55 protein-coding genes, 1 tRNA gene and 1 pseudogene (2 of these 57 cut by a window edge) are annotated in these 57079 nt (G+C 60.9%); 32 read left to right on the top strand and 25 right to left on the bottom strand.

Going from position 1 to position 57079, the window contains the following annotated elements; genetic code table 11:
- The 3 genes in view from NUH86_RS18255 to NUH86_RS18265 are tightly spaced (at most 35 nt apart) and all read left to right on the top strand, a layout consistent with a single transcriptional unit that may run on beyond the window.
- Positions 1 to 208, top strand: partial view of an SDR family oxidoreductase gene (locus tag NUH86_RS18255; RefSeq protein WP_267252742.1) — the 3' end only. It extends 566 nt beyond the left edge of the window; only the last 208 of its 774 coding nucleotides appear in the window; the start codon falls outside the window, past its left edge; it ends in the stop codon at positions 206 to 208.
- Positions 209 to 243: 35 nt separating this feature from the next.
- Positions 244 to 1815: an AMP-binding protein gene (locus NUH86_RS18260; RefSeq protein ID WP_267252743.1), complete on the top strand. Its 1572-nt coding sequence runs from the start codon at positions 244 to 246 to the stop codon at positions 1813 to 1815.
- Positions 1816 to 1834: 19 nt separating this feature from the next.
- The gene (locus tag NUH86_RS18265) at positions 1835 to 2830 is read left to right on the top strand and encodes an aromatic ring-hydroxylating oxygenase subunit alpha (protein WP_267252744.1); all 996 of its coding nucleotides are present in this window, start codon (positions 1835 to 1837) and stop codon (positions 2828 to 2830) included.
- On the opposite strand, the gene NUH86_RS18270 is transcribed toward NUH86_RS18265, so the two are convergent.
- Positions 2831 to 3244, bottom strand: a complete 414-nt coding sequence (locus tag NUH86_RS18270; RefSeq protein WP_267252745.1) for an ester cyclase — start codon at positions 3242 to 3244, stop codon at positions 2831 to 2833.
- Positions 3245 to 3349: 105 nt separating this feature from the next.
- Positions 3350 to 4840: an aldehyde dehydrogenase family protein gene (locus tag NUH86_RS18275; RefSeq protein WP_267252746.1), complete on the bottom strand. Its 1491-nt coding sequence runs from the start codon at positions 4838 to 4840 to the stop codon at positions 3350 to 3352.
- Between the two features lie 250 nt (positions 4841 to 5090).
- Between NUH86_RS18275 and NUH86_RS18280 the strand changes: the two genes are divergently transcribed.
- Positions 5091 to 7286, top strand: a complete 2196-nt coding sequence (locus NUH86_RS18280) for a TonB-dependent receptor (RefSeq protein WP_267252747.1) — start codon at positions 5091 to 5093, stop codon at positions 7284 to 7286.
- Positions 7287 to 7396: 110 nt separating this feature from the next.
- Here NUH86_RS18280 and NUH86_RS18285 read toward each other — a convergent pair whose 3' ends face one another.
- Both NUH86_RS18285 and NUH86_RS18290 read right to left on the bottom strand, forming a co-directional pair.
- Positions 7397 to 8560 (bottom strand): DUF1214 domain-containing protein, encoded by a 1164-nt coding sequence (locus NUH86_RS18285; protein WP_267252748.1) that lies wholly within the window; start codon positions 8558 to 8560, stop codon positions 7397 to 7399.
- Positions 8561 to 8574: 14 nt separating this feature from the next.
- Positions 8575 to 9348: an SDR family NAD(P)-dependent oxidoreductase gene (locus NUH86_RS18290; protein WP_267252749.1), complete on the bottom strand. Its 774-nt coding sequence runs from the start codon at positions 9346 to 9348 to the stop codon at positions 8575 to 8577.
- Positions 9349 to 9582: 234 nt separating this feature from the next.
- On the opposite strand from NUH86_RS18290, the gene NUH86_RS18295 reads away from it, so the two are divergent.
- Positions 9583 to 10734, top strand: a complete 1152-nt coding sequence (locus NUH86_RS18295) for a sulfotransferase family protein (RefSeq protein WP_267252750.1) — start codon at positions 9583 to 9585, stop codon at positions 10732 to 10734.
- A 122-nt stretch (positions 10735 to 10856) separates the two neighbouring features.
- Here the strand turns inward: NUH86_RS18295 and NUH86_RS18300 are convergent, their stop codons facing one another.
- Positions 10857 to 13025, bottom strand: coding sequence for a CoA transferase (locus NUH86_RS18300; protein ID WP_267252751.1), 2169 nt, complete (start codon positions 13023 to 13025; stop codon positions 10857 to 10859).
- 253 nt (positions 13026 to 13278) lie between these two features.
- On the opposite strand from NUH86_RS18300, the gene NUH86_RS18305 reads away from it, so the two are divergent.
- From NUH86_RS18305 to NUH86_RS18335, 7 genes are all read left to right on the top strand, one after another.
- Complete coding sequence (locus tag NUH86_RS18305) at positions 13279 to 14382, top strand: amidohydrolase family protein (protein ID WP_267252752.1); 1104 nt, start codon at positions 13279 to 13281, stop codon at positions 14380 to 14382.
- Positions 14375 to 15370, top strand: a complete 996-nt coding sequence (locus NUH86_RS18310) for an extradiol ring-cleavage dioxygenase (protein WP_267252753.1) — start codon at positions 14375 to 14377, stop codon at positions 15368 to 15370. Before NUH86_RS18305 ends, NUH86_RS18310 begins: the two co-directional genes overlap by 8 nt.
- Positions 15371 to 15439: 69 nt before the next feature.
- The gene (locus tag NUH86_RS18315) at positions 15440 to 16066 is read left to right on the top strand and encodes an RraA family protein (RefSeq protein WP_267252754.1); all 627 of its coding nucleotides are present in this window, start codon (positions 15440 to 15442) and stop codon (positions 16064 to 16066) included.
- Positions 16067 to 16178: 112 nt separating this feature from the next.
- A complete protein-coding gene (locus NUH86_RS18320; protein ID WP_267252755.1) occupies positions 16179 to 16496 on the top strand; it encodes a 2Fe-2S iron-sulfur cluster-binding protein in 318 nt (105 codons plus the stop codon).
- Positions 16497 to 16506: 10 nt separating this feature from the next.
- Positions 16507 to 17175 (top strand): RraA family protein, encoded by a 669-nt coding sequence (locus NUH86_RS18325; RefSeq protein WP_267252756.1) that lies wholly within the window; start codon positions 16507 to 16509, stop codon positions 17173 to 17175.
- 5 nt (positions 17176 to 17180) lie between these two features.
- A complete protein-coding gene (locus tag NUH86_RS18330; protein ID WP_267252757.1) occupies positions 17181 to 17831 on the top strand; it encodes an RraA family protein in 651 nt (216 codons plus the stop codon).
- Between the two features lie 53 nt (positions 17832 to 17884).
- A complete protein-coding gene (locus NUH86_RS18335; protein WP_267252758.1) occupies positions 17885 to 19102 on the top strand; it encodes an acyl-CoA dehydrogenase family protein in 1218 nt (405 codons plus the stop codon).
- A gap of 72 nt (positions 19103 to 19174) precedes the next feature.
- On the opposite strand, the gene NUH86_RS18340 is transcribed toward NUH86_RS18335, so the two are convergent.
- The 3 genes and pseudogenes from NUH86_RS18340 to NUH86_RS24890 all read right to left on the bottom strand — a co-directional run.
- Complete coding sequence (locus NUH86_RS18340; RefSeq protein ID WP_267252759.1) at positions 19175 to 19738, bottom strand: GMC family oxidoreductase; 564 nt, start codon at positions 19736 to 19738, stop codon at positions 19175 to 19177.
- A 213-nt stretch (positions 19739 to 19951) separates the two neighbouring features.
- Entirely contained in the window at positions 19952 to 20335 is a 384-nt protein-coding gene (locus NUH86_RS18345; RefSeq protein ID WP_267252761.1) for a GMC family oxidoreductase N-terminal domain-containing protein, read from the bottom strand.
- 14 nt (positions 20336 to 20349) lie between these two features.
- Positions 20350 to 20628, bottom strand: a pseudogene (locus NUH86_RS24890) (GMC family oxidoreductase N-terminal domain-containing protein); the annotation flags it as partial.
- 35 nt (positions 20629 to 20663) lie between these two features.
- Here NUH86_RS24890 and NUH86_RS18350 point away from each other — a divergent pair.
- From NUH86_RS18350 to NUH86_RS18365, 4 genes are all read left to right on the top strand, one after another.
- Positions 20664 to 21068, top strand: coding sequence for a PGN_0703 family putative restriction endonuclease (locus NUH86_RS18350; protein WP_323749035.1), 405 nt, complete (start codon positions 20664 to 20666; stop codon positions 21066 to 21068).
- A gap of 234 nt (positions 21069 to 21302) precedes the next feature.
- On the top strand, positions 21303 to 22826 hold the full coding sequence (gene istA / locus NUH86_RS18355; protein ID WP_267252763.1) for an IS21 family transposase: 1524 nt from the start codon (positions 21303 to 21305) through the stop codon (positions 22824 to 22826).
- Entirely contained in the window at positions 22816 to 23598 is a 783-nt protein-coding gene (gene istB, locus NUH86_RS18360) for an IS21-like element helper ATPase IstB (protein ID WP_267252764.1), read from the top strand. The genes istA (NUH86_RS18355) and istB (NUH86_RS18360) overlap by 11 nt, the downstream gene beginning before the upstream one ends.
- Positions 23599 to 23864: 266 nt before the next feature.
- Complete coding sequence (locus NUH86_RS18365) at positions 23865 to 24848, top strand: hypothetical protein (RefSeq protein ID WP_267252765.1); 984 nt, start codon at positions 23865 to 23867, stop codon at positions 24846 to 24848.
- Positions 24849 to 24930: 82 nt separating this feature from the next.
- On the opposite strand, the gene NUH86_RS18370 is transcribed toward NUH86_RS18365, so the two are convergent.
- Positions 24931 to 25485, bottom strand: a complete 555-nt coding sequence (locus NUH86_RS18370) for a hypothetical protein (protein WP_267252766.1) — start codon at positions 25483 to 25485, stop codon at positions 24931 to 24933.
- 44 nt (positions 25486 to 25529) lie between these two features.
- Here NUH86_RS18370 and NUH86_RS18375 point away from each other — a divergent pair, with 44 nt between their 5' ends.
- The 3 genes from NUH86_RS18375 (at position 25530) to istB (NUH86_RS18385) (ending at position 28158) form a co-directional block, all read left to right on the top strand.
- Complete coding sequence (locus NUH86_RS18375) at positions 25530 to 25697, top strand: hypothetical protein (RefSeq protein WP_267252767.1); 168 nt, start codon at positions 25530 to 25532, stop codon at positions 25695 to 25697.
- Between the two features lie 165 nt (positions 25698 to 25862).
- The gene (gene istA / locus NUH86_RS18380) at positions 25863 to 27386 is read left to right on the top strand and encodes an IS21 family transposase (protein ID WP_267252768.1); all 1524 of its coding nucleotides are present in this window, start codon (positions 25863 to 25865) and stop codon (positions 27384 to 27386) included.
- Positions 27376 to 28158: an IS21-like element helper ATPase IstB gene (gene istB / locus NUH86_RS18385; RefSeq protein WP_267252769.1), complete on the top strand. Its 783-nt coding sequence runs from the start codon at positions 27376 to 27378 to the stop codon at positions 28156 to 28158. The genes istA (NUH86_RS18380) and istB (NUH86_RS18385) overlap by 11 nt, the downstream gene beginning before the upstream one ends.
- A gap of 61 nt (positions 28159 to 28219) precedes the next feature.
- Here istB (NUH86_RS18385) and NUH86_RS18390 read toward each other — a convergent pair whose 3' ends face one another.
- Together NUH86_RS18390 and NUH86_RS18395 are read right to left on the bottom strand one after the other, a co-directional pair.
- Positions 28220 to 28798 (bottom strand): hypothetical protein, encoded by a 579-nt coding sequence (locus NUH86_RS18390; RefSeq protein WP_267252770.1) that lies wholly within the window; start codon positions 28796 to 28798, stop codon positions 28220 to 28222.
- A 66-nt stretch (positions 28799 to 28864) separates the two neighbouring features.
- Positions 28865 to 29182: a DUF6538 domain-containing protein gene (locus NUH86_RS18395; RefSeq protein ID WP_267252771.1), complete on the bottom strand. Its 318-nt coding sequence runs from the start codon at positions 29180 to 29182 to the stop codon at positions 28865 to 28867.
- Positions 29183 to 29561: 379 nt separating this feature from the next.
- On the opposite strand from NUH86_RS18395, the gene NUH86_RS18400 reads away from it, so the two are divergent.
- Positions 29562 to 29831: a CopG family ribbon-helix-helix protein gene (locus tag NUH86_RS18400; RefSeq protein WP_267252772.1), complete on the top strand. Its 270-nt coding sequence runs from the start codon at positions 29562 to 29564 to the stop codon at positions 29829 to 29831.
- The gene (locus NUH86_RS18405) at positions 29828 to 30121 is read left to right on the top strand and encodes a type II toxin-antitoxin system RelE/ParE family toxin (RefSeq protein WP_267252773.1); all 294 of its coding nucleotides are present in this window, start codon (positions 29828 to 29830) and stop codon (positions 30119 to 30121) included. The genes NUH86_RS18400 and NUH86_RS18405 overlap by 4 nt, the downstream gene beginning before the upstream one ends.
- 43 nt (positions 30122 to 30164) lie before the next feature.
- Here the strand turns inward: NUH86_RS18405 and NUH86_RS18410 are convergent, their stop codons facing one another.
- The 3 genes from NUH86_RS18410 to NUH86_RS18420 all read right to left on the bottom strand — a co-directional run bounded on the left by NUH86_RS18410 (position 30165) and on the right by NUH86_RS18420 (position 33003).
- Positions 30165 to 30335, bottom strand: coding sequence for a hypothetical protein (locus tag NUH86_RS18410; protein ID WP_267252774.1), 171 nt, complete (start codon positions 30333 to 30335; stop codon positions 30165 to 30167).
- 44 nt (positions 30336 to 30379) lie between these two features.
- A complete protein-coding gene (locus NUH86_RS18415) occupies positions 30380 to 32284 on the bottom strand; it encodes a plasmid recombination protein (protein WP_267252775.1) in 1905 nt (634 codons plus the stop codon).
- 230 nt (positions 32285 to 32514) lie between these two features.
- Positions 32515 to 33003, bottom strand: coding sequence for a hypothetical protein (locus NUH86_RS18420; protein ID WP_267252776.1), 489 nt, complete (start codon positions 33001 to 33003; stop codon positions 32515 to 32517).
- A 921-nt stretch (positions 33004 to 33924) separates the two neighbouring features.
- On the opposite strand from NUH86_RS18420, the gene NUH86_RS18425 reads away from it, so the two are divergent.
- The 4 genes from NUH86_RS18425 (at position 33925) to NUH86_RS18440 (ending at position 36794) form a co-directional block, all read left to right on the top strand.
- Positions 33925 to 34575: a hypothetical protein gene (locus NUH86_RS18425; protein ID WP_267252777.1), complete on the top strand. Its 651-nt coding sequence runs from the start codon at positions 33925 to 33927 to the stop codon at positions 34573 to 34575.
- Between the two features lie 47 nt (positions 34576 to 34622).
- Positions 34623 to 35174, top strand: coding sequence for a hypothetical protein (locus NUH86_RS18430; RefSeq protein WP_267252778.1), 552 nt, complete (start codon positions 34623 to 34625; stop codon positions 35172 to 35174).
- A gap of 145 nt (positions 35175 to 35319) precedes the next feature.
- Entirely contained in the window at positions 35320 to 36246 is a 927-nt protein-coding gene (locus NUH86_RS18435; protein WP_267252779.1) for a hypothetical protein, read from the top strand.
- Between the two features lie 29 nt (positions 36247 to 36275).
- Complete coding sequence (locus NUH86_RS18440) at positions 36276 to 36794, top strand: hypothetical protein (protein ID WP_267252780.1); 519 nt, start codon at positions 36276 to 36278, stop codon at positions 36792 to 36794.
- A gap of 829 nt (positions 36795 to 37623) precedes the next feature.
- Here the strand turns inward: NUH86_RS18440 and NUH86_RS18445 are convergent.
- Together NUH86_RS18445 and NUH86_RS18450 are read right to left on the bottom strand one after the other, a co-directional pair.
- Positions 37624 to 43308: an autotransporter outer membrane beta-barrel domain-containing protein gene (locus tag NUH86_RS18445; RefSeq protein ID WP_267252781.1), complete on the bottom strand. Its 5685-nt coding sequence runs from the start codon at positions 43306 to 43308 to the stop codon at positions 37624 to 37626.
- Positions 43309 to 43409: 101 nt separating this feature from the next.
- A complete protein-coding gene (locus NUH86_RS18450) occupies positions 43410 to 43868 on the bottom strand; it encodes a hypothetical protein (protein WP_267252782.1) in 459 nt (152 codons plus the stop codon).
- Between the two features lie 309 nt (positions 43869 to 44177).
- Here NUH86_RS18450 and NUH86_RS18455 point away from each other — a divergent pair, with 309 nt between their 5' ends.
- The 3 genes from NUH86_RS18455 (at position 44178) to NUH86_RS18465 (ending at position 46844) form a co-directional block, all read left to right on the top strand.
- On the top strand, positions 44178 to 44378 hold the full coding sequence (locus NUH86_RS18455) for a hypothetical protein (protein WP_267252783.1): 201 nt from the start codon (positions 44178 to 44180) through the stop codon (positions 44376 to 44378).
- Positions 44379 to 44772: 394 nt separating this feature from the next.
- Entirely contained in the window at positions 44773 to 46266 is a 1494-nt protein-coding gene (locus NUH86_RS18460; protein WP_267252784.1) for a sensor histidine kinase, read from the top strand.
- On the top strand, positions 46266 to 46844 hold the full coding sequence (locus NUH86_RS18465; RefSeq protein ID WP_416365393.1) for a response regulator transcription factor: 579 nt from the start codon (positions 46266 to 46268) through the stop codon (positions 46842 to 46844). Before NUH86_RS18460 ends, NUH86_RS18465 begins: the two co-directional genes overlap by 1 nt.
- Positions 46845 to 47210: 366 nt before the next feature.
- Here the strand turns inward: NUH86_RS18465 and NUH86_RS18470 are convergent, their stop codons facing one another.
- Positions 47211 to 49133 (bottom strand): site-specific integrase, encoded by a 1923-nt coding sequence (locus NUH86_RS18470; protein ID WP_267252786.1) that lies wholly within the window; start codon positions 49131 to 49133, stop codon positions 47211 to 47213.
- A 92-nt stretch (positions 49134 to 49225) separates the two neighbouring features.
- Positions 49226 to 49300 (bottom strand) — tRNA-Gln (locus NUH86_RS18475).
- Positions 49301 to 49429: 129 nt separating this feature from the next.
- Here NUH86_RS18475 and NUH86_RS18480 point away from each other — a divergent pair.
- A complete protein-coding gene (locus NUH86_RS18480; RefSeq protein WP_267252787.1) occupies positions 49430 to 49951 on the top strand; it encodes a MarR family winged helix-turn-helix transcriptional regulator in 522 nt (173 codons plus the stop codon).
- 171 nt (positions 49952 to 50122) lie between these two features.
- On the opposite strand, the gene NUH86_RS18485 is transcribed toward NUH86_RS18480, so the two are convergent.
- Genes NUH86_RS18485 through NUH86_RS18495 form a run of 3 tightly spaced genes read right to left on the bottom strand, consistent with a single transcriptional unit; the run spans position 50123 to position 52945 of the window.
- Positions 50123 to 51517 carry an NAD(P)(+) transhydrogenase (Re/Si-specific) subunit beta gene (locus NUH86_RS18485; protein ID WP_267252788.1) on the bottom strand — a complete coding sequence of 465 codons (1395 nt, stop codon included), beginning with the start codon at positions 51515 to 51517 and terminating at the stop codon, positions 50123 to 50125.
- Between the two features lies 1 nt (position 51518).
- Positions 51519 to 51809, bottom strand: coding sequence for an NAD(P) transhydrogenase subunit alpha (locus NUH86_RS18490; protein ID WP_025549500.1), 291 nt, complete (start codon positions 51807 to 51809; stop codon positions 51519 to 51521).
- The gene (locus tag NUH86_RS18495) at positions 51806 to 52945 is read right to left on the bottom strand and encodes an NAD(P) transhydrogenase subunit alpha (RefSeq protein WP_267252789.1); all 1140 of its coding nucleotides are present in this window, start codon (positions 52943 to 52945) and stop codon (positions 51806 to 51808) included. The genes NUH86_RS18490 and NUH86_RS18495 overlap by 4 nt, the downstream gene beginning before the upstream one ends.
- Positions 52946 to 53161: 216 nt before the next feature.
- Here NUH86_RS18495 and NUH86_RS18500 point away from each other — a divergent pair, with 216 nt between their 5' ends.
- On the top strand, positions 53162 to 53860 hold the full coding sequence (locus NUH86_RS18500) for an FCD domain-containing protein (protein ID WP_267252790.1): 699 nt from the start codon (positions 53162 to 53164) through the stop codon (positions 53858 to 53860).
- Between the two features lie 42 nt (positions 53861 to 53902).
- On the opposite strand, the gene NUH86_RS24765 is transcribed toward NUH86_RS18500, so the two are convergent.
- The 3 genes from NUH86_RS24765 to NUH86_RS18510 are packed head-to-tail and all read right to left on the bottom strand — an operon-like array spanning position 53903 to position 54873.
- Positions 53903 to 54355: an iron-containing alcohol dehydrogenase gene (locus NUH86_RS24765; protein WP_323749040.1), complete on the bottom strand. Its 453-nt coding sequence runs from the start codon at positions 54353 to 54355 to the stop codon at positions 53903 to 53905.
- Between the two features lie 57 nt (positions 54356 to 54412).
- Positions 54413 to 54682, bottom strand: coding sequence for an iron-containing alcohol dehydrogenase (locus NUH86_RS24770; protein WP_323749036.1), 270 nt, complete (start codon positions 54680 to 54682; stop codon positions 54413 to 54415).
- Positions 54679 to 54873 carry a hypothetical protein gene (locus NUH86_RS18510; RefSeq protein WP_267253042.1) on the bottom strand — a complete coding sequence of 65 codons (195 nt, stop codon included), beginning with the start codon at positions 54871 to 54873 and terminating at the stop codon, positions 54679 to 54681. Before NUH86_RS18510 ends, NUH86_RS24770 begins: the two co-directional genes overlap by 4 nt.
- 29 nt (positions 54874 to 54902) lie before the next feature.
- On the opposite strand from NUH86_RS18510, the gene NUH86_RS18515 reads away from it, so the two are divergent.
- The gene (locus tag NUH86_RS18515; protein ID WP_267252791.1) at positions 54903 to 55076 is read left to right on the top strand and encodes a hypothetical protein; all 174 of its coding nucleotides are present in this window, start codon (positions 54903 to 54905) and stop codon (positions 55074 to 55076) included.
- Positions 55077 to 55240: 164 nt separating this feature from the next.
- Positions 55241 to 56656 (top strand): ISNCY family transposase, encoded by a 1416-nt coding sequence (locus tag NUH86_RS18520; RefSeq protein WP_267253037.1) that lies wholly within the window; start codon positions 55241 to 55243, stop codon positions 56654 to 56656.
- 271 nt (positions 56657 to 56927) lie between these two features.
- Here the strand turns inward: NUH86_RS18520 and NUH86_RS18525 are convergent, their stop codons facing one another.
- Positions 56928 to 57079, bottom strand: partial view of a tetratricopeptide repeat protein gene (locus NUH86_RS18525; protein WP_267253038.1) — the final stretch only. The gene runs 754 nt beyond the window's last position; the window shows 152 of its 906 coding nt (coding positions 755-906); its start codon lies off the right edge, out of view; the stop codon is at positions 56928 to 56930.

A 57079-nucleotide genomic window follows, 5' to 3' on the forward strand; every position in this document is an offset into this window, starting at 1 on the left:
CCAGGAAAGCATCGAGGCGATGGGCAGAACGCTCGAACCGGAAGTGGCGGCGCAGTTTCGGGCGCGGGCTGCGAGAGGCGCTGGCGATCCCCGCGATGTGGCCAATCTGGTTCTGTTCCTCGCATGCGATGAGTCACGCTATATCAACGGGCAACGGTTTGTGATCGACAATGGCGGCATTGTGACGCCGCTGGGAGTGGGAGGATGACGCAATCCGGCAAATCCGATCGAGTCGAGAATCCGGTGGCACAGTCCCACGGGGCAACCATGGGACGCCTGATCTGCACATCCATTGCCCGTTATGGCCCGCGCATCGCGCTGGTCGACGACAGGGTCAGTTGGACATATGCCGAACTGGGCGAGCAGATCGGAAAGGCCATGGATGTCTTGCGGTCCAGCGGGCTGGAAAGAGGGCAGGGCATTGCCATACTCTCGGCTAATCGCTGCGAACTGGTGGCGGTCGAATATGCGGCGATGCTGCTGGGGCTGAGTTACACCGCGCTTCATCCGATGGCGGCGCAGGACACGCATGAATTCATTCTGGCGGACTCCGGCGTCCGCATGCTGCTGGTCGATGCGGACGTGCTGAAATGGCCGCTGCGGGGGGTACGGGAGCGCATCCCCTCGCTCCGCAAGGTTTTCGCCTTGGGGGCGGTTGACGGCGCGGAGGATTTTGCCGCCGCCATGGCCGGCGCCACGGTCGCGCCCTTGCGCGACGAGGCTAAGGCCGACGATGTCGTTCGCTTGTTCTACACAGGCGGCACCACCGGCAAGCCCAAGGGCGTTATGTGGCCGCACCGGGTCATGCTGGCGGTGACGGTGCTTCAGGGCATCGATTGGGAATTGTCCGCCCAACCCCGTTTCCTGGCCGTGACGCCTGTCAGCCATGCGAGCGGTGCAGTCATCCCGACGGTGTTGAGTCGTGGTGGATCGGTGCGGCTGACCAAGGGATTTTCGGCCGAAGGCTTCTGCGCGCTGGTAAGGGAGGAGGGCATCGACAGCACTTTCCTGGTGCCCACGATGATCTACCTCCTGCTCGATCACCTGAAGCGGACGGGAGAGCGGCTGGAGGGCCTGGACACCATCATGTATGGCGCGGCGCCCATGTCGCCTGATCGCCTTCGCGAAGGCATGGAGAGGTTGGGACCGATCTTCTGCCAGCTCTATGGCCAGACGGAAGCGCCGATGTGCATCACCACCTTGCGCAAGGGCGACCACGACCCGAACAATGCGCAAATACTCGCGTCATGCGGATATCCCACACCGCTTGTCAGCGTCGTCTTGCTGGACGAAGAAAACAGGCCGGTCGAGCCGGGGCGTCCCGGCGAGTTGTGCGTGCGCGGGCCGCTTGTCTCGAATGGCTACTGGAACCGGCCCGATGCCAATGAGAAAAGCTTTTCCGGCGGCTGGCTGCATACCGGCGATGTCGCGGTGCGGTCGCCCGAAGGCTATTACACTATTGTCGACAGGACGAGCGACCTCATCATCACCGGCGGCTTCAATGTGTATCCGAGCGAAGTGGAAGATGTGCTGAACGCCGATCCCGCCGTCGCTCTTTCCGCCGTGACGGGTGTTCCCGACCCCAAATGGGGTGAAGCGGTGACTGCGTTTCTGGTCGTGAAGCCCAGTGAAAGCGTGGACCTGGAGGCGTTGCGCGCCCGGATCCGCACTGCGCGGGGCGCTATCTGGGTGCCGAAGGAATTTCATATCGTCGATGAAATTCCGTTGACCGCGATCGGCAAGATCGATCGGAAGGCGCTGGGCAGCCTGCTGTCCCGCAAGCGGGAAGTGACGGACGGAGCAAATGGTGACTAAGCCCGATACACTGCGGAGCATGGACGCGCGCCTATATTGTGACGCCGATATTTTCGAGCGTGAACGGTCAGCGATCTTCCAGCGTTCCTGGCAACTGGTCTGTCTTCACGATGCGGTGGCTGCGCCGGGGGCCTGTCTTCCGGTCACGATCGGCGGAGCTGCCCTCATTCTGTTACGGGGCGATGATGGCATATTGCGTGCCTTTCGCAATGCCTGCCCGCATCGCGGTGCCCGGCTGGTGGAGGAAACGCGCGATTGCGTCGACGAACTGCAATGCCCTTATCATGGCTGGAAATTCGATACGCGCGGGTCGCTGACCGACATGCCCTGGTTCGGGCAGCCGTCCCCTCTGGACCCGGCCCTCTACCCGCTGTCGAAAGTCGGCATCGCCGAATGGCGCGGGCTGATCTTTGTCGCGATCGATCCCATCGAGCCGCTTGAGCGTCAACTGGGCGATCTGCCCGATCTGCTGGAACCCGTTCCGCTGGAAAACATGGCGACGCTGGGCCGCAGCACATTTGCTGCCGACGTGAACTGGAAATGCTATTTCGACCAGTTCACGGAAAATTACCACGTCCCCATAGTCCACGCGCCTGACAAAAGCGTCGAAATCTGGAACTATACGGTGATGACCGGGGACAACACCGTCACCCTGGCGGCTCCGGGCGACGGCATGCATTTCGGCGGGCGGTGGGTGTGGATCTGGCCGAGCTGCACATTTTCGACCTTTCCGGGAGGCGCCAAGCTGAGCCGCATCGAACCAACCGGCCCGATGTCCTTTGGAATCCACTATCAATATCTGTTCGAACGCTCCGCGCCGCTGGACGAGAATGCAAGGCAAAGGGTCATCCAGTCGACCGAGGCGATCTTTCGAGATGACGTGATGGCCTGCAAGCTTGTCCAGGGCAATTACGCTAGCGGGAGCTTTCAGTCAGGTCCGCTGCGGGCCGATCTCGAAAACGGAACCGCCTATTTTCAATCCAGGATTCTGGATGCGCTGGGCATGGCGCGATGATCAAATTTCCTGCCCCAGATCGCGTCTCAATGCGACCTCGTCGACATTGTGCCAGCTTTCCACGATCCTGCCGTCGCAGAATCGGAAGAAATCCACGGCGTTGATCCTCACGTTGCGGCCGCTTGCAGGAATGCCGAGATAGTTGCCATTGTGGGTGCCGCTGGTGATCGACCGGCACACCACAAGGTCATCTTTGCCGAACAGCAGTTCGATCTCGACCGTGGCGTCGGGGAATGCGCCGCGAAACCCGGTGAGGGTCGCCTTCGCCAGTGTGCCGCCGGTGACCGCGCCATGCAGGTGCCGCTTGCAAGTGGGCGATAATATCCGGTCGAGAATGTCGGGCTGGTTCCTGCCCCATCCCTCCATCAGATATTCTCTGGCCAGAGCCTCATTACGTGCGACTTCCTCATTCATGTCGATGCATCCCGTGCCTGCGTGCAGGCTGTGACGATATGGCAGGAACAGAGCGATTCCCGGCTGATCGGAATCGACAGTTGGCCAGCAAATCGCTCCTCCCGTTCAGTCGAGTTTCACGAAGACGGACTTTGTTGAAAGATAGGGATCAAGCCCCTCGCGCCCCAGTTCTCCGCCCCAGCCCGATTGCTTGTGTCCGGCGATCGGAAGGGACGTGTCGGTCACGAATGCGCAGTTGGCCCAGACGACGCCGGCATCGATCCGCTTCGCCATTCTGTGGATTTTTCCGGCATCGCGCGACCAGATCGCGGACGCAAGGCCATATTCGGTGCTGTTGGCGATCCGGGCGATATCCTCTATGTCGTCGAACGGCGACGCGCACAGAACGGGACCGAAAATCTCTTCGCGGACCACGCGCGCGTCGGGATTCGGATTGGCCAATATCGTCGGTTCGAAGAAGAAGCCCGGGCGGTCGGAAACCATCCTCCCGCCGGTCACTATTTCCGCGCCGTCGCCTGGCCCGGTTTCGACCAGCGATTTCACCCGCTGCAATTGCTTGTCGGAAATGATCGGGCCGATCTGCGTGTCGGATGCAAACTGGTCGCCGATCTTCATGCTGCCGGCGATAGCGGCAATGCCTTCGACCACCTTGTCGAAAGACTTGCGCTGTACATAAAGGCGCGACCCGGCCACGCAGACTTGGCCGCTGCGCACGAATATGCCGGTCGCCACCCCCTGTATGGCGGCGTCGAGATCGGCATCGTCAAAGACCACGACCGGGGATTTGCCGCCCAGTTCGAGCGTAATCCGCTTGAGATTTCCTGCTGCCGCCTTGACGATTTCCTTGCCCACCATCGTCGATCCGGTGAAGGCGACCTTGGCGATGCCGGGATGGGCGGCTATGGCCGCACCGGCTTCGATGCCATAGCCGGTCATGACGTTCAGGACGCCTTCCGGCAGGCCCGCTTCCAGCGCCAGTTCGGCAAGGCGCAGGGAAGAAAAGGGCGTTTCCTCCGACGGCTTGAGCACACAGGTGCAACCGGCCGCGAGCGCCGGGGCGATCTTGATCATGGCGATCGACATGGGAAAGTTCCATGGCGTCACGAAACCGCACACGCCGATCGGCTGCTTCAAGGTATAGGCATGAAACTCGCCGGTTGCAGGGCTCGATATTTCGCTGGTTACGCCGTGGATCTTGGTCGCCCAGCCTTCATAGTAGCGCAGATAGGAAACGACTTCGCCCACCATGCGCAGCGCCATGCCGTGCAGCATGCCGCTGTTCAGGGATTCGATGAACGCCAGTTCTTCGGCATGTTGTTCGACTAGATCGGCATAGCGCGACATGATGCGGGCGCGGTCGGCGGCGCTCGTCCTTGCCCACGGGCCGTCCGTGAATGCACGATGGGCGGCGTCGACCGCCGCATCGACATCTTCCGCCGTGCCGCGCGGAACCGATCCGATCGTCTTGCCAGTGCCGGGGTCGCGGATGGCCATGGTGGCTCCGGCCTGCGCAGGCACCGGCCGCCCTCCGATCAGCATCAGATGCTCACCAATTGTCCGTTCATTGAAGTCGATCGTTTTTGCGGCTTTTATCATCTCTTCCCCGAAATTTCCTTCATTGTCCCTCGACTTCATGGCCGACAGAATATCGTGGCAAGTTCAAGATGCTACCGACCTCATTTCGGCCGGAATAAGGATCCAGTTCGAGCGCACATTAGCATATTGCCATGTCAAGTCATCAGCATGACGTGGATGTGCAAGTTGAATGCTCCATCTGGGCCAAGTGCCATCCGTCAATTGACGTTACGTAATCCGAACAAAAAAATGTATAATTGGGAGATGGGGGGTGAAGACATTACGCTTTCATTATATGGCTGCGGTAACGGCGATAGCGATTTACCAGATGGCTTCGCTGGCCCATGCGCAAAACACGAGTGGCGCTGACAACGCGACAATAGGCGACATCATCGTCACGGCCCAGAAGCGCGAGGAACGACTTCAGGACGTTCCGATATCGATCAATGCGATAACTGCAAGCGACGCGCTGGAAGCAGGGATCAAGACGACAACGGACCTTTCCATCGCCGCGCCGGCCGTGAACATCGTCCGAATAACGCAGGCGCCGATCGTGTATATCCGCGGGGTAGGAACCGACAACGGCGCCGCCGGGGAAGAGGGGAGTAATCCCATCTATCTCGATGGTTTCTACAATCCTTCTATTGCAGGTTCCTATTTTTCGCTGAACAACATAGAGCGCATCGAAGTACTCAAGGGACCGCAAGGTACGCTCTTCGGCCGCAATTCGACCGGTGGCGCAATCAATGTCATCACCAGGATGCCGAGCCACACCGCCACCGCGAAACTGTCGTTGGGCTATGGCAATTATGATACGGTCGAAGCCAGCGCCTATGCTTCAGGTAGCCTTACGAGCACTATTGCGGCCGACATCGCGCTCTATTCGATCCAGCAGCACGACGGCTGGGGCAAGAACCTGGCTAACGGTCGCGACGTGTTCCGACAGAATGAAAAGGCGGTCCGCACCAAGTTTCTGATCGAGCCGTCGACTAGCACGAGAATCACGATTGCTGGCGATTATTCGGTCAACCGTTCGGATACGGGCATTCCATGGCAGTCCATTCCTGGCGCCTTCACGCCTGTAGTGCTGCAGGGTTATTCCGGCACCCCCTATGTCATCACGAACAATTTGCAGCCCAAGAACAATGTCTGGCAATGGGGTATCAACGGCAGGATCGAACAGTCGTTGGGAGGTCTCGAACTGGTAAGCATGACCAGTTACCGCAAGTTGCGTGCGGACTATGAATTCGATCAGGACGCCAGTGGTTTTTCCCTCGTCAACGCATTTTTCCATTCCGGGACCAGAAGTTTCACGCAGGAATTGCAACTTCAGTCGTCCTCGACCAGTCCGATCCAGTGGATCGTCGGCGCTTTCTATCTGAACACCACCACCGATGCCGACCCGCTGTTGCTGACAGGCGCTGCCTTTGCCCGCGTCGGCTTTAGTGACGAGCGGTTCGGGTCAGTCGCGACAAAGTCGCTTGCCGGATATGCGCAGGCGACGATCCCGCTGGGTGAGAAGACCGATATCACCGCAGGCATTCGCTATACACATGACAAGAAATCCGCCAGATTCGAGGAGAATTTCGGTAATGGCGTGTCGATCGACTGGCCGGACAAGCACGGAAGCTGGTCCGAGTTGACCTGGCGCGGGGCCGTCAGCCACAGATTTTCCGAGGTGATCAATGTCTTTGCCAGCGTGAGCAAGGGTTATAAATCGGGCCAGATTTCGATCGTCAATCCGGCAAATGACATCATCGACCCGGAGACACTGATCGCTTATGAGGCGGGTTTCAAGAGCGACCTCTTCGATCGGCACGTCCGGCTGAACGCATCGGTTTTTCACTATCGATACAAAGATATCCAGTTGCAGACGATCATTCAGGGAACCCAGTTCCTGCTCAACGCTGCCAAAGCCCAGGTCACGGGGCTGGACACCGACCTGATCGTCAGTCCCAGTTCACGTCTCTCGATCACCGCGAGCGGATCCTATCTGTTCAAGCATGAATATACCGACTTTCCCAATGCACCGGGCAAGGTGCGCTATCCCTTGCCACCGTTGTGTAATCCGGCCATTCCGGTAACCGGACCTTGCGGTGGCAACTCGACGGTGACCATTGCCAATGCCGCTGGAAACAAAATGATCCGATCACCCCGTTTCCAGGGATCGATCAATGCATCCTATGAAATTCCGCTGGACGACAATTCCCTCACCATCGGCGGCACTGCCGTCTACAACAGCGGTTTCTTCTGGGAACCGGACAATCGAATCCGGCAGGAACGATATACAATCCTGAACGGTAATCTGACCTATAAATTCGCTGACGACAGTATGCGGCTGCGTTTCTGGGGCCGCAACCTGACAAACAAACATTATGCGATCTTCTTCAGTTCTTCCGTGTCGGACTCTGCATCTCCTGCAGCGCCGCGAACATACGGCCTGACCTTTGAGGCGGCTATCAAATAAGGGATTGGAAAGGTTTCCGGTTGTATGCGGATCGGAAACCTTTCCGTTTCCTTATTTGTTCGTGATCGTGCGGTCTGGCGATCGACGGGACCGATCAGACCGGATCGGTCCTACAGACGGCGGCGGGACTGATAGTGGCGGACACGCACCAGTCGTTCCTCACTGCGTTTCTCCACGCTGAGACGATGGGTCGAGGAGGGCAGGGCGGCCGTCAAGTCCGCCCGCTTCACGCGCCGGACTGTCGGAAGGCCCACTTCCGAGGCTTCATTCCATCGCCACATCATCGCGCCCCGGGTCCATCCGCCGGTTTCCAGCCAGTTCGCGACGCCCGGATCGTCGACCGACACCACTATGCGCACCTTGCCGTCGGGATCGACGTGAAGCTGGTCGCCGTTGCGCGCGGAAAATCGGGATACAATATCGATCCCGGCGAAAAAGGGATCGACAAGTTGCACGCTCCAGTAGTTCACCGTGTGCGGCATGTCGCTTTCCAGAATCAGAACCTCGTCCTCGTCAAATTCGAAGGCGCTCTGGAAATAGACCTGCTTGGCGATACCCCCGAAACCGCGCCAGGCTTCACCGGCAAATGCGTTGACCAGCCCTTCGTCGAGCAATTTCCTGACGCATCCGATCAGGAAGGTATTTTGCCTTTCGACATGTCGATGGAGCATGCGCATCCTGTCCATCGGGGTCGGGGCGGCGATGTCGCCCGGTGCAGGCGTGTCGAGACGTTCGATAGTCCAGACTCCGTCGCGCTGATCGGCGCGGGACGTCACCTGGCGCGCGATGACCGATGTGGCGTCTTCGGGGATGTCGAAACGCGGCTCCGCGCCTGTGTCCGCCACCCCCCCGAGCCGGATGGAGAACCGACTGCCTTCCCCGCCCAGCGCTGTCAGGTCGATTTCGCCCAACGTGGCGCCATGGACTTCACCGGTATTCGTTCCGCCCTTGCGGAACATCAGGGATGCGACGCTTTCATCGCCGAGAATTCCACTGACGCGATAGGAGCCGCGAGCATCGATCGGCGCAAAGCGGTAGATCGTATCATGGTTCGGCACGCCCCATGGAAACAGATATCCGGTGTGCGGAACCCAGTCGGGCGCATGGTCTCGTGTCGCGAACAGTTGCACATAGCCCTGCGCCACGAGGTTGAGCACGTGGACGTGATAGGCATCGCGCAAAGCGGGCGGGGGATAGCCCAGCGCAGCGGCGGAGGCGTCAGCCACCTTGAAGATGTCGGCGAGGCTGTCGGCAACGCTGCCGGTCGCGGGCATATTTATCTCAGGGTTCACAGGGAGAAACCTCCATCGATGGGAAGATTGATGCCGGTAACGTAGCTGGCTTCGTCCGATACCAGCCACAAAAGTCCTTGCGCGAGTTCTTCGGCGCCGCCGATACGCCCCATGGGTATTGCCGCTGCAAGCTGTTCTTCGCCCAGTTGTGCTACCGTGCCCCGGCGTAGCATGTCGGTCATGATCGCGCCGGGTGCGAGGCAATTGACCCGGATCAGGTCTGGCGCATGTTCGAGCGCGGCTACCCGCGTGAGGCCGAGAAGCCCATGTTTGCTGGCGACATAGGCCGTCATGCCCTTCATCGCTCGGGTTGCGCTGGCGGACGTGGTGTTGACGATCGCGCCGCCGGTGCCCTGTGCGAGCATGACCCGCAATTGCTGTTGCATCGCCACGAAAATCCCGCGGAGATTGACCGAGCAAATGGCATCGAAACTGTCCAGTGGCAGATCGATCAGCCTGTCGCGCGCGGAATTGTCGCCCGCATTGTTGACGGCTATGTCCAGCCCGCCAAGCTGATCGACGGCGCTCTGGATACCGGCGACGATCGATCCGGGGTCGGTGAGGTCGATCGGCGCGACGCCTGCCCGCCCGCCTTGCAAGCCTATCTCCGCAGCAAGTTGCTCAAGCGCGGCGATATCGCGGGAGCACAGGATCACATGAGCGCCGGCGCGCGCCATGATTCTGGCGCATTCGGCCCCGATCCCGCGGCTGGCCCCGACGAGGATCGCGCGCTTTCCGACCAGCCTGCCTGCGATCGATCCTGCCATCATGCTCTCCAAATGTTGATCGAGTGCCTCTGTTCCTCGCCTCGTCACCATGTCCCCGATGCGGACCGGTCGGCTTTTCCGGCAATGTCCTGAATGCACGGTTCGGTACGGCGTGATCGTCGTCAACGCCAAATGCCGCTATCCCGGCGCGCCAGAAATCTGCACCGCCAGTTGAAGCAAGCGCGATGATGCAAAAGGGGCTGTTGCAAGGGGATGTCGACAGCCAAGGAGGCCCGGATGTCAGCACTGTTCGATGCCAAGGAATTGCAGGATGTGTCGCTCCAGATGGCGGGAGCCGGGCGTTTCCAGGACATGCGGTTCCAGGACGGGTTCGAACGGCTTATCGCTTCGGTCAATCAGGAAGCCCGGATCGGCGACGCGGCGGCGCTGCGCGAACGCTATTTGCGGCTTCTGTCCAACCGGTTGAGGTTTGAGCGCGACCTATCGGCTGAGCCAGGCATCCTCGAAGAGCGGCTGGCTCCTCCGCTAGTCATTATCGGCCTGCCCCGGGTGGGTTCGACCAAGTTGCAAAGGCTGCTGGGGGCAAGCGGCGATTTTCAGGATCTGTTGTTCTGGCAGACCTTCAACGCCGGCCCGGCGAACAGGGGAGAGGGGCCGGAGGCCCGCATTGCCGATGCGATGCGGTTCCTGCGATGGCGATCGGCGGCCAATCCGAAGGTGGATGCGGCTCATCATCTGGCGGCCACGGCACCGGAAGAGGAAATGTACCTGAAGGAATTGTCCTTCACGATCAGTTGGCCAATGGCTTATCTGAATGTTCCCTCCTTTATCGATTGGCTGCGCGGCGCCGATCACGACTATGTCTTTGAAGAATTGCGCCGCCTCCTCCAATATCATCAGTGGCAATTCCATCGCGGGGGCAAGCGGCCCTATATTCTGAAGGCGCCGCCCAATCTGGGTTTCGAGGAAGAGATCAGTCGCCATTTTCCGGATGCGCGCTTCATCATGCTGCACAGGGACCCGGTCGACGTCATTCCTTCGCTCGGCGCCTTGTCCGCGCAGGTTCGGTGCCTGTACAGCGCTGGCGAACCCGATGTTGCATCCGTCACCCGCTGGTGGTTCGATGAGTTCGACATGGCGATGCAACGGCATCTTCGCTGGCGGGACCGGAAGCCGCAAAGCGCTGTCCTCGATGTTGGCTATCAGGAATTGCTTCAGGATGACCTGGGCGTCGTGCGGCGAATATATGCGTTCCTTGGTATGGAACTGGGAGAGCAGCACTGCGTCACGCTCATGCGCGCTTCCAGCAGCAACCAGCAACATGCCCAGGGGCGGCATGAATATTCCCTTGCCACCGGCGGGGTTGGCAGGGACGAAATCGCGGAGGCGTTCAGCGTTTATTCGCAGCGATTTGCCGACTATCTTTAGCCATTGCCGTCATGGCGTCGGCGGCATTTTCGCGAACATGCCCCTTCGCCTGGACAGGATGTAGCGTCCGTTTCGCGGGGAGGGCAGGCGAGGGGGTCGCCCCGCGCGCCCCTTCCCAGCCCTTAACCGTCGATTTTCAGGTCCTTCACCAGAAAGGCATTGGCTTCGCCCCGCACCGGGACATGGCTGGTCGCGCGGATATCATGCCCGTCGATCACAAAGCCGTGGCCGATGCCGTGAACATTGCGCAGGGGCCCCCGGTCCCCGGCATAGTTGAGCCCCATGGCCTGCCGCGCCTGGCTGGCGACAATGGGGCGCCCTTGCGTGTCGACCGGGCTGACCGCATCGATGCCCGTGCTTTTCAGGCGCTTCAACAGGTCGTGGGTTTCGATGGAAGCGATCTTGGCCGCGATTTGCTCCATAACGGGCTGTGACCAGTCATTCGGATCGCCAAGGTCGAACATCTCTGCCAGTGCCCGCTTTTCGCCGGCGGTTCGGGCCGCAAGAGCGACCCAGCCGTCGCTGGTCCGGTAGACATGTTCGTTGGCGGTGTAGCCCCGGCGGTCCTTCATGAGTTCCACCGGGCCGACAAGCGAGCCGTCGGGCGCGAACACGATGTCCGACATGATCATCCAGGGCGAGTTGAGGAGCGGCACTTCCATGGCGGCGCCGCGACCCGTGCGTTCCCGGAAGACCAGCGCGAGGAGAATGGCTATTTCGCCCAGCAAACCGCCGACGGTGTCGATCGGCATCGTGCGGGTCAGTGCGGGGAGGTTGTCGGTACCGCCCGCGCGCAGTTCCAGACCGCTCAATGCCTGCATCATAGGATCGAATGCGGGTAGGTCGGACATGGGGCCGGTGGACCCGAAGCCGGAATTGAACAGCACGATCTTTGCCGGATCGGCATCCAGCAGAGTTGCGCCGTCAATGCCCATGCGTTCCGCCACGCCGACCTTGAAATTGCTGCACACGATATCGGCGCTTTCGATCAGGCGCTGCGCCATGACCCGGCCCTGATCGGCCTTCATGTCGATCGTGACGGAACGCATGCCCCGGTTGGCGGCGGCGAAGAATTTGGCCGATCCGCGCATCGGATCGCCCTTCTCATTCTCGACCTTGAAAGTTTCGGCTCCCAGGTCCCGGAGGTGCAGGCTTGCCGTCGGTCCCGCGACATAGGCCCCGAAATTGACTGCGCGAACACCCGCGAGAGGTTTTTCGCCTGAATGTCCGTCCCGGTCCCTGCGCTCGCCCTTCGTCGCTGCGGGAGCGAAGCGGATCAGCAGGCCTGGCTGTCGAAATCCTCCTTCATATTCGCGGATGATCCCGTTGTGCTGCACCTGGGGCAGGCGCGTAGCCTGTTCATAGGACAGCACCGGGCCGGCGACGATCTTTTCTCGGCCCAACGCTGCCAGCAGGTCGTCGCTGCTCCACCGGGTGATATGTTCCGAAATGAGAGGTATGTCGCCGAAATACTGGTCGTCCGGCAACGATGGATCGGGCAGGCCGGGGTCTGACGGATCGAGATCGGCTTCGATTCCCAGCACCTTGTAAAGACGGTATTTAGCACCCAGCGATCCCAACACGACATGGACGAAATTTCCATCGCTGCAACGCGCGATGATGGGGCGCGCGGCGCGGGGGATATTGAAGCTGAACCAAAGGGGTTCCTCGTCCGCCCAGGACCATAGCGGAGAGAATGTCGTAAGGGCGCTTTCGACGAGGCCCACCCTGACCGATGCGACCTTGCCGTGGCGTTCCCGCATGAATAGCGCGGTGCCGATGGCGACCAGCGCCTGAAGGCAACCACCAAGGCCGGATGTCGAATATCCCAGCATCGCTGGTTCTTCGAGGCCGGTTTCGTACATCATGCCGCTGATCGCCTGGATCAGCAGGTCCGACGAAGGCGCCGCTGACCCTTCGTCCAGCGACAGCCCTTCATCGCTGAGACCGGGTTGGATTTCGGCCAGGATGTAATTGCGAGGTTGTTGCGAAACCGGTACTTCGGGCGGTTGGAGACCCGCCAGTCGCTCACCTCCGACAAGGACGATGTCCGCCGATGCCAGCGCGGCGGAAATTCGGTCCGGCGTTGCCCGTTCGACTTCAGACAGGGCGCTACGCCAGGCGCGATATGCCGGGTAGATATCGTAAAAGGGATCGCCCTGCTCGGGTTCCAGACGCACGACCCTGGCGCCGCAGTCGGCGAGGAATTTGGCGGTCAGTGCTGCGGCGTGCCCAAAGCCCAGGTCGACGACTTCTATCCCATGAAGCGGCAGTTCCTGTTCGTGCTGCATATGTTCATCCTGTTGACGGCGTCAGTGCATCTTCACTGAATTTGCAAGGACGCAACATAGGTGCCTGCGGGATCATAACTGTTCTCATATGGAAAGGACGATTTGACATTGCCGGGTGCCCGGCGGGAACAGCCGCCATGACCGGCGGCCTGCGGAACGCCCGCTCATCCATGTCAAGCAAGCCAAGCTTGCCCCGAACGCTTACCCAAAGCCCACGTGCAATTCGCCATCAGTCAGTCATGCAGGTATCCGAATGATCATTGATTCACATGCCCATCTCGTGACTCCGCTTTCGCTTCTGGGGATCAGGGCGGGACTTGAGGTATCGGGGGGACAGCACTCACTGAAATGGTTGCAGGCCATGCTGCCGCAGTCCGACCTCGATGCTGCCATGGAAAAGAACATCGCCACGATGGACGATGTCGGCACGGACATGCAGATCATCTCTCCGCGTCCGTTCACGCTCATGCACTCGCATAACCGTTTCGATGACGTTGATATGTGGATCCGGCTCCAGAACGACATCATCCATGCCAATGTGGAAAAATATCCCAAGCGCTTCCGTGGTATGGCCGCCTTGCCGCAGGTCAATGGCATGCCGATCGAGACGGCGTTCGCGGAACTAGATCGTTGCATCAACGAACTGGGCTTCGTTGGCATCCTCCTCAATCCCGACCCGAGCGAAGGGAAGGGCGATTCTCCGCACATTGGCGAGGAATATTGGTATCCGCTGTGGGAAAAGCTGGCCGAGATGGACGTGCCTGCCTTGATCCACAGCGCCGGATGCTGCGGCCGGGAAACCTATGACGAGCATTTCGCGACCGAAGAGAGCATGGCGATCACCAAGCTGTCGCACACCGACATTTTCGAGCGGCATCCAGGACTGAAGATCATTGTTTCGCACGGCGGCGGCGCCATTCCTTACCAAATCGGCCGCTGGCGTTCGCACTGGCTCATGACGCAGGCTTCCGAAAACCCAGCCATCGCAGCCTTCTTCAAGGATCTTCAGGCGGCGGCAAAGGCTGGAAGGCCGCTTCCGCAGGCGCCCGACGAACTGGTGATCTTCGACGATGTGCTGAAGAAATTCTACTTCGACACGGATGTGCACGACCCTGAATCGATGAAGCTGCTGTTCGGGAAAGTCGGCGTGGATCGTTGCCTGTTCGGCACCGAACGGCCGGGCAGCGGTGGCGGGATCGACCTTAAGACGGGTCGTCCCATGGATGACCTGAAGTTCACGATCGACAATCTCGACACCCTGACCGACGAGGACCGGCGCAAGCTCTATCAGGACAATGCGCTCAAGGTGTTCACGCGGATTCCGCGGGAAATCGTGGAAGGACGTCTCGATGGCTGAGATCGTACTGGGCATCTGTACATCTCACTCGCCGCTGCTGACCTTCGATGCCCGGACATGGTGCGAACGCGCCGAGGATGACAAGCGCAACCCGGAACTGACCTTGTCCGACGGGCGATCGGTCTCCTACGACCAGCTTTTGCTGGAACGCGGCCCCCGCCATGCGGCGGAAGCGGGTATCGCCAATCTGGAAGTTCAGGCTGCGAAAACCGGCCCTGCGCTCGACAGGCTGGCGGCGGAGATACAGGCGGTCCGGCCGGATGTGGTCCTGATCATCGGGGACGATCAGGAGGAATTGTACAAGGCCGGAAATACGCCTGCCATCGCGATCTATTATGGCGACGAGGTGGTCATGAGACCGCTTGGGGAACTGGTGAGCCAGCCGCCCGCCTGGATGGAACAGGCCATTGGCGGCTATGCCATGGAAACGTCTAACCGCTTCCCTTGCGCGCCGGACTTTTCCCTGCGGCTGGTGGAAGGGCTGATGGATGCGGGCGTCGACCTGGGCGTTGCATCCAGGGTCGATGATCCTTCGAAAGCGGCCTTTGGGCATGCCTTCGGCTTTGTCGCCCGCCGGCTGCTCGACGAAGGCAAGGTGCCTGTCGTTCCCGTGCTGCTCAACACCTATTATCCGCCCAATGTTATCCGGCCCGACCGATGCTATCATATCGGCGAACTGATGAGGCGGGTCATAGAGGCGATGCCCGCTTCGCTTCGCGTCGCGGTGGTGGCGTCGGGCGGACTGAGCCATTTCGTTACCGACGAGGCGCTCGACCTGCGAGTGTTGGAGGCGCTTCGGCAGCATGATCGCGATGCGCTCGGTTCAGTCCCGATGGACGCTTTGCGTGCGGGTTCGTCCGAAATCCTGTGCTGGATCATGGCCGGAGGGGCGTTCAGTCATCTGCGCCACGACTGGTCGGAATATTTGCCGGTGTACAGGACCGAAGCGGGCACCGGCATCGGGCTGGGTTTCGGGGTTTGGAAATGAAGCGGGGCATCTGCATCGCCGAAGAAACCGTCGATCGGCATTTCCTCAAGCTTACAGGGCCAGGCTATCGTGACTTTTGACTATGATTCCGCGACCGGCCTTTCCAGCGCCACGGTGCATGAGGCGAGCGGCAAGATCGGTGCGTTGCCATCCTGCATCAAGCCGGTGGCGCCGGGCCTGACGCTATCGGGCCCCGCATTCCCGGTCCAGTCGCCGCCGGGGGACAATCTGTTTCTTCATCATGCCATTTATGCGGCGCCTTCCGGCGCGGTGCTGGTGATTGACTGCGGCGACGCGGCCGAGTTCGGCCACTGGGGTGAAGTCATGGCGGTTGCCGCCCAGTCCGTTGGGATCCGGGGGCTGGTCATTCACGGCGGCGTGCGCGATGCCGCCAGGATGGCCGAAATCGGCTTTCCGGTCTTTGCGTCGAACATATGCATCCGGGGCACTGGAAAGGACCCCCAAGGCAAGGGCCAGATCGGCGGCGTGGTGACGATCGGCGACATCTCGGTTCACGCCGGTGATCTTGTCATTGCCGATGAAGACGGCGTCATGATCGTCCCGGCCGACAGGGCGGCGGCGGTCGTCGCCGAAAGTCGAGCCCGCGACGAGGCCGAACAGGATTATTTCCGCAGGCTGCGCGCTGGAGAAACGACGCTGGCCATATACGGCCTGCCGGACATCGTGGGGAAATGAGGATGACCGACGGTGGAGGGGTGAAACCGGCGCCGACGCACGCCACCTTCCTCTCATGCCGGGATCATCGAGATATTTCTGCATCTGCCTTCGCTGAGGCAAAAAGGTAAATTTGATGAAATTGAACATTATCTCTCGCAACGGAGAGACAAAGGCGATCGAAGCTGAAGAAGGCGTCACGCTGATGGAAGCCATTCGCAATTCCGGGTTCGACGAGATGCTGGCGCTGTGCGGCGGATGCTGCTCCTGTTCTACCTGCCAGATCTATATCGACGATAAGCAAATCGCGCTGTTAGAGCCGATGCAGTCGGATGAGGATGATCTGCTGGACAGTTCCGACCATCGGCAATCCAACTCCAGGCTGGCCTGTCAGGTCGTGCTGAAGGCGGAAATGGCCGGTCTCAACGCCATCATTGCTCCTGAAGATTGAGGGTTTCCCCATGACGCAACAGTCTCGCGCTGATGATCTGGCCCGCCTGGCGAGGCTGGATTGCTGTGCAGTATCCGACGCCCTCGACGCCCTGGGCATTTCCGGGCTTGCGCAAGGGCTGAGTGCATTCAGCACGCAGGAGAAAGTCACCGGCAGGGTGATCACCGTGCAACTCTGCGAAGACGATGGAAGGGCCAGCAAACGGCATCTGGGAACATCTGCGGTAGATGCCGCCGGCCCTGACGATGTGATCGTCGTGGCCCATGGAGGCCGTCTCGATGTTGCGGGCTGGGGAGGTATATTGGCCCTGGGCGCGAAGCGGCAGGGCGTGAGGGGCGTGGTGATCCATGGCGCCTGCCGGGACATCGACGAAGCAAGGGAAATGGGCCTGCCGGTCTATGCGTCCGGGACGACCGCCAGAACCGCGCGGGGCCGCGTCATCGAACAGGACTGGAACGTGCAGGTCACCATTGCCGACGTGACGGTTTCGCCAGCCGACCTCGTCATCGCCGATGGCAGCGGCGTTGCCTTCATTCCTTCCGGCCGGGTCGAGGAGGTCCTTGAAAGAGCCGAGATGATCGTCCGCAAGGAACAGCTCATGGCCGATGCAGTGCGATCCGGGAAGCCGCTCGTCGAAGTGATGGGCGCCGATTACGAAACCATGTTGAAGAAGGGTTGAAGCACGTGTCTTCCTCAGTCGCACACAGCCTAGGCTCGCTCAGTTGCACCGATCTGAGCGATGCAATGGATCGCCTTGGAATAGCCTGCCAATGCGCGGGAATCATGCCCCTGGATCGTAGCTTCAGCCTGGTCGGTCAGGCGTGGACATTGCGTTATGCGCCAATCGGCCATGAAGGAGGAACCGTCGGCGATTTCATCGACGATATCGGGGAAGGTTCGGTGGTCGTCATCGACAATGCCGGGCGAACCGATGTCACGGTCTGGGGCGATCTGTTGACGGCGACGGCATCGCGGCGTGGTATTTCCGGGACCGTTATCGATGGAATCTGTCGTGACGTGGATCGCGCCATGGCTCTTAATTACCCGCTGTTCGCCCGCGGGAACTGGATGCGCACAGGCAAGGATCGAGTCCGGCTGGAGGTCACGCAGGAACCCGTCCAGATCGGCGGCATTCGCGTCCGTCCCGGTGACTGGTTGCGGGGCGATGGCGACGGGATCGTGGTCGTTCCCCAGGTCTCTCTGGACGCCGTGCTGGAAGTTGCGAGCGAAATCCACGAAGCGGAGGAAGCGATCCGCACCGCAGTCGAAAATGGCGCGGACCTGCGTGCGGCAAGGGCGCAATATAATTATCATGCGTTGCAGACGCGGCGCTGACGGCAGTCGCAAGGCCGGGTTGCGGCATTGTTTTTAGCAAGGGGAGAAAAACCGTGCCTGATCGTGCGGGAGAACTGTTGCGTTCGGACTTTTTTATGCCCGAAGAGGTCAAGGCCGTGCGCGAGGAGGTACGACGCCTTTGCGAAAGCGAGCTGCGCCCCATTGCTCACGACCTCAACGGCGCGATTGAGAGCCGCGCCAGCTTCCCGCACGGGATGTTGCAGGTGTTCGCCAAGGCCGGGATACTGGGCATTCCCTTCGCTCGCGACATAGGTGGTCGCGGACTTGAGCACCCGACCTTGTCCCTGCTTGTCGCCATCGAGGAGGTCGCCTATTTCTCGTCAGGCATCGCTTCCGCACTGCTGGATGCGCCCCTCATTCTGGTCGGACAGACGCTGGACCGCGCCAGCCCGGCTTTGCGCGAGCGATATTTGCCACGGATGATCCGTGGTGAGATCGTGTGCAGCTTTGCCACCAGCGAACCTGCCGCGTCTACGGACCTGTCGCCTGGCGCCATGCAAACCGTGGCCAGCAAGGTCGATGGGGGATGGCGCATCAGCGGGAAAAAGCGCTGGATAACCAACGCCGTTGCCGCCGACTATATGCTGGTGCTCGCCCGGACCGGGGATCATTCGCAAACGCTTTTTCTTGTCGATATGCATGACAATTCCGTGTTGGTCGCCGATCCCGATCAGAAGATGGGCAACCGCCCTCAACTGACCTCGGACGTCAGTTTTGATGGCAGTTTCGTGGGCGATGATCATGTGGTCGGCGCGGTGGGCGGTGGCTTGCGATCCGCTTTGGGTGCATTGATGCTCGGTAGAATGGGCATTGGCGCTGTGGGGATCGGCATGGCGCAAGCCGCGTTCGACATCGCGTGCGACCATATGCAGACGCGTGAAGTCTTCGGACAGAAGCTGGGCGGCTTTCAACACTGGCAAATGACCTTTGCCGATCACGCCATTGCGATCGAGCAGGCGCGCTCGCTGTATGAAAAGGCCGGCGCGATGTTCGATGCCGGACAGAATGTGGAGACGTTGGCCGCGATGGCAAAGGTTGCCGGATCGCGTCTCGCCGTCGATGTCGTTCGCGATGCCATACAGGTGAGCGGAGCCTATGGCTTCGTCAGGACGATGGGCGGCACCGGAGAGGAAAAGGCGCTCGAGGCGATCTATCGCGATGCCAAGATTGGCGAAATCTACGAAGGCGCCAACGAAATTCAGAAATGGATTATCGCGCGACGGTTCCTGGGCAGGCAGATTACCGGCTGAGAGAAAGGGCTGGCGCAACCTTGCACCGGCTTGACTGCCACTGTCTTTCCATCGGTATGTGCCAGATTTCCCTCATCTCCGATCCAGTCGGGCTTCATCCTTCACAATAATGTCTGCGGCCTTTTCGCCGATCATCATGCTCGCCGCGTTCGTGTTTCCGCTGACCATCGATGGGAATATCGATGCGTCGGCGACGCGCAGGCTCGCAACGCCACAGACGCGCAATCGGGAATCCACGACGGCGTCGTCGCCACCCATGCGACAGGTTCCTGCCGGATGATAGATGATGTTCGAATTGGCGCGCAGGAGATCGCGCAGTTCATTGTCCGTTCTTGTGTCGGCTACCTCGTCAGACCCTGTGACGACGTCCTTGAGCGCGGGCGTCGAAAATAGCTGCTCCGCCAGACGCATGCCGCGCAACAGGGTTTCAAGGTCGGCGGGGTTGTCGAACATTTTCGGGAAGATGGCCGGCGCGTCGAAGGGGTCGGCGGAACGCAGTTCGATATGGCCACGGCTTTCGGGACGGCCGACATTGACGCACATCATCACACCGTCCGTGTCCGCAAGCCGCACCTTGCCGCCAGCGAATGTGTAGGCGCTGCTGCTGAAAGTGATCTGCACGTCCGGGTAGGGCAAAGAAGGCAGGGTTCGGGCAAATGCCAGCCCCTGCGATGCGATGGCAGTGGCTGGCCCGACTGAAATGTCAGCCAGCGGGCCGCATTCCAGAGCCAGCGTAGTCCTTTCCCTTCGCGGTTGAGGGAGGACATGGAAACCTGATGCGCCATGACGCACGCCGGGTGATCCATCAGGTTCGCGCTGACATTTCGGTTGTCATGGACAATCGGGATGTCATGCCGGGCAAGCGATGCGGCCGGCCCGACCCCCGGACAGCATGAGAAGGTGAGGGGAGCCGATGGCCCCGCAGGCCAATATGACTTCGCGTTTGCAATAGAGCCGATGGCGCTTTCCGCCAGATTGATATTCGACGCCGACCGCCTTTTTCCCTTCGAACAGGATGCGCGTTGCGTGCACCCGTTTCATCATGCGCAGGTTCCGGCGCTTCAGCGCGGGGCGAAGATAGGCGCGTGCCACGCCGTCCCGGCGGCCGTGACGGACATTCGCCTGGCAGGGGCCGACGCCCTCCTGACTGATGCCGTTATAGTCCGTCGTTCTCTTGATCTGGACGCTTTCGCACGCGTCGATGAACCGTGGGTGGCTTCCGGAATATGCCACGCCTCCACGACATTCACCGGGCCATCACGGCCCCTCGTCGCGTCGTCGCCCAATCTTGTCTGTTCGCTGCGCTTGAAGAAGGGGAGGACGTCGCGATAGGACCAGCCTTCGGCTCCAGCCTTCTCCCAATCGTCGAAGTCCGCCTGCTGCCCCCGCACGAACACCATGCCATTGATGGACGTACTGCCGCCGACGATTTTTCCTCTTGGCCAATGTTCGGTCCGGCCGCAGCGCGTGGGGTCAGGCTCGGAATGAAATCCCCAGTCGAACCGGGGCGTGGCGAGCGCATACATGACGGCGCCCGGCACGCTGATCCACCCGCATCGGCTTGCCGTGGCGCGAACGGCAGGGGTTGCCGATAGGCAGCTTCCAGGGACGCGATGGGCGGAAACGGAAAGTCGGTTCGTTGCTCAGCACGAGCGCGGCTGCCGTTGGCCGCAACTTCCTCGGACCAGCCGTGGCGCATCTCGCCCGGCGGGAGGTCATCTATCAGGAAGCCGGGGCACTGATCGACCGACAGCGTCTCTACAGCAATCTGCTGAGTTCGATGCCGCTGGCATTCAACCTGTTTGCGCCGCTTCGTTTCGATCTGGCGCTCGCGGCAAAGGTGATGCGAGCGGTCGCACCGGCCATCGACATCGCCGCCATTCGTCATGTCTGGTTCGAACATTCTCCGGGACGGAGGGAAGGCATGTATCTGTCGCGAAGCGATGATAGCTGCCGCCCTCACTGAACGCTGCCTGCATTTCACAATCGGCATGGTTCCAAGCGTCCCAACGCCTCTCGCTCTCTTCCAGCCGGAGAACGTATGGGTCTGGCGAGGGAGAACCATTCGCCTGACGTGCAGACCCAAGCTGTTGATTGCCGTTGAGAAGTGACCCGGGAAGGGCCCAAATTTTCACTGAGAAGTGACCCATGTTGAACTCACCCCTGACTTTGACGAGCGAGGGGTCATGGAGTGTTGGACATGGCGTTATTGAGCGTTATCCGGCGCTGGCATTTCCGCGATCATCTTTCGATCCGCGAGATTGCGCGGCGTACCGGGCTGTCACGTAATAGGATCCGTAAATATCTACGTTCGGACACGATCGATCCGCGGTTCAAGGTGCCCGATCGGCCGAGCAAACTGGACCCGTTCGCGGAGCGGCTGTCAGCCTGGCTGAGACGGGAGATGGGTCGGACCCGCAAGCAGAAGCGGACGATGAAGCAGTTGCATGCTGATCTGGTCAGCCTGGGCTATGATGGCTCCTACAATCGGGTGGCGGCCTTTGCCCGGGACTGGCGCGATGATTATCGTCGTGAGCAACAGATGAGCGGGCGCGGGACATTCGTGCCGCTGTCCTTCGCACCAGGGCAAGCATTCCAGTTCGATTGGAGCGAGGATTGGGCGATCATCGGCGGCGTGCGCACCAAGCTGCAGGTCGCCCACTTCAAGCTCAGCTACAGCCGCGCCTTTCTCGTGCGGGCCTATTTGCTCCAGACCCACGAGATGCTGTTCGATGCCCATAATCATGCGTTCCGCGTGTTGGGCGGCGTTCCGCGCCGCGGGATCTATGACAATATGCGCACCGCCGTCGACAAGGTCGGGCGCGGCAAGGAGCGCAACGTCAACAACCGCTTCCTCACCATGGTCAGTCATTATCTGTTCGAGGCCGAGTTCTGTAATCCGGCAGCGGGCTGGGAAAAGGGCCAGGTCGAGAAGAACGTCCAGGATGCCCGGCATCGGCTATGGCAACCCACGCCGCAGGCGGAAAGCCTGGATGCTCTCAACCTATGGCTGGAGGAGCGCTGCAAGGAGCTGTGGCAGGATATCCCGCACGGGATCGAACCGGGTTCGGTCGCCGATGCCTGGGCCGATGAAGTGGAAAGCCTGATGCCGATGGGCAGACCGTTCGATGGCTTTGTCGAATATGGGAAACGGGTCTCGCCAACCTGCCTGATCCACCTGGAACGCAACCGTTACAGCGTGCCGGCGTCGTTCGCCAATCGGCCCGTCAGCCTGCGGGTCTATCCCGATCGCTTCCTGGCCGTCGCCGAAGGGCAAGTCATATGCGAGCATCAGCGCATCATCGACCGATCCCATGATGGGCCGGGGCACACCGTCTATGACTGGCGTCATTATCTGGCAGTGGTTCAGCGAAAGCCCGGCGCCCTGCGCAACGGCGCGCCGTTCCTCGAACTGCCCGAGGCCTTCCAGCGGCTGCAACGGCATCTGCTGCGCAATCCCGGCGGCGACAGGGAAATGGTCGAGATCCTTGCCCTGGTCCTGCACCATGACGAAGAGGCCGTGCTGACCGCCGTCGCCCTGGCGCTGGACGCCGGCGTGCCCACCAAAACCCATATCCTCAACCTGTTGCACAGGCTGCTCGATGGAAAACCACTCTCGACGCCGCCGGTGACGGCGCCACAGGCGTTGAGGCTGGTCAGTGAGCCGATGGCCAATGTCGAACGCTACGATGCGTTGCGCGGGGAGAACCGTCATGCGTCATGATCCCGCTACCGGCGCCCTCGTCGTGATGCTGCGCGGCCTGAAAATGCCCGGCATGGCCCAGGCCGTGACCGACCTCATGCAGCAGGGATCGCCCGCCTTCGAGGCGGCGGTGCCAATCCTCTCCCAGTTGCTGAAAGCCGAGACGGCCGAACGCGAGGTGCGATCCGTAGCCTATCAGCTCAAGGTTGCGCGGTTCCCGGCCTATCGTGATCTGGCAGGCTTCGACTTTGCCAGCAGCGAGGTGAATGAGGCGCTGGTGCGCCAGTTGCACCGCTGCGACTTCATCGACGTCGCCGACAATATCGTGCTGGTCGGCGGCCCGGGCACCGGGAAAACCCATGTCGCCACGGCGCTGGGCGTTCAGGCCATCGAGCATCATCGAAAGCGGGTCCGCTTCTTCTCCACGGTCGAACTGGTCAATGCCCTGGAACAGGAAAAGGCCCAGGGGCGCGCCGGGCAGATCGCCAACCGGCTCGTCCACTCGGACCTCGTCGTGTTGGACGAACTGGGCTATCTGCCGTTCAGTCCCTCCGGCGGCGCGCTGCTCTTCCACCTGCTGAGCAAATTATACGAGCGCACCAGCGTCATCATAACCACCAACCTGAGCTTCAGCGAGTGGGCCACCGTCTTCGGCGACGCGAAGATGACCACCGCGCTCCTCGATCGGCTCACCCATCACTGCCACATCCTGGAGACCGGCAACGACAGCTTCCGGTTCAAGAACAGCTCAGCCCAGCAGGCCAGACCCAGAAAGGAGAAACCCGCACCTTGACCCACATATGACATCCGAAACATAACCATCAGGCGGGTCACTTCTCGGTGGAAATCCCGGGTCACTTCTCAACGGCAATCAACAACCAAAGATCAAGTGGACTGCTACAACTCCCTACAGGTGTTCCACGCACATCGCTTCGTTGTCGATCCAGCGGGAAAGTTTGATCTGGTGGAGGAAATGATTGCTGAACGTGAAGCGGTGGCCGTAAAAGGTGAAGATAATAGCCTTTTTTAAGGCAATTATGACCGTGCGTGGAGGGCCGCATGAATTCAAAGAGCATTTTCAAGTCTGGATGGTTTTCCTGCTTCTTAGTTACATTCATTCTGTATGCCCTCCAGAAAATGGATGGTCCTGGCCTCTTGCTCTCGTTCCTAAGTGCAGAGCTTTGGTCCATTCTCTTCATCAATCTCGGCTTCATACTGATGGGTTGGCGCGCCTACTCTCAAGCTGGGCCTCGTTGGATGAAGGTCGTTCCTGCGGTGTGGTTTGGGGGCTATTTTGTGGTAGCTCTCATCAGTCATTTGTTTGCTTATCAGTTTTACCGGCAGATAGACGCATGGAACGCTGAGCAAAAAATCCAATGGGATCGCAATAGTGATATTGTCGCTCTTGCCCATAGCTGGTCAGATGAAAATCGAGCCGTTGTGTTCTCAGCAAAAGGTTTGATTGAGAATTACGGCATCGATCAAGCACTTGATGGGGCGGCATACCAAAACAGCGATTCCTCTTCGACATATCGACGGTTGTCGTTGGTGCAAGAAGGATGCGGTATGCGCGGCTCTCAAGCCCAAACCAATTGGTCATTCATCACGCGAGGTGGCTTACACCAACCATTTCAGCGCGCTGCCAATCTATGTCTATTATCTCGGACAGAATATCCATCAAGCCGCGTCATCAGCTTTGTGAACGGTGGCATTACGAAAACCGATCTTATCCTTGACCGCGAAGTGGAGGAAATCACCGTATCGGTATCAGATACCGTAACTTACCATCTCAAAGCAGCTTGGACACAACCTTTGACGTGGTTCCCTCAGCCTATTTTGGGGTGTATTCGCCCTGGCTTCTCACCTGCAAGTTGGTGTGGGTTCAAGTTTGGACGGGAAAACGCCCGTGAAGCTGGGCGCACTCCTGAGAAAGTTATTACCTCTGCCCTTGGACTATCGCCTGTTACGTTGGAATCTCGCTTCCCTAACCTGCGATGGGAGGAGTCCCCATCAATAATTCCGCGATCACGTGGAGGCAGTTGAAACCGACACCACATGATGCCGATGATTTCTGACCTGTCCCGCTTAGAAACGGCCATTTCGGGTCGTTTCTGCGACCAGTATGTCAGGTAGATAGTTGGGTAGATAACTCGCCCTTGGCTATCTCAACGAACTGGTGGAGGTGTTTTCCCATAGCTGTTCGATGGGCTCTCGTGACCTCTGGCGGAATGTCGTTTTCGTCGTAGTGGAAAAAGTCCTGCTGCCATTCACCGAACTTCACCTTAAAGGCATCTGAGAGGATGAGGACGCTGTTATCGTATAGCTCTTTAGTGGCACGATACCGCTTCCATAGCTCGTCGTTCTCCTCGTTGAAACTTGATGATTGGAAATAGTCTTCGGGGTCGTTTGGCCCATTGAAGAAGCCATCATACATTTTATCGACTGACTTATCCAAGGCGGTCAATCCAGAGACGATGGCCGTGTAGGCGTCTTTTCGCGCATCCCACAAACGGTCCTGAGCATATTTGTGCCTGTCGATCTCTGCCAACTGGATTGCGGTTTGTAGGGCGCTTTTGCGATTGAGGTATGCGCCAAACCAGACGCCGCCAAAACCAACAATCAGCGTTCCGCCCGTGCCAATCAGTGCTGCGACAAGATCACTCGCCAAGTTCGCCCCCATTACTCTTTCATTTCGCTAAATAGGTGAAACGGAGAGAGTGTTGAATGGCGAAAATCAATTGGGCTAAAACAAATCCTATCGGCAAGAAGATGGAACTTGCCGCTTTACCCAAAAAGCAAAAACCAAAGGGCGGCTGGACACACGTTAAGCGTCAACCAGTGCGTGTCTATACCCAAGAGGAAATCGCGGCGTTTATGAGCGGGAGCGATTGAGTGTGATGCCTTGGTATATGGATATCAAATCTGATTCAGAGTTTGCGCTTTTCTGTTGATTGCCGTTGAGAAGTGACCCGGGAAGGGCCCAAATTTTCACTGAGAAGTGACCCATGTTGAACTCACCCCTGACTTTGACGAGCGAGGGGTCATGGAGTGTTGGACATGGCGTTATTGAGCGTTATCCGGCGCTGGCATTTCCGCGATCATCTTTCGATCCGCGAGATTGCGCGGCGTACCGGGCTGTCACGTAATAGGATCCGTAAATATCTACGTTCGGACACGATCGATCCGCGGTTCAAGGTGCCCGATCGGCCGAGCAAACTGGACCCGTTCGCGGAGCGGCTGTCAGCCTGGCTGAGACGGGAGATGGGTCGGACCCGCAAGCAGAAGCGGACGATGAAGCAGTTGCATGCTGATCTGGTCAGCCTGGGCTATGATGGCTCCTACAATCGGGTGGCGGCCTTTGCCCGGGACTGGCGCGATGATTATCGTCGTGAGCAACAGATGAGCGGGCGCGGGACATTCGTGCCGCTGTCCTTCGCACCAGGGCAAGCATTCCAGTTCGATTGGAGCGAGGATTGGGCGATCATCGGCGGCGTGCGCACCAAGCTGCAGGTCGCCCACTTCAAGCTCAGCTACAGCCGCGCCTTTCTCGTGCGGGCCTATTTGCTCCAGACCCACGAGATGCTGTTCGATGCCCATAATCATGCGTTCCGCGTGTTGGGCGGCGTTCCGCGCCGCGGGATCTATGACAATATGCGCACCGCCGTCGACAAGGTCGGGCGCGGCAAGGAGCGCAACGTCAACAACCGCTTCCTCACCATGGTCAGTCATTATCTGTTCGAGGCCGAGTTCTGTAATCCGGCAGCGGGCTGGGAAAAGGGCCAGGTCGAGAAGAACGTCCAGGATGCCCGGCATCGGCTATGGCAACCCACGCCGCAGGCGGAAAGCCTGGATGCTCTCAACCTATGGCTGGAGGAGCGCTGCAAGGAGCTGTGGCAGGATATCCCGCACGGGATCGAACCGGGTTCGGTCGCCGATGCCTGGGCCGATGAAGTGGAAAGCCTGATGCCGATGGGCAGACCGTTCGATGGCTTTGTCGAATATGGGAAACGGGTCTCGCCAACCTGCCTGATCCACCTGGAACGCAACCGTTACAGCGTGCCGGCGTCGTTCGCCAATCGGCCCGTCAGCCTGCGGGTCTATCCCGATCGCTTCCTGGCCGTCGCCGAAGGGCAAGTCATATGCGAGCATCAGCGCATCATCGACCGATCCCATGATGGGCCGGGGCACACCGTCTATGACTGGCGTCATTATCTGGCAGTGGTTCAGCGAAAGCCCGGCGCCCTGCGCAACGGCGCGCCGTTCCTCGAACTGCCCGAGGCCTTCCAGCGGCTGCAACGGCATCTGCTGCGCAATCCCGGCGGCGACAGGGAAATGGTCGAGATCCTTGCCCTGGTCCTGCACCATGACGAAGAGGCCGTGCTGACCGCCGTCGCCCTGGCGCTGGACGCCGGCGTGCCCACCAAAACCCATCTCCTCAACCTGTTGCACAGGCTGCTCGATGGAAAGCCGCTCTCGACGCCGCCGGTGACGGCGCCACAGGCGTTGAGGCTGGTCAGTGAGCCGATGGCCAATGTCGAACGCTACGATGCGTTGCGCGGGGAGAACCGTCATGCGTCATGATCCCGCTACCGGCGCCCTCGTCGTGATGCTGCGCGGCCTGAAAATGCCCGGCATGGCCCAGGCCGTGACCGACCTCATGCAGCAGGGATCGCCCGCCTTCGAGGCGGCGGTGCCAATCCTCTCCCAGTTGCTGAAAGCCGAGACGGCCGAACGCGAGGTGCGATCCGTAGCCTATCAGCTCAAGGTTGCGCGGTTCCCGGCCTATCGCGATCTCGCCGGCTTCGACTTTGCCAGCAGCGAGGTGAATGAGGCGCTGGTGCGCCAGTTGCACCGCTGCGACTTCATCGACGTCGCCGACAATATCGTGCTGGTCGGCGGCCCGGGCACCGGGAAAACCCATGTCGCCACGGCGCTGGGCGTTCAGGCCATCGAGCATCATCGAAAGCGGGTCCGCTTCTTCTCCACGGTCGAACTGGTCAATGCCCTGGAACAGGAAAAGGCCCAGGGGCGCGCCGGGCAGATCGCCAACCGGCTCGTCCACTCGGACCTCGTCGTGTTGGACGAACTGGGTTATCTGCCGTTCAGTCCCTCCGGCGGCGCGCTGCTCTTCCACCTGCTGAGCAAATTATACGAGCGCACCAGCGTCATCATAACCATGAACCTTAGCTTCAGCGAGTGGGCCACCGTGTTCGGCGACGCGAAGATGACCACCGCGCCCCTCGATCGGCTCACCCATCACTGCCACATCCTGGAGACCGGCAACGACAGCTTCCGGTTCAAAAACAGCTCGGCCCAGCAGGCCAGACCCAGAAAGGAGAAACCCGCACCTTGACCCACATATGACATCCGAAACATAACCATCAGGCGGGTCACTTCTCGGTGGAAATCCCGGGTCACTTCTCAACGGCAATCAACAGACGCTGTATCGTGCGCGACGACAGGCGTCCGACATCACGGTCGCGGGTCTGCTCCACGATTTTCTGTGCTGTCAGGCCGCGAAATTCCGGAGCCTTGCTGTAATTGGCAGGAAGGTCCTCCAAAAGCGCCTTGAAGCGAGCCGCATCGGGGCGGACATAATGGCTCAAGGGCCGATCACCGGCGAAATCGCGAAATAGCGCATAGCTGGCGCGCGCCTGTGAGTAGGTCTGGTTCTCCCAAATCTTGCGCCGCAGTTGCGCCTCCCTGAATGTTTCGGCGGCCTCGGAAAATATGGGACCGGCGATAACCGGCGGCGTTTCGACGTGCACGATAGGGGGCATTGAAGAAGGCTCCGGCCTCTCGCGAAGGGCCTCCACGAGCAGCTTGTCGCGCGGCTCATAGTTGAAATCTCCCTCTGCCCTTGCGCGCAGCGTTTCGGCCACCTCGACACCAGCGCGAAGCATCGCTTGGCCGACCTTCCGAACGCTCAGCTTGTCGAACTTCGCGTCCAGGCCATAGCGGCGCGCCAACATGACGGAGGTGATCTGCCGCACAGTTCCATAGGCGTTCTCGGCGAGATGTTCCCTCGCGCTGTCCGCGAGCTTTCGATAATCCTCCGCTCACTCCTTCCGAAACCGGTCGGGCATATCAGCCATCAGGCGACGATTATCGTCCTGCGCTAGAATCGTGGTGTAAAAATCCTTCACCAACGCCGCGATATCCTCATCACTCAGCATGGACGCGTTTTCGAGCACAGCGAACAATTCCTCCGACCGCAGATACAGGCAGCGCGACAGGACCCGCGCCTCTCCTGCTTGATGAGTATGGAGGCTGCATGTCAATTCGCTGCGTGCCAGCCGTACCCGCAGTCCCACGGGGACCGCCCGCCGGAAGTGATAGACGCCCCCGCGTCGTACCGTATTCAGGATGCCTCCCATGCCCACAAAGTCCCAACTTTGTAGCAGGGTTCTGTAGCAGACGCCCCACCACGGTTCCGGCGTCGTCCGAAAAGCCAGGTTTGGTAGTATGTTGGGAAAAACTTGGCTGGGGCGGCAGGAAATGCAGCATCAACCGTTAACCAACCAAGTCCCTGTTTTTGCTTGTTCAGCAATCGGGCCTATTATCGACTATCGCCAATCACCTGTCACATGCAATAGCATTCCATTTTGCCTATCCACAGGTGCCGACCAACGTGTCATTCTTCACCGATCGGCGGAATTTTTGCAAGGCCGCTCGTCCCGAGAACGCCCCCGGACCATCTTGCTCAACCATCGATTTTCGATTAACTTTTAATCATCTGGATTGGGAGTGATTGAAATGGCGGCAGCAACGAGAGTCCTAACGGCCCATGTGCCGGAGGGCTTGGCCGATAAAGTGGATGCTCTGGCAGCACGCATCGAGCGCTCACGAGGCTGGATCATGAAGCAAGCCTTGGCGGCATGGATCGATCAGGAGGAAGAGCGGCACAAGATGACGCTCGAAGCTCTGGCCGACGTCGATGCGGGCCGGGTGATCGATCATCAGAGCATCCAGGCATGGGCAGACAGCCTGTCCACGGATAGCCCGTTACCCTCGCCGACCGCATGAAAATCCAATGGACCAGCAAAGCGTCATCGGATCTTTTACGCCTGCACGAACATCTTCGACCAGTCGCGCCCGAGGCAGCCGCTCGCGTCGTACAGCAACTCGCCCATGCGCCTAACCGCCTGCTCGACTATCCCCGCCTCGGCGAGAAACTGGAAGCCTTCGAGCCGCGTGAGGTTCGGCGGATCATCGTGGGCAACTATGAAATGCGATACGAGATCGCGAGCGGCACCATCTTCATCCTGCGCCTCTGGCACTGCCGCGAGAACCGGAGCTTCGAGTCCGAGCATTGAGCGTGGATGGGTAGCGGGATCGATTGTTTACCCCGCTCCTCACTTATAACGATCTTTGCTGGGACTGGATCGCCTCCATACGCCGCAGGCGCTCGGCAACCTCTTTGAGCGCCTCATCCGTCCCGTTGAGTATCTGCTGCTGGTTTTGGGGAAGGGATTTGCGCGTCTGTTCGACCAGATCGTCGAGTGCGTCCACTTCATCGTTGAGCTTCATAATGCGCATGCTGGTGTCGGCCTGATCGCGGAACGTGCGATCGATCAGTTTAAGTATCGTTGCCGCCCATTCAGGCGGGCGATTGCGATCGTCCGCTTGACAGCGTCAGATGCGGGACGTGGGCGCCCGTCAATCTGCCGCGCCATATGGAAATAGCCATCGTCCCGAAGGCTGCCGATGAGCGATCCATCCGCGCTTCCAATCACGACCTTCATCCAGTCACGTTGCGCCTGTTCGCGCTCCTCTGCTGCCGCCTCGATTTCCCTCGCTGCCGACGCCTGTTGCTGGATAGCCGCTTCACGCGGCTCCAACGCATTTTCCCGCGCAGCAATGACCTGTTCGCGCTTAGCCAACTGATCCCTGGCCAAAGCCATGGCGGCATCCTGCTCGGCGTGGCGTTGCTCCAGGCGCTGGGCCGATATTGCCTGCTGGCGATCCCGCTCGATGGTGGCAGCCTCCCGCCGTGCCAGTTCCTTCTCCTGAACCATCATGCGCCCCTCACGACGTAAAAGATCGGCAGTGAGACGGCGGATCCGCTGAAGCGCGAGGGCAAGCTGGTGGCCAATTCGAAGCGCACCCGCAGTCCACGGCGTCTTATAGACCAGTTTTTCTTTCTCGGTCATCACATCCGCCTTCATGGTGAAAGCCTGTTCGTGCGGACGCAGGTCCAGCCCATTGCTGTCGTCGGCACCTCGCGCAAGCAGTTCGATTTCCGCATCCTGCCTTTTCTGCTGGGCTTTCAGCGCGGCCTGATCCTGCGCAAGCGCTTCGCGGTCGCGAGCGATGGCATCACGTTCGGCAGCCGCTGCCTGTCGTTCCTGCTCGGCACGTCGGGCGACATCTTGCGCTTCATGGCGCGCGCGCTGGAGCACTACATGATCTTCTTCGGCTCGCGCCAGTGCGTTTCCCAGTGCCCGGCGATCCTCTTCCAGTTTCTGGCGCTGCTGATCCGCGATTTGGCGCGCTTCGCTTAGCCGGTTTCGCTCGCGCTCCGCATCGCGCGCGGCAGCATCCGCATTCTCATGACGTTCGGCTGCCATCCGCAGTTCATGGGCGACGTCCTGTGCCTGCCGCTCCGCTTCAGCCTGCGCTGCGGCCAACGCCGCGCGATCCGTCGCGGCTTGCTTTCGATCTTCCTCGGCCGCGTGAACCAGCGCTTCCGCTTCGGCGCGCAGACGCTTAACGGCCGCTCGCCCTTCCGCCGGTGTCATTGACCGCCGTGGCCGGGCCGATCCGTCCGCGTTACGGCCGCGCGACAGTTCGAGCGCGGATATGGTCAGTTCGTCACCGAGCTCGATTTCGATATCGTCGCGCTGCACCTCACCCCGCTCAAGGCCCAAATGCTTGACCGCGGCATGATAGGCATCCTGCTCTTCCGAAAGCCGCTGATTTTTCCCGCCAAGGATATCGTGATAGGACAATGTCCATTTCATCGGGGCTTCGGCCTTGCGCCGCTCATAGTCGGCGAGCTTGACGGGATCGGTCGGCTTCTTGCCGCGGGGCAGCGCACGCTTCTCGACCACCGGTATCGCGACGAAGTGTATATGCCATACCTCTTCATCCAGATGCAGTTTGGCGGAAAGCAGGCCCTTGCCGAATTTCTTCTTGGCCCATTCGACATTCGTCCTGAGCCATTCCTGCTTCTCCGCCTCGCTGGCCTTGTCGAACCACGCCTTGCTGGCGGTGGTGACCGTCTCGACCGCGATGACCTTGTCCTTGGTGGATTGCATATCGATCCCAAGGTCCCGGAGGCGACCGCGGGCGGACGCGACGAAATCGTCGCTGCCCTCCTCCAGCAGTTCTAAAGGAGGCGGCGCATCGTCGCGGATATTCTCGCCGGCAATGGTGCGGATATTATGCTGACAGACGCGATCGAGCGCTGCGAACGATTTGATCTTGGCATAGCGCATGATGGCGTAGAGCTTGCGCGGGGTGGTGGTGTCGGGCATGGTCAGTCTCAGCCAGGCGGGCGGTAGAGGCCCGTTTTCGTAAATGGGTGGACTCACTCCGGGTATTTACTGCGCAAATACCCCCGTGAGCCAAGGGGCGAGCCCCCTGGACCCCCATGCAGCCCTTCACGTCGTTCCGGTCTGCGCGCTTCTCCGCAGAGAAGCGCAAGGGGCAAGGAGCGGAAGGAAAAGGTGCGTGGCATGAATGCGACGCACCCTTCCGCCAGTCATTACGACGGCAGAACCGGCGCCTCCGGTTGCTCTCCATCGAACAACCGCGGTTGCGATGTCACCGCCGCCAGCGCATCGGCCAGTTCCTGGCCGGGCGCTCCGCGTGCCTTAGCTGCGCCACTTTCGCCTGCATTGGCCAGCGTTTCACCGGCGTCGCGTCCGGCTTCCGCTGCTGCCATTTCGCGCATGGGTGCGGCCTGGATCCGATCGATCTGCGCAAAGGCGCTTTCAAGCGCCTCCAGTTTCCCTTGAAGCCGCGCCTCGCGCAGGCGAATCTCTTCCACCTCTCCGCGCAGTGCCTCCGCCTGCGCGACTGCGGCTTCGCGCTCAGTCTCGATCTCTTCGTTGAGCGAGAGCGCTTCGTCGAGTTCCGCGCGGATACGTTCCGCTTCAACGGCCGCCGCCGCGCCACGCTTGCGCTCCTCTTCGTGGATGCGATCCGACACTTTATGGATCAGAGCAGTCACAGCGGCGGTGACAGACGCCATGCTGTCTGCCGTGAGTTCTGGTCCCGCCACGGCCGGGCGGGACTGGCTGCGCCACCGATTGATGGGCGATGATGGTGGACAGGCTCCCAGTGCCGGTTTCTTCCCGGATGGCGCCAGCAGAAATATCGTCAGGTTTGAAACCTTGGCTGACCAGACCGTCGGCAATGGCCGACACAACTTCAAATTGAATGCCACGCTTCTTGGACACTGTATAACTCCCGTATCCCTACGCACATATTCATATGTACGTACAGTTGATGAACGGGGTTCGGCATTATGATGGGACCGAACCATCTCTGCGGAAGCAAAGATGGTAGGTTATTGGATCGTTTGCGTATTTCGCCAACTAAATTTCTGAAGAACAGGGCGACTGTTGTTATCCTGCAACGCTTTTCTCATTTTTGGGCGCGGCTAGGATTATTATCCGATTTTGGCAAGCAACAATCGACACCATGCAAATTATCTTCGAGCGCACCAAAACCAGCCGTCTCGATCCTTTGACGACGGAATGATCGCGCCATGACAGCCGGTCGGCCACAATGCTGACGATCGAGCGCAGATCACCGATCGACGAGCAACAGTATCGTCCGCCGTCACCTTATCGGATCGGTCTTACCCAGCCGCCCAGGGAACGACCGGAAATCGCAGACTGCAGGGGACCGACTGGCCATCGGCATGGGCGAATGACAGTACATGCTGTTAGATATTGCCATGTCTGCAGCATGGAAAAGACGCCGAAGGCGGGAAGCCGCAGATGGGCGGAAGGATGAAGGTCCGGGAAGAAGGAAAATAAAGTGGGCGCAAGCCTGCGCTTCGGACCGGCCTTCATTCGCTGACCGGTTCAGCCGGTAATTCAAGCCTGCACATGATCACCCCACCGTCCCAAGGCGGTGTGCGATCGTGCGCCCATCGGAGACCACCATGCTCCCCTCCCATACCATCACCGCATTTACTCCCGTCACCATCAATGCCGGTCATCCGACCGCCAGTGGCGACATTGCGGTCGGCGCTGCCGCGCTGACCGTGACAGTCGTCGCCGGACAGGTCAGCTTCGACCTGTCCTCCTTCATCCTGCGACCCAATCAACCTCCGCAGGAGCTGCTAGCGTGGATCGATGATCGCCTCAGCGACGATCAGGCTACCCTGTCAATGTACGGGCCGGGCCGCGTCGTCGAATTGCTCAGCCAACTGCCGGACGTCGTCTATTCTTCGGGATTCCGCAGCCTGGCCGGTGGAGGTAACCAGCCCATCATTCGCCTCCAGGTCGAAGATCGAAGGCGCTTCATCTCCCTTCATAAGGCCTGCGCTCAGGCCCAAATTGCCTGCGCATCGACCGATCCGGCTGAGCGCTCCGTCGCCTGGATCAAGGGCGACATCGACCAGATTGCGGTGGATGCCGAGATCGACGCTATAGCGACATGGCGGATGACCGTCGCCGCGATGGAACGCAAGAGCGGTCTTGGCCGGGAGCTGGCGACGATCCTCCACCGCCATCTGGTCCAATGGCTGCGCGACACCGATCGCGCCTCCACCCGCGCGCATGAGCGCAATCTCACTCCCATCGCTGGCTGACCCGCCCGCCGCGCCTGCGGGCACAACCTAATCAAAAGGATATTTTCATGGAATTGATCGATCTCTCGATCACGCATCGGGGCTTTGCGCCCCATAGCATAGCCATCAGCTTGCGCACCGCAGGCTGCTGTCACGGCATGCGCCACCGCCCGGATTGCCGGATATTAGCTGGAATCGGCCTGCTCTCGGTCCAGCCGGACATCGACGGCGGTTTCAGCATCGAAGCCCATGCAACTTACCTTCAGCCAGGAGACATCGTCACTGATCTGCTGGACTGGCTGAATGATCGGGTGCCGGACGATGGCGCAATCGTCACCTGGGACAAATGGTGGCCAGCGGCACGGCGTCAGGCCCGCGCGCTACCGGTACCCTGCATCTGCGATGCTGGCGTTCAGGTCGCGGACTGCCACTCGACGGTGCCCTTGTCGCTGTTGCCGGATGCCGAGATCGCGATCCCGCAACTGAAACAGGAAGCGATCGCTGGCTGGCTGGCCTGGGCGAGGCAGTTTGCCGACTTCGATGTGGATCCTATCGCAGCGCGGGCAGTGCGCGCGCTGGAGGCATGGCGGGCGACCGCGCCGACTTCTGACCACGATTGATCGTCGACTGACGATTTTCACTGCCCCCGGGACCATGCCGGGAGTCTTCCAGCCTCATCGTTTCGCGCACCGATGGCTGAGCTTCAGCCGCTGCCGATCAGCTTCGGCCTCCTGTCAGCGCACCCCATCTTTTGGAGAATATCCCATGCATATCGATCCCGCCCGTGTCTTCAAGGCCGCCGCGCCCCGGTTCATCGTCGTCCTGGATGGCGAATTTACCTATGATACCGCCGCCCATGCGCGCTACCAGGCGACCGAACGGTTCGCGCCAGACGATCGGCCCACAGCCAAACCCGCAGACGCATCGAACGATCCCCGCGTGACACCGCGATGGCCGTTCCTCCGCCTCGTCACCCTCTCCTGGCTGGTCCTGTCCGATGCGGGCGATGGCCTGCGTCCCCTTCGCCTCGAAAGCCGAGGCCTGCCGGAGCAGGATGAGGCCGCGATCTTAACGGAATTCTTTAACGACATGCAGCAGCTTGGCGCGGTTGAACTCGTCACCTGGGGCGGTTTCCATGTCGATCTGCCGCGCATGCTGATGTCTGCCATGACGTCAGGCCTGCGCGTGCCTGACGCCCTCAAGGGCCTGCTCTCGCCATGGCGACGGCACGAATCCGGCCATCGCGACCTGATGAGCGAAGTGTGCGCCGGAGCCGGATCCGTCCATCTCGCCGAAGTGGCCGCGCGGCTGTCCATTCCGGTCAAGACGGTCTGCCGCGCCGACCTGGTGTCGCGGCTGATGGAACATGGTAAATGGTCGTCTGTCCGCGCGGTGGCGGAGGGCGACACGTTAACCACGTGCATGATCCTCATGCTCTGGCGCGACATGGCGGGCGAAGGCGCCTCGGCGCTCGAAGCGAAAATGCGGCTCACAAACTTCATCGCCGAAAACTGCACGCACCGTCCCTATCATCGGGACTGGCTCGCCTACCGCGACGACACCCTGCGCACCGCCTTCGCGGCCGAAACCGCGCGCATCGGCGCGCTCGCACCAACCATCGGGAATGAAGAGAAATGCCGCCTTGAAAGGGGCGGAAAAAAAGGAAGATCAGGCGGCAGGCCGCGTGGTTAACCATTATTCTCTTGATGAGGACAGATGACATGATCGAACTGACCGCACAGCAGCTTGCCGCCCACTACATGGCCGCGACCGCCCAACTCCTGACCGGCGAGCCCGGCCGCGAAATGGATCTGGACCGGACTGTCGCCATCTCCTTCGGCGCGCCGAAAAGCACATCCGACCTACTCAGCTTCGCCCTGCAGCACGTCGTCGATCGGCCGTGCATGTATCTCGCGTTCGACATCAAACGCATGGCCATCGACCATGTGGCCCTTATCCTTGTACATCAGCACAAGTTGACCATCTTCGAAGGTTGCGGGCTCTGGCTGCCGAAGAACGGCGGCCGCGCCTCACTTATTCCAGGCACCAAGGGCTTAGGCGCCTACCGGGTCGGCTCCGACCTCATCCTGCAGCATGATCGGCAACTGCCCTTCAGAAGCCGCAAAACGCACATCGAAGGATTTGGACGCGCCGACGATCGCATCCACAGCATCGTCTCCGCCCGGGTCCTGTCCGGGGTTGAGCTCAACCTGCCAGAAGAAATCCAGCTGGCAGCGTAAGCCGGGCTCATGTGCGTCGGCTTTGCGCCGGCGCACCTCCCTGCTTCAACCAGCAGCAATTGAAGAACAAGGGAGAAAGGAAAAAAAGAAGGGCTTCGCTAAAGCGAGTAGGGTTCGGCTCTTACCGAACCGTTAAAGCACAAGGCGGATTTGCGCTTTTTTTCCGAACGATGCATTCGGGACACAGGACCTGCGCGTCCTGTTTCTTTCTTTTTTTCCTTTCTCCTGTTGACCTCATCATGCTGCCAGCATGGAAAAGGAGGGGGCTTGGTTAATGAAATTTTCAGCTCGCGACCCGTCCCGGCCGTTCAGCGCCCAATTTTTGATTGCCAGGTGCGGAAGGGCGGCTTTCGATCTTGGGTGTCCGGGATGGGCCAATAGGCAAATGTCAGTTTCGGGGCCGGTATATGGAATAGCTGCCGTTCGCACAGCATCGCTCACGACTAAGTTGAGTATTCACGGACACCGCCATGACCGTCCGGTTTAGATGGAAACTCCCGATAATCGCCAAATGCCGCAGACAAATGACCCGACCAGAAACTGGCCGGGTCAAGGTCAGGAAACCTTTAAAGCTTCCTTGGGTCGCGCTTCGGGTCATGAGCGACGACACTCGTTTTCTCCATCCGGGTTTTTCCCGGTGTTCAGCAAGGGCCATTATTTCGGACCTCGTTTTGGCTAACGTAGCTAGCGCCTTGATCTCACTACAGTCCGCCTTTGGCAGCTTACGCACGATGCGCCGACCTGTCCCTTTTCTGATTAGAGGCAAAAAGGGGGAAGAGTCTACCGACCCTTCCCCAAGTTGGACGTCTGTTCTGACAGGGCTTAAGTGTCAGAACCGGACGTTGATGCCTCCGCGGGCTTCGGCACCCTTTTGCGACCCGCCGAAGTTCACACCGCCCTGAACGAACAGTCCGATGCGATCATGGAAGAGCGCATTGATGCCCGCGTCGAGTGACCCGTAGCCCTTGGGATCAACCCCCTTCAGAATGAAGGGCGTGCCACCCGCAGCATAGGTGAAGGCACGGCTGGAGCCGATGTCACCCTGGAAGGTGTAGCTGAGCTTACCGAACGGACGGATGGCCATCGCTTCCGTCGCCGCCAGCGTGGTGGCGAGACGGACACCGACTTCAGGCACGAACACCGTCTTGGAGTCGCGGCCTGAGCTGACGCCGATACCGGCGCCGCCTTCCTCGGTGAAGCCACCCAGCGACCAGTGACGCAGCGCCACCTTGGCATAGGGCATGACGGAGGCGTTGCTGCCTTCGGTCACGTCATAGCCGAGTTCGGCATTGGCGTTCCACTCGCGGCCCTTGAAGGACGCGTTCATCGTGCGGTCAAGTAGGGTCAGCTCACGCGTCACGTCGAAGTCGGAGAAGCCATAGACGAACTGTGCACCGGCATGGAGCGGACCGAAGCTGTGCTTCCAGTCCAGACCCAGCGAGTAGGTCCGTGCCTTGGCCGATTCCGGCGTACCGCGAGCGGCGATGTCATGCTCGGCATAGGCGAAACCGATGCCCAGCGTGCCTTCATCCGAGTAGCCCAGGTTGAAGCCGAAGGCCCCGCCATAGCTGTTGTCGCGGATCTTAGACGCGCCCGAGGAGGTGCCGCCATAACGGGCGAAACGACCGACCGGGTTGATCCAGAAGCCGAAACCGGACTTGCCGGTGGCACCCACGACCGCTGCGCTCTCGAAGCTCTCGGTCAGGGCCGAGTTCTGTTCGATCGCTGCCAGCGAGCCGTAGATTTCGGCCGAGGACAGTTCGTTGAACACCTGCTGCGCGCCGGTCAGCGTCAGACGCCAGTCGAGACCCGAGATGATGTTCGCCGCATCCTGCACCAGACCCATTTCGTTCACCGAGGTGAACACCGCGCCGCCATTGGCGTCCTGCGCGATCTTCGTGGTGATGACCGGGATCAGCGCGTCGAGGGCGCCCGCAGCCGAAGCGGCATTGGGGTTGGTTGCCGCCGAGGCGTAGCTGGTGCGCTTGGCCGCGATGCTGACGGTCTTGGCAGCCGTGTCGTTCTTCAGCTCGAAGCTGACGAAGGGCGAGCTGATCGACTGCGACACGGTGGCGCTGACTGCGCTGGCCGCATCGGTGTAGGAGAACAGCGTGTAGCCGTCGCCATTCGAGTAGATCGCATCCCGCGTCACGTCGACCACCAGCTTGCCGGCCAGGTTCAACTTGCCGGTCACGTCGATGCGCGACGGACTGGACTGGACCGAGGAGCCGTTGGCCGCGGTGGTGAAGTAGGGCACATTTGCACCGGCCTGGATCGGGCCGAGCACTTCGGTGCCACCATTGCTGGTGCCCACCGAAACCGCGCCGGCGCGGACCAGCGACGGGCTGACGCCGACGACCGTGGTGCCGGTGGCGGTCTGGGTATAGTCGCCGGTCAGTGCGACCTTGACGCCCGTGATCGTCTCCGTGCCCTCGGTGGTCAGGCTGTTGCCGATCGTGTCCGCACCGATCAGGGTGCGGCGACCGACGACCAGCGTGCCGCCGTCGACATTGATGTTGCCCTTGATGCCGATGAAATCGCCATCCGCATCGGTCGGATCATAGGCCGGGCCGGTGAGCTGGATTTCACCCGCCTTGACGTTAATCGCGCCGACATCCGCGCTCCAACCCGGCTGGAGACCCGGAGCATCCGGAGCGATATAGGGCGCGAGGTCGAGCACGAAGGTGCCCGCATCGGCCTTGTTCACAGCTTCGACGCCGAGGATACGGACCGAACCGGTCGAACCGGTGCCAAAGCCCAGATCCTGCGCTTCCTTCGACAGCACCGCTTCGGGCGAGTAAACGGCCGAGGTCGGGGTCTTCAGGTTCAGCTTGTCCGCACCCAGATAGCCCGAACCGTTGAGGTTAAGCGTGGTGTTGGTCAGGCGGTTGCCGTCTTCGTCCTGCTGCGCAACAATGCTGCCCAGCGTGACGGAACCATTGTTGAGGTTGACCGTCGCCGAGACGTTGCTGGTCTTGACGTCGGGCTCATCGGCCCGGCCGAACGGATCGCTGACCGTCGCGCCACTCACATAGACGCCACCGCCCAGGAAGTTGTTCTGGTTGATGGTGTAGTTCTGCGCCGTCAGTGCCGCCGCCGGCGTCACGGTCTGGACCGTGTCGGTGACGGTGTCGGTCTGAGTCGTCGTGTAGTTGGCGACCTCATCACCGGCATAGATGCTGCCCGCGATACCGCCGCTGTTGGTGACGGTGCCGGTGCCGGCCGCGATGGTGACGTCGCCGCCGATGGTCGCGCCCGATGCGTTGGTGACCGAAGCCGTGCCGCCGACGCCAGTCAGCGTCTGGACCGAAACATCCTGACGCAGCGCTGCATTGTCGAGGTTGGTCGAGGTCAGGCTGCCGCTGCCGACGGAATTGAGCGACAGGGCGTAAACGCTGCCCTCGATCGCGCCAGCGTTGCTGACCGATGCCGACTTGTTGCCGCTGGCATAGGCTTCGCCACCGACTTCGCTCTTGGCACCCACGCTGATCGAGGCGTCGCCGCCTGCCAGAGTGGAGCTGCCGACGATGGTTTCGTCGGTCTGGACGCCGCTGTCATTGTAGAGGCGGGTCTGCGTGTAGCTGTAGTTGGTGTAGTTCGATTCAGCCGACAGATCGCCGCCGACCTTTGAACCGGCCGCGATGGTGACCGAAGCCGCCGTCACGCCTTCCGCATCGACATCGTCCGCAACGCCAAGAGCGCCAAGGTTCTTGAGTGCCGCATCGGTGTTGACGACCACCGACGCGGTGCCGCCGACCTGCGTCGAGCTTTCGGTATAGACCTGCTTGACGATAGCGGGACTGGTGCTGCTGTCTGCAATCTCACCGGCATAGTCGGTCGTCGTGCTGGTGGCATAGTTGTTGCCGGAGGCATAGGCCCGCGCATCGTCGCCGACGGTGCCGGTAACGGTGGTGGTGGCATTGCCGCGGCTCGACGAAGCTTCGGCGTCGCCGCTGACTGTTCCGGCAATGGCGACGGTGGCGTCGCCCACGCCATCGCTGACGGTATAGCTGTAGCCGCTGGTCGAAGTGGTGGTGCCGGTTTGCGCCGCCGGATCGCGCGTGAACGTGCTTTCCGAAGTCGACAGATAGTCGGTGCCGCTGGCGCTGGCATAGACGCTGGCGAAATTGTTGGTGCCGCCGACGCTGGCGTCCTTGGCCACCGTGACAGAAGCGCCGGTGCGGCCATAGGCCTCAACGTCACCGCCATTGATGGCAGCCTTGCCCGAACCGGTCAGGTCGACGCTGGCCGAACCGCCAACAGCCATCTGCTCGTTCGAGCTGCTCTGGACGATGCTGTCCGTGCGATAGACGCCGCCCGTGACCGTTTCAGAAGAAGCATAGCTGCTCTGATAGTGGTAGTCGGTTGCCGAGGCGTTGGACTCCACATCGCCGGCAACGCTGCCGGAAATGGTGACGGCGCTGTTGCCGGTCGCGCTCGAGTAGAGCGATGGCGTGCCGCCGACGCTGCCTTCGACCAGCTTGCCGCTTACAGTGACGGTGCTGTCGCCGCCAGCGTTGGTCGTGGTGGTTTCGTCGTCGCTGCTGGTGATCGTCCGCGTACCGTCGCCGGCCGTGTCGAGAACCGTGACCGTCTTGTCTTGGTCAAGCTCGGTGGAATTGGACGAACCCGCATAAGAATTCAGGCTGCCATAGACGGTGCCGGTGACAGTCGCCTTGCTGGCCTTGTCAGCTTCCTGCGTGATCGAACCATCACCCGAAACGAAGTTCAGCGTGCCGTTAGAGCCGGAATAAGTGCCGGTAACGTTACCGCCCGTTGCCGTTTCGGCGTAATCGTAGACGGTTTCGTTGGTCGAGGTCGTGACGTTCAGCGCCGGCGGCGTGGCGATGGCGGTCGAGCTGCTGTTGTTGTAGGTATATTTATAGTCGCTGTCCGAACCGGTGCTGCGCGCATCGGTGCTGCCGAACACGGCGCCCTTGTTGTCGACGGTGACATCGCCCAGAGCGTTGATGGACACATCGCCCTGCACCTGACCGGTCGCCGCATTGGCGAAGCTCGCTGCGCCGCCTGCCTGCTTGTAATGATATTCGTCGATTTCCTGGTTGCTGCTTTCGACCAGCGTCGGGCTGCTCGACGAGGACGAGCTGTAGGTTTCGCTGTAGTTCGTCGGCAGCGAACGGTTCGAGTTGGCGATGACATCGCCCTCGATCGTGCCGGCGTTCGACAGCGTCACGCCGCCATCGGCGCTGGCGATCAGGTCGCCGCCGATCGATCCGGTCGCACCGACCGAGCCGGTCGCCGCGCCGCCAGCTGCGCTATAATCATAGCTATAGCCGCTCGTGCCGGCCGCATAATCGCTGTTGCTCTGATAATCGTAATTGGTCGCTTGCGACGTCAGTTCGACATCGCCGTCGACTGCACCGTTGATGGTACCGGTCGCACCGCCATTGCCGGAGGCAATCGCATCGCCAGCGACTTCGCCAGACTGACCGACCGTAACCGATGCGGTCTTGCCCGCGGCGGTCTGGGTATAGTGATAGCTGTCGCTGACGGGCGTTGCGCCATCGTCGACCGAAACGGAGGTGTTCGTGCTCGAATAGCCGTCCGCATAAGCCTGTGCGCTGCCATCGACAGAACCGTCGACCGAAACGGAGGCTCCGCCCACGCTCGACGCATAGGCCGAGTTCACATCACCCGTCTGCGTGATCGCAACCGATGCGGCGCCACCGCCGAGAATGTTGTCCGAACGCGAGGTGGTCGTGACCACGGTGCCTGCGGTGGCGGAGCTGGTGCCCGATACCGTCTGCACGGTGCCGCCTGCATAGGCAGCCGCTTCGTCCGCCTTGCCGCCGACGGTCACCGATGCGCCGTTCAGCGCCTCTGCCGTCACATCGCCGCGCGCCGTGTCGGTCTGGTTGGCAACGTCGCCCTGCTGGTCGACCGTAGCCGTGCCGCTGGCATAATCCGTGGTGGTGATGCCGCCGACCGTGGCCGAGGTCGCTGTGGTGATGCTGTCCGCAGACACGTCGCCCGAACGGACCAGGCCGGCCGCCGTGCTTGCCACCGACACGTCGCCATAGCTCGAGGCAGCTACGCCGTTATACACGGTGCCCGAATTGGTGATGCCGACATTGCCGCCGAAGCCGAATGCGTTCAGGCCACCGGAAACCAGACCGCCATTGGTGGCGCTGAAGGTGTTTGCCGCAGCCGCATTGCCCACGCCGTAGAAGGTCGCACCAGCGGTGTCCGTCACCGCGCCAGCGGTGTCGACCGCGCCAAGCGCGCCATTGTTCACGAAGGAGATCGCACCGTCGCCCTGGCCCGCGCTGGGGGTGAGGCCGATGGAGCCGCCGGTGATCGAGCCCGTCGCAGCGACGGTCAGGTTCAGATCAGAATCGGGAACTGCGATCGCAGTGTTGATGGCCGTCTGGACATCGGCTGCCGTCTGCGCGGTCGATACGGTGACATCACCGGCGTGCGCTGTCGCGGAGAAGCCCGCTGACAAGGCTGTAGAGAGCAATAGCGCTCTCTGCAAATTGATCCTTTTCTTCATTCTTGAACCTTTCTTATGGGTCGCTTTTTGGAGGTTGCAGGTCGCCGTTCCGTGAACCGAAGTTCACAGATGGCGACAGAAACCTGTTCTCAGAAATTACTTCACGCTAATTTGGTAGGTATTTGACAGACGATCGGCCCCATCCAATCATTTCTTTTGCCATAATTCGCTCGTTTCTGAGCATCGGAGAACGAATTCCTTATCTGGATTGCGTTAAGGAAATCTCCGAATGATGCCTCGTCTATCCAGATGTTTGTCACAAACCGAGCATTTAAATGTATACTTTTTATATATATTTCATGGTTGATCTCGGTCAGTTTGTGGGTCAGTAGAAACCCGGGGTTGATCGGTGTTGATTGACGGGCGTTACGCGCCCCCACATCGGTTTTGCATCCTTGGGTCGCACCAAAAATTAGTTTGTTGGTGACAAGTCCTGGGGATTGTCTGTGCGTGATGGTTTGAAAATCAGCGAAATTCTTCAGATGGAACAATGCTTCAAGAAGAATTTTGGCTTCAATCTGATGAAGCCAGAGGCAAAAATCATTTTGATTCTCAAGCAAAAAAGGTCGCTTTCCATCAAGGAGGCGATGACATTTCTCGATTTGTCATATCGAGGTTTCTATATTCTCGTGAGAAAGCTCGAAAATAGTGGCGTTATCTATTTGAAAGATGATCCGCATGACAAAAGAGTAAAGCGGATATTTCTGAGCAACGGCGACCTACCTGTCTTGCATTTTTCCTGAATTATCCAATTTTATTACTGTATAGTAATAGACGAACGAAAATCTGTAATTTTTAAGAAGAAAGTCATCAAATCCGCAAGATATGATCCAAAATGGCGGATTTTTATAAGTTCAAGGTTGCACAGGATGGAAATCGTTATGATCTCATCCATATTCTACGGACAAATTCGTCGGGAAGATATCGCCTTCCTGACGGTGATGATCAATGGCTGGATCGATCGACACGGTATCTGGCAAATGCGTTCGGCAACCCGACGGACCGTGGCATTTCAAGCCGCTCCTCAGTCTGAGGAGATCGATGTCGACGCTATCCGGAAAATTCCCTGATATTAGAGTTCCTACCCCGGAAATTGCGACGGGCCTGCCCGACATCGCCCCCCGGGCGCCTTTGGGCCATTTCGGGTGAATCATGAGCATCCGGCTCTTGTGGGCTTCAGGGCGGGCATGACGACAAGGGGGATCAGCCCATATCGCGGCTGAGGCTGATGTGGGCGTCTGGTCGATATTCTTGCGCCTCCTCACGGAGTTAACGGCGCCTGCACAGGAGGTTCCGGGTTTTTTCCGGCTTTTATCAGGCGGCAAGCGCTGCCAGATGGCGGTAATGACCTGTGTACCCCCTCCCATGCTGCGCCTGCGGAATCGTCGTCGACGGTGGATACCTGATCAACTTCAGCTGGCGTTGCTGGCTGCCTATGCAGCAGGATTTGCGATCGCGCATTGGATGGCCGCGGCCTGGGGCGGGGCCGGTTTCTATTCTGTCTGGTATCCGGCGGCCGGGCTGCGGCTCGCGCTGCTATGGTATGCGGGCGCCTGGTTGACGCCTTTCATCGCCCTCGTCGAGATCATGGTCGACGTTGCGAAAGGCATTTTTTCTTTCAGAATGCCGGACTGGCCGATCATCCTGTTCGGGATCGTCCGGCCGGTTTTCGCCTATGGCGCGACCGTCGCGGCGATCCGCTGGCTGGCCAGCGGTTCGCGTGCCACGATCCTGATCCCGCCCATGCCATTTGGGCTCGCGGCGGTGGCGGCTCCGAACGTGGCGGCTCTGTCCGCCTTGCCGGAGTCGCTTTTGCGTCCCGACATGACCCGCGTGCAGAGCGCCCACGAGGTCATCACATCCCTCTCCGCATTCGCTGTTGGCGATCTGCTGGGCGTGCTGATTCTTGCGCCACCTTTGCTGTGGGTGGCTGAGCTGCTGACGCGCCGCCACCGTCCGGGCATGCGGATCGGCGCCAGAATGCGCTGGCCCGAGCTAGCGGAAAGCAGCATCCTGTTGCTCAGCGGCATCGCCATAACCGAAGCGCTGCGCCGCGTCGGCTTGGGTGCTCAGCCCATGCCCGTCATCTTCGCCGTTGCCTGGATCGGCCTGCGTTTCGGGCGAACCGCCGCCTGGGCGGCGCTGGCCATTGCGACCCTCCTCATGCTGCCGCAGACGGCGCAGGACATGACTACGGCCGCCCGGCTGCAATTGCATCTGGGATTGGCGACCGTGGTGGTGGTCGGCTATCTCGCCGGCAGCTTTGCCGATGCGCAGCGGCAGGCGCGTATCGATATCGAGCGGCGCGACCGAATGCTTTTTCAGGCAGAACGGCTGAAGACCCTGCGAGCCATGTCGGTCGCCGTTATTCATGAGATCAGCCAGCCACTGTCCACGCTGGCGATTGAAGCCAGGCACCTCCACGCCATCACCGGAATATCCGACCCGGAAATCGCTGAAAGCGCCGCGCTGATCGATCGCAAGGCGGCGACCCTGTCCAATCTGGTGCGGCGCCTGCGCCGATATGGCGGTCGCGCGGTGGACGAGCCGACGCCGCTGCCGGTGTCGGCCCTGGTAGAGAGCGTCGCCGCACTGGCCGCGCCCGAGGCAAAAAGCGAGGGCGTGACGCTGAAGGTCGATCCGATCGACCCCGATCTCGTCGTGCTCGCGCAGGAGGTGGAACTGGGGCAGGCGGTGGTCAACCTATTGCGCAACGCCATTCAGGGCGCTGGGGATGCGCAGGTCGGACTCGCCGCCATGAGGGTGGACGACCGGGTGCAGATCATCGTGTCGAACCGTCGGGGCGCCGACCAGCTTCCCAATGGCGGCATGGGCGTGGGCACGCTGGTTGCTCGCGCCATTGTCGAGGCCCATGGCGGCACCCTTTCGCGCGACATATCTGCGTATGGCGATGTCCGCGCCACCATTTCCCTGCCCGTGACCGGAGGATTGGCATGATGAACGATGCTGCGAAGATTTACGTGGTGGATGACGACCGCGATCTGGGCGCCAGCGTTGCCCGACTGCTGCGCCGTCACGGCTTCGATGCGCAGCCTTTTCTCGATCCCGCTCCCTTGCTGGACGTCTATGCCGGTGCGCCCGCCGACTGCATCGTCACCGATGTGATGATGGGGGATCTGGACGGCTTCGCCTTCGCCGACCGGATCAGGGAGATCGATCCGTCCTCCGCGATCATCTTCATGACCGCCTGGCCGACCACGGCCAATGCGGTGGATTCGGTGCGGCGCTATGGGGGCCTCGATTATCTGGAAAAGCCGCTGGATGAGGAGCGCCTGCTCGCGGCCGTGGAGGAAGGGGTCAGCTGGTCCAGCGGGCGACGCCAGCAACTGGCCCGCACCGCCAGCCTGACACCGCGCGAGCGGCAGGTTTTCGATCTCCTCACCCAAGGATATAGCAACAAAGTGATTGCGGCGATGCTGAGCCTGAGTTCTAGAACAGTCGAAGACCACCGCGCCTCTGTTATGTTTAAAACCGGAGCAAATGGGCTAGCGCAGTTAATCGCCCTGGCCCGCTAAATGCTCGTCCGACATCTGGGAATTGATCGCCATCACCATAGCCCGAAGATAGTGAATTGTCAGCTCTGTTACAGTGCGAACAGGGTAGGTCCGATTTGGCGGCAGAGAATGGCGTCGCCCCGTAATCGTTGCGGCGCTGTGGAGTCCGCTTCCAAGCAGAGCCAATCGAGCATACAGTGCGGACAGTGACGGGTGGCGGCCCGTCTACTGCCATTAGCCTATGCGCTGCGAGCGGCAGCTATACTCGAGCGCGTCTTCAGAAGCCGACCGTCTCGAAGGTCCCCGAGGCCGCCGTTTAAATCTCTTCGCTTGTCTCTCCAACCTTGGACGCTTTGCTATTCCGAAGGACTCCGGCATCATCAACAATCACGCTTTCGGCGAGCGCCGGGCGGGACGGGGTGCACGCTTTTCAGCTGGAAGCAAGCGAATGGTCGCTGGTTTAAGCCTATCGGTTACCTTCGGGATCTGGTCCACGGCCTCCTTCAACCGCACGAGGCGAGCAACTTTCGAATATCGCCCCGCCGTTTCGCCGGGCATCGCATGACCGATCAGGTCGGCGCGTGTTTCCAGGAACACCTGCTGATGCTTCAACTCGGTCGTCACGGTATGGCGGAATGAGTGGAGCGCCTGGCCCGCCTCGATAAATTCGAGGCGCTTAGCCAGCTTGATCCACCAGCTCTTATAGTAGACGTCGCCATAATTCCGGTTCTTCGCTTCGGTCCGCAACTCTGGAAACAGCATGGTTTCGCCGGCCGCGCGCAGCGCTTCAACATAGGCCGGAAGACCCAACCGGATAAGCTCCTCGGCGAAGGGGACATCCCGCTTTGATGCCAGATTCTTGACCCGCCCGCCATTCTCGTCGGTCACGGTGAAATACCGGATGCCCTCGCTATGCCCGATGTCGGCCAGCGTCAGCTGACAGATTTCTTCACGACGGCAGCCGCTGTACCAGGCGATCAACGGCACCCAGTAGCCTGCATCGTGGTAAATCTCGCTGCCGATCTCCAGCCGCCGCGCCACGGACCGGGAACCGATCCAGATCGGCAACCGGAACAGAGCGCGCCCCTCTTCCTCGGTATAGGCCTCGCGCTGTTCGCGGGCGTCCCGCTGATCCTCGTAGATGAAGTCGGCCCAATCGATCGCCGCCATAGTCGGCACCTGCTTGGCGAACCACGTCGTCAATTCCTTGAGGAAAAGAAAGTGACGGTTGGTGGTCGTGGCGCCCAGGCCGATCGTTTCGGGCGATCGTTTCTTGGCCGCGATCTCCGCTGCCGCCTCGGCGCAGATTTCCTCCAGCGTCATGTACTGATGGCGGGAGGATTTATGGTGGCTGGTCGGCAGGCGGCTGAAATGATCGTTCAGCGCGACGATGGACCCGCGGGTCAGAAACCGGAGAGGCTGAGCGCCATAGCTTTTTTCCAGCAGTCGCGCGGCGGCCTCGAACTGGCTGCGCGTCTTGTCGGTCCATCGCGCCTTGCGCTTCGCGTCGCCAAGGATCTTGGGGTTCTCTGCAATGAAGCGGGCCGCCGCCTGGGTCGGCGTCATGGAGGCCCACGGCTCATCAACAGCTGCTTCGATTGCCACCGGGGTTGCGACAACCGGCACATGGGCAGGAACGACGGGCTGCGGCACCGAGAATTGCGACCACATGCTCATCGGGTCAGCAAGCCGCCGCCGGAATTCCATGGCCCCGGCCAGTCGCCCCTCCAGCATGACCTTGCGCGCGATGGCCAGACTCGCGTCCGTCCGCTCAACCTTGAACAGATCCAGCGCGCGGCCTGCGCCCTCCAGCACTTCCGCGCTCCACTCGGGCTTCATCTCGAACAGATCGACCACCGCCTGACGCTGGTCATCCGACAGATCGGCGAAGCGTTCATTGACATGGTCCCGCGACCCCGCGTTAGCCGGGATGCCATGGACGATGAATTCCTTCATCATCGCCTCGCAAATGCCGATATAGCCCTCGATCAGATAGGTCGCGTTGTCGGGCTCATCGCTCTGGAACTGGACATGATTGCGGTCCAGCTCGTCCCGCATATTCTCCAGCGCCCTGCGGAAAATCTCCGCCTTCTGCTCCGCGGTCAGCGTGGCAGTGCGGTCGGCGTGGGTCAGCGTCATCTTCAGCGTCTCGCTCTTCGCCGTCAGCGCGCAGGCCAGGCGGCGCGCGACGGTCTGATTGGTCGTTCTGAGCGACAGCCGTACGGTGAAAGGCTTACCATCGAGGAAACGCACAGTGCGGCGCCAGTAATAAACGGCGCCCCGGCGTTCGACATTCTGAATCGCGGGCAACGGGCTCTCCACAGGGAGTCGTCACACCCACCAGCCCAATCTGGCGGATGAAGCCTGATTACCTCAACAAAACAATGGCTTAGATCGAAAACTGGCTGGGGCGGCAGGATTCGAACCTGCGCATGGCGGCATCAAAAGCCGCTGCCTTACCGCTTGGCGACGCCCCAGCATTGGCCGGACATCGCCGGCGCGGACCGCCATATAACGTCTGTTGCGTGAAAGGAAAGCCTAGTCATTATTTTCCGGACACGCCAATATATGTCCCGTCCCTTTCCTTCAGCCTGGAACCGCCCGGCATGTCCGCTCCCAATTCTCCATCAGCCGTCTCACCCTCCCAGATCGCGCCTGCTTCGCCGCTGTTTCTGCGTGAGGATGAAATCCGCCGGGGCATAGAGATGCTCTATTTCGGCTATTCCGCGCTGACCCGGTCGATCGACGAAGGACTCGCCGCGCAGGGGCTGGGGCGGGCGCATCACCGCGCGCTCTATTTCATCTCGCGCCAGCCCGACCTTACCGTCAAGGATCTGCTGCGCCTGTTGGCGATCACCAAGCAATCGCTGGGACGGGTACTCAATGACCTTATCGAGCAGGGCTATATCGAAACCCGCCAGGGCGCCAATGACCGGCGGCAGAAATTGCTGCGGCTGAGCCAGGCGGGCGTGGCGCTGGAGGCGGAACTGTTCCGCGCCCTGCGGGAAAAGATGGCGGCCGCCTATGCCCAGGCGGGGCAGGGGTCCGTCACCGGATTCTGGCGCGTGCTGGAGGGGCTGATTCCCGACCAGGACCGATCCATGGTGTTCGGCCTGCGCGGCCGCTGAAGCGGTGGTGGCCTGCGTGATTCACGCTCTGCCGGTGGGGGAGGGGATGGCGCATCCTCGCACAGGGCGCAGAGCGCATTACGCGAAAATCCGCTGAGCGGGGGAGCATGCCTCCCGCTCAGCGGACATCGTCAATGGCGAAGGATGATCGGCAGGGGTGCCGATCTTCCGTCAATGCAGCCCTGAACCGCCGCCTGCCAGTTCCTTGGCGATGGTGCCGACCATGTCCTTGGCGTCGCCGAACAGCATCTGGGTGTTGCTGTTATAGTAGATCGGATTGTCGATCCCGGCGAAGCCCGCGTTCATGGAGCGCTTGATGACGAACACCGACTTGGCGCGATCCGCCTCGATGATCGGCATGCCTGCGATGGCGCTGTTCGGGTCGTCGCGGGCCGACGGGTTGATCGTGTCGTTCGCGCCGATGATCAGCGCCACGTCCGCCTGCGGCAGTTCCGGGTTGATGTCGTCCAGCTCGATCAACTGCTCATAGGGCACGTTCGCTTCGGCCAGCAGCACGTTCATATGCCCCGGCATGCGGCCCGCCACGGGGTGGATCGCGAACTTGACGTCCACGCCCTTCTTGGTGAGCGCCTGATAAAGTTCGCTGACCTTGTGCTGCGCCTGCGCCACGGCCATGCCATAGCCCGGAATGATCACGACGCTGCTGGCGTTTTCAAGCTGCATCGCCGCTTCCTCCGCCGATGCCGACCGCACCACCCGGTCGTCCTTGCCGCCCGCCGCGCCTGCCACGACCTTGCCGAAGCCGCCGAACATGACGTTGGCGAAGCTGCGGTTCATCGCCTTGCACATGATGACCGCCAGGATGAAGCCGGAAGCCCCGTCCAGCGCGCCCGCCACGATCAGCAGCTTGTTGCCCAGCGCAAAGCCCATGGCGCTCGCCGCCAGACCCGCATAGCTGTTGAGCAGGGCGATGACCGTCGGCATGTCCGCGCCGCCGATGGGGATCACCAGCAGCACGCCGAACAGCAGCGCCAGCGCCACGAAGGCCGGGAACAGCCAGGTCTGCGTCGGGTCAAGCGCGAGCATCGTGCCCACGACCACCGCCGCCAGAGCCACGCCGCCATTCACCACCCGCTGTCCCACGAAGGACACGGGGCGGCTGCCCATCAACTCCTGCAACTTGGCGAAGGCGATGACGGATGCGGTGCAGGTCAGGAAACCCAGCAGGATTTCGAACATCAGCGCCCACATGATGAAGCCGCCGGCATATTCGGCATGGGCATGCTTGTAATATTCCGCCGCGCCGATCAGGCCCACCGCTAGCGCGCCGAAGGCGTGACTGATCGCGGTCCGCTGCGGGATCGCCGTCATCGGCATCAGCAGCGCCATCGGAATGCCGACGGCGGCGCCTGCGACCATGGCGATGAGGATCAGGTTGTAATCGACCACCTCATGCTGGACCAGCGCGCCGATAATGGCGACGGCCATGCCGATTTCACCGGCGCGCACGCCCCGGCGCGCCGTCGTGGGATGGCTCATCCACATCAGCGCCAGAATGAAGAGGACGGACGAAAGGATCGCCGCAAAGGGTACGAATGCGTTCATCTCACTTCCCCCGCGGCTTGAACATCTTGAGCATGCGGTCGGTGATCATGAAACCGCTGACCAGGTTCACCGTGGCGCAGAACACCGCGACGAAGCCCAGCGTCTTGGCCAGCGGCGTCGCGCCTTCCTCGCCCGTGATGCTGATTGCGCCCACGATCACGACCGCCGCGATCGCGTTGGTCAGCGACATCAAGGGCGAATGCAGCAGCGGCGACACCTTCTTGATCAATTGGAAGCCGACAAAGGCCGCCAGGATGAACACGAACAGATAATCGGGATTGAGCGAACTCATTGCATAGCCCCCGTCAATTGAAGCAGCCTCTCGCTGACGACTTTCCCACCCTGCGTCACGCGGATGGCGTTGCCGATTTCCTCGTCCAGCACCGGCGCATTCCGGTCCTTGTTCCAGAAGGCGGAGAGGAAATTATAAAGGTTGCGCGCAAACAGCGCCGACGCATCGGCGGCAAGGCGAGAGGGCACGTTCTTGTGCCCGACGATCTTGACGCCGTGCCGCTCGACCACCTGGCCCAGCACCGCGCCCTCGACATTGCCGCCCTGTTCGACGGCCAGATCCACGATCACGCTGCCCGGCTTCATCGACGCGATCTGCGCGTCCGAAATCAGGCGGGGAGCGGCCTTGCCGGGGATCAGCGCGGTGGTGATGACGATATCCTGCCTGGCGATATGGCCGGAAACCAGTTCCGCCTGCGCCTTTTGATATTCCTCGGACATTTCGGTGGCATAGCCGCCCTTGCCCTCACCCTCGATGCCAGCGACGCTCTCCACGAAGATCGCCTTGGCGCCCAGGCTCTCAATCTGTTCCCTGGTGGCGGAGCGCACGTCGGTCGCGGAGACCTGCGCGCCCAGGCGCCTGGCGGTCGCGATCGCCTGCAAGCCAGCGACTCCGACGCCCATGATGAAGGCCTTGGCCGGGGTTACCGTGCCCGCCGCCGTCATCATCATCGGGAACGCACGGCCATATTCGGCGGCGGCGTCCAGCACCGCCTTGTAGCCGGAAAGGTTCGACTGCGACGAAAGGATGTCCATCGACTGGGCGCGGGTGATGCGCGGCATGAACTCCATGGCCAGCGCCTCGAACTCCGCAGCCGCATAGGCATCGATCCGCGCCCGCTCGACAAAGGGATTGAGGCCTGCGACGATCCATGCGCCCGGCCTGGCGCCCGCGATGCTGGCCGGGTCCGGACCCTGCACGCCCAGGATGATGTCCGCGTCCGCCACCGTCGCGGCGCGATCCGCCACCGTGGCGCCCATGGCGGCATAGTCGGCGTCGGAGATGGCGGCGGTCAGGCCCGCGCCCGTCTCCACCGCGACATCGGCCCCGAGAGCCTTGAATTTCTTGACCGTTTCCGGCGTGCCGGAAACACGGCGCTCATCGGGCGCCATCTCTTTGATTATGCCGATCTTCACTACATCCACCCTCGTCCTGCGTTGGCAAGGCCCTGGTTCGACGAAGCCGCCTACCATTCCCGCCTTTAATGTGCCCATTATCGACGGAGATGAGTCGCAATAATGTCAAAACCGAAAGAATCAAACGATTAATATGCGTGTTATAGAAGGGGTCGCGCTAGGAGTGCCTTTTTGCGGGGAAATTCGCTATTGGCGGTCCGACGCCAAACGAGGAGCATGATGAGAATTCGCAAGCAAAATTCCCGCGAAGGACTGGTCACGGCGGCGGTGGCGAAGCTGCGGGACATGATCGTCGCCCAGCCTCCCGAAGCGCAGATCGGATCGTTGCCGGATCTGGCGAAGGCGCTGGGCGTGGGCATCGTCACCGTACAGCAGGCCGCGCGCGTGCTGGAGCATGAAGGCTTTCTGAAGGTTCGTCGCGGGCCTGGCGGCGGCTATTACGGGACGCGGCCCGATGCGGAGGGGTTGAGTCAGGCCATTTCCGGCTTCCTGGCGCTGCATCAATCGGCGCATCCGGAGGCGATCGATATCATCACCTTGCTTGACTGCGAACTCATGGCAGCGGCGGCCCGCGCGACGAATGAGGCGCTTCGGCAGGAACTCGCGGCGCTCGTCGAATCGATCGACGACCGCAATACGGCGCGCCAGCGGGGGGCGTTCGATCAAAGCCTGCTGGATATTCTATATCTGATGGTCGACCGCCCGCTCATGGAACTGCTTTCCCGCGTGGCCGTGCACCATTATGCCGAATATCCCCGCGGGCCGGTTTATGGCGGCAGCGCGGGCAAGCAGCGCTGGAAGCGGGAAAGGCGGGCCATCATCTCCGCGATACTGGATGGAGACCCGGAGCGCGCCCGGTTCGAAGCGCTGCGGCGACGGCGGGAGATCATGCGGCAACTCGACGCGGCGATCTGAGGAAATCGGGCAGGCGGCGAGCCATGGAGGAAATGCCGGTCGTCACGCGGCGGGCGATTCGCCTGCCCAGGCGCGGGTAAGGAGCGCCAGCACGCCCGCATGGATGACGGGCCGCGGCTTCCAATAGGGATCGCTCGACGCGGCTTCGGCGGCGGCGATGCCGGATTCGGGCATGCCGATGTCCCGGAGCGCCCGCGCTATGCCCAATTTTCCGGCGAAGTCGAACAATGCCGATGCGCCCGGCTCGCCGCCCATGACCCGCCCAAGGACCGCGCCGACCTTTGGAGCGGCTTCGGCATTATAGGCGACCGCATGGGGCAGCACGGTGGAATGGGTTTCGGCGTGCGGCAGGTTGAACATGCCGCCCAGCACATGGCAAAGCTTGTGATGCAGCGCCATTCCGGCGGTGCCCAGGCAGACGCCGCTCAACCACGCGCCGTAGAGAGCGTCGGACCGGGCGTCGGCGTCGTCGGGCTGCTCGACGATGCGGGGCAGCGCCGATGCGAGCCATGGCGTTCATGCCCGAAGTGGCGGAGAGCGCTGCCGGAAGACTCAAGGTGAGATCGACGTGGAACCGCCGCCGATGGCGATGGTGCCGTCGACATCGCCGGAGGCGATCATCTTCAGGGCGGCCTCCGTCACGTCGACCGGCGTATGGATGGTCGCGCCAGCGAAGATGCCCGCGCAATTTTCAGGGATTCTGTCGCGGATGGCTTCGGCTTCGCCGATCTGCTGAGGGGTCGCCAGAACCAGCAGGCGCTTCAGCTTCATGCGCTCGATCTCCGCGCCCAGCTTCGCGACCGTACCCCGGCCAAAGATCACTCGTGATGGAAGGCCGTCGTAGATAAAATCGTCCAAAGAGCCGGAAGCGAACCAGCGCCGGGCATCGGCTTTCCGCTGGCGTCGCGGGCGAGTATGCCGTCGGTGAGGATGCCGAGCTTGCGCGATGCGTGCATCAGCTTGACCGCATGGGGTCGCCGTTCGGATTCATAGCTGTCAATCCCGAAATGCATGCCGGGCGGGGAGGGAGGAGCAGATGCAGGTGATGACGATGAGGTCGGCCAGCTTTGCCCATCACGGCGCGGGCTTCCTCCAGGGGCTGGGATTCAGCAACGATGCCCGGCCCGAACCTGAGGGCAATGGCCTGGGCGATGTCGGCGTTGCGGACCATCTCGTCGGAGATGGCGTTGTAGATGTCGGTGGACATTGCCAATGAATGGCACCGTGCGAATATATTTAACATAAGATATATTATCAGCTTTTTTCCATGTAAGCGCCGGATAGAAATGACACCCCTCTGCTAGATAGAAATGACACCCTCGGGCGTCCTTAGCAGAGTCCGGTGGCATGGTCCTCCTGGCAGTTCGGGAGGACGCGCTTATGACGGTGGTGGCGATGAGCCATGGCGAGCTTTCGCGGTTTGACACATTGTCGCGCGTGGACCGCGGCGAACTTCGGGTTGAGGATGCGGCGACGTTGCTGGGCTTGAAGCGCCGGCAGATTTTCCGGTTGCTTGAACGTCTCCGAGTTGAAGGCGCTTCAGGCCTGGTGTCGCGCAAACGTGGTCGGCCGAGCAACCGACGTCACAGCAATGCCTTTCGCGAGCGGATCCTGTCACTGGTCCGCGAGCATTATGCGGATTTTGGACCGACCCTGGCGCGTGAGTATCTGGCGGAGCGCCACGATATCGCGGTGGGCTGTGAGACATTGCGGCAGATGATGATTGAGGCTGGTCTGTGGCAGGATCGCGCAGCTCGCCGGTCTCGCCCATATCAACCGCGCCACCGCAGGGAGTGTCGTGGCGAGCTGATCCAGATCGACGGCTCGGATCATGAATGGTTTGAGGATCGCGGACCGCGATGCACGCTGCTCGTCTACATAGACGACGCGACCAGCGAGTTGATGCACCTCAAGATGGTCGAGAGCGAAAGCACCTTTTCCTACATGGAAGCGACGCGCGAATATATCGAGCGGCACGGCAAGCCGGTGGCCTTTTATTCCGACAAGCACACGGTCTTCCGCAACGCTAAAGCGACCGCCAAGGGTGACGGCATGACGCATTTCGGGCGCGCGCTCGATGCGCTGAACATCGAGATCATTTGCGCCAACTCACCCCAAGCCAAGGGCCGGGTCGAGCGGGCGAACGGCACATTGCAGGACCGCCTGATCAAAGCGATGCGCCTGGAAGGTATCTCGTCGATCGAAGAAGCGAACGTCTTTCTGCCGAGCTACATGGTTGGGCACAATGCGCGCTTCGCTCGTCCGGCCGCAGACAGTCGTGATCTACACCGCCCTCTGGCACTGCGGGATGATCTGCACTCCGTCATGGTCTGGCGCGAACAGCGGACGGTCACGGCCGCGCTGACGCTGCACTATAACAAAGTGCTGTTCCTTCTGGAGCCGAACCCGATCAGTAAGGAACTGGTGCGCAAGCGCGTGGATGTCTGTGAATATCCTGACGGCACAGTCGAGATCCGCCACGAGGGGCGCTCCCTTCCCTATAGCCTGTTCGACAAGATGCCCCGGATCAATCAACCTGCCATCGTCGATAACAAGCATCTCGACGCGGCACTGGCGCTAGCAAAAGAGATCCAAGCGGTCGCGCCGCATCATCGGCAGCGGAACAACTATGCCCCTGCTCGCCGCGACCAGCCAATGCATCTGTTCCCGGAACCGGAGGTGCCGGTGAAGATCGATGGGCGTCGGTTGGGTGGGGCCAAGCTCAAGCGCGGCCCCCGGCTCAGCCAGGCGGAATTACGGGCGCGCGGCACGCTCGAGTTCGTGAAGGCGCGCTAAAGCGGCGCTGACCGAGCCCGCTGCCTGCGCAGCGGGTCCGTGCCCTTCCCCACCACTGTTACGCCATCAGCAGGGTCTGCGCTGCGCTATCCCGAGGGCTCCACGCAGCCCCTGCTGTGATCAAGAGGTGTCATTTCTATCGGGGCCAGATAGTGTCTTCTCTATCCGGTGCGAACATTGAACGCAAACGGGACGTTTGAAATCAAAAGCTTATCCAGCCTGAGCGTCATGCTCGAAATGCACGACGAAAACTCTTAAAGGATAGCCTCCCTCAAACCCCCGGCACCCCCAAAATCCGAGCCTCGTCCCTGATCCGTCCGGCCTGCGCCGGATTGGCCGCTTTCGCCGCTGCATAGGCTGCCGCCGCCTTCGCCGTCTCCCCCAGCGTCATGCGGCTGCGCATGAGCATGATCCAGCCATCCA

Origin of the sequence: Sphingobium sp. JS3065 (assembly GCF_026427355.1) — a bacterium.
GTDB lineage: Bacteria > Pseudomonadota > Alphaproteobacteria > Sphingomonadales > Sphingomonadaceae > Sphingobium.

Bases quoted from the DNA above. Each gene is read 5' to 3' on its own strand.
- NUH86_RS18490 (WP_025549500.1), bottom strand. From the start codon at position 51,809: ATGAGTTCGCTCAATCCCGATTATCTGTTCGTGTTCATCCTGGCGGCC.
- NUH86_RS18365 (WP_267252765.1), top strand. From the start codon at position 23,865: ATGAATTCAAAGAGCATTTTCAAGTCTGGATGGTTTTCCTGCTTCTTA.
- NUH86_RS18510 (WP_267253042.1), bottom strand. From the start codon at position 54,873: ATGCATTTCGGGATTGACAGCTATGAATCCGAACGGCGACCCCATGCG.
- NUH86_RS18395 (WP_267252771.1), bottom strand. From the start codon at position 29,182: ATGGGAGGCATCCTGAATACGGTACGACGCGGGGGCGTCTATCACTTC.
- NUH86_RS18285 (WP_267252748.1), bottom strand. From the start codon at position 8,560: ATGCCCGCGACCGGCAGCGTTGCCGACAGCCTCGCCGACATCTTCAAG.
- NUH86_RS18310 (WP_267252753.1), top strand. From the start codon at position 14,375: ATGGCTGAGATCGTACTGGGCATCTGTACATCTCACTCGCCGCTGCTG.
- NUH86_RS18465 (WP_416365393.1), top strand. From the start codon at position 46,266: ATGAACGATGCTGCGAAGATTTACGTGGTGGATGACGACCGCGATCTG.
- NUH86_RS18400 (WP_267252772.1), top strand. From the start codon at position 29,562: ATGGCGGCAGCAACGAGAGTCCTAACGGCCCATGTGCCGGAGGGCTTG.
- NUH86_RS18420 (WP_267252776.1), bottom strand. From the start codon at position 33,003: ATGGCGTCTGTCACCGCCGCTGTGACTGCTCTGATCCATAAAGTGTCG.
- NUH86_RS18430 (WP_267252778.1), top strand. From the start codon at position 34,623: ATGGAATTGATCGATCTCTCGATCACGCATCGGGGCTTTGCGCCCCAT.
- NUH86_RS18305 (WP_267252752.1), top strand. From the start codon at position 13,279: ATGATCATTGATTCACATGCCCATCTCGTGACTCCGCTTTCGCTTCTG.
- NUH86_RS18370 (WP_267252766.1), bottom strand. From the start codon at position 25,485: ATGGGGGCGAACTTGGCGAGTGATCTTGTCGCAGCACTGATTGGCACG.
- istB (WP_267252764.1), top strand. From the start codon at position 22,816: ATGCGTCATGATCCCGCTACCGGCGCCCTCGTCGTGATGCTGCGCGGC.
- NUH86_RS18275 (WP_267252746.1), bottom strand. From the start codon at position 4,840: ATGATAAAAGCCGCAAAAACGATCGACTTCAATGAACGGACAATTGGT.
- NUH86_RS18410 (WP_267252774.1), bottom strand. From the start codon at position 30,335: ATGAAGCTCAACGATGAAGTGGACGCACTCGACGATCTGGTCGAACAG.
- NUH86_RS18520 (WP_267253037.1), top strand. From the start codon at position 55,241: ATGACGGTGGTGGCGATGAGCCATGGCGAGCTTTCGCGGTTTGACACA.
- istB (WP_267252769.1), top strand. From the start codon at position 27,376: ATGCGTCATGATCCCGCTACCGGCGCCCTCGTCGTGATGCTGCGCGGC.
- NUH86_RS18325 (WP_267252756.1), top strand. From the start codon at position 16,507: ATGACGCAACAGTCTCGCGCTGATGATCTGGCCCGCCTGGCGAGGCTG.
- NUH86_RS18425 (WP_267252777.1), top strand. From the start codon at position 33,925: ATGCTCCCCTCCCATACCATCACCGCATTTACTCCCGTCACCATCAAT.
- NUH86_RS18480 (WP_267252787.1), top strand. From the start codon at position 49,430: ATGTCCGCTCCCAATTCTCCATCAGCCGTCTCACCCTCCCAGATCGCG.
- NUH86_RS18300 (WP_267252751.1), bottom strand. From the start codon at position 13,025: ATGCAGCACGAACAGGAACTGCCGCTTCATGGGATAGAAGTCGTCGAC.
- NUH86_RS18485 (WP_267252788.1), bottom strand. From the start codon at position 51,517: ATGAACGCATTCGTACCCTTTGCGGCGATCCTTTCGTCCGTCCTCTTC.
- NUH86_RS18375 (WP_267252767.1), top strand. From the start codon at position 25,530: ATGGCGAAAATCAATTGGGCTAAAACAAATCCTATCGGCAAGAAGATG.
- NUH86_RS18440 (WP_267252780.1), top strand. From the start codon at position 36,276: ATGATCGAACTGACCGCACAGCAGCTTGCCGCCCACTACATGGCCGCG.
- NUH86_RS18460 (WP_267252784.1), top strand. From the start codon at position 44,773: ATGGCCGCGGCCTGGGGCGGGGCCGGTTTCTATTCTGTCTGGTATCCG.
- NUH86_RS18435 (WP_267252779.1), top strand. From the start codon at position 35,320: ATGCATATCGATCCCGCCCGTGTCTTCAAGGCCGCCGCGCCCCGGTTC.
- NUH86_RS18455 (WP_267252783.1), top strand. From the start codon at position 44,178: ATGGAAATCGTTATGATCTCATCCATATTCTACGGACAAATTCGTCGG.
- istA (WP_267252763.1), top strand. From the start codon at position 21,303: ATGGCGTTATTGAGCGTTATCCGGCGCTGGCATTTCCGCGATCATCTT.
- NUH86_RS18500 (WP_267252790.1), top strand. From the start codon at position 53,162: ATGATGAGAATTCGCAAGCAAAATTCCCGCGAAGGACTGGTCACGGCG.
- NUH86_RS18265 (WP_267252744.1), top strand. From the start codon at position 1,835: ATGGACGCGCGCCTATATTGTGACGCCGATATTTTCGAGCGTGAACGG.
- NUH86_RS18405 (WP_267252773.1), top strand. From the start codon at position 29,828: ATGAAAATCCAATGGACCAGCAAAGCGTCATCGGATCTTTTACGCCTG.
- NUH86_RS18295 (WP_267252750.1), top strand. From the start codon at position 9,583: ATGTCAGCACTGTTCGATGCCAAGGAATTGCAGGATGTGTCGCTCCAG.
- istA (WP_267252768.1), top strand. From the start codon at position 25,863: ATGGCGTTATTGAGCGTTATCCGGCGCTGGCATTTCCGCGATCATCTT.
- NUH86_RS18290 (WP_267252749.1), bottom strand. From the start codon at position 9,348: ATGATGGCAGGATCGATCGCAGGCAGGCTGGTCGGAAAGCGCGCGATC.
- NUH86_RS18415 (WP_267252775.1), bottom strand. From the start codon at position 32,284: ATGCCCGACACCACCACCCCGCGCAAGCTCTACGCCATCATGCGCTAT.
- NUH86_RS18445 (WP_267252781.1), bottom strand. From the start codon at position 43,308: ATGAAGAAAAGGATCAATTTGCAGAGAGCGCTATTGCTCTCTACAGCC.
- NUH86_RS18270 (WP_267252745.1), bottom strand. From the start codon at position 3,244: ATGAATGAGGAAGTCGCACGTAATGAGGCTCTGGCCAGAGAATATCTG.